This is a genomic window from Pseudomonadota bacterium, assembly GCA_040752895.1.
Classification (GTDB): Bacteria; Pseudomonadota; Alphaproteobacteria.
Map to the genome: position 1 here is coordinate 1 of JBFMHN010000002.1, position 55,579 is coordinate 55,579.

Consider the following 55,579-nt stretch of genomic DNA (forward strand, 5'->3'; position numbering starts at 1 on the left):
CCCCCCAAAGCCCGCGCCGTTTGTCTGGCGGGCGTCGGCGCCGGCGCCGACGGCATCGGTACAAACGGCAACGCCGGAAGAGAAACAACCGAACGCCCGGGAGATTCTCGACCGGCTGCGTCGCGGACGACGCGGCACGATATCAACGAGGAGCTCGACCGCCTCACGATGTTCGTGCAAACGGTGGAAAGCCTCGCCCAGGATGCCTTGCGCCAGGAAGTCCACGATATCGATACGGACCTGACGCTGCCGCCGGCCGCAACGCGGGCGAACAAGCTTTTGGGCTTTGGGCAATTCGGGGAGCCGGCCGTCTATGACCGGGCTGCGACGGAAGCCGACCCCACGCTTGGCGGCGAATCGAACGACGGCCTCAACCTGGGCGGCGGCCAAGGGGTGTTCGCGGAGAAATCCGGCGTCACGTTGCGTTTCAAGTCGCTGGTCGCCGGAAATGGCATCGGTCTCGCCGCGAATGCGAACGAGATCACGCTAACCGGAACCGCGCTTAATTTGCTGACGACGGCCGGCGACCTTGTCACGCGCGACGCCTCGTCGCCGGTGCGACTCGCCATGGGTACGAGCAATCAGGTCCTGAAGGTGAACGCCGCCGGCACCGGGCTTGGCTGGGAAACACTGAAGACGTTGGCCGGCGCGAAGGTGGATTTCCAGACCTTCGCGCTTGCGACAAACACCGCGGCAAGCCTGACAACACCCGCCGGAAGCGGAATTGCCCTCGCCTTTGGACTCAACGCGCTTGGTGATTCGGCCGGTGCGCTTTTCTCGTGGCGGGTGGATGCGTCCCGTTTCTGCAGCCTGATCGCGAAGATCACCGGTGTTGAAGCAACGACCGGGGTATTAACCGGAACGACGGGCAACCCGGACAAGATCACTTATTCCGCTCATTCGGACGGCAAGCTTTACATTGAAAACCGGCTCGCCAGCACCCGGAATATCGCTGTCTTGCTGTTCGCGACGAGCCCGGCCTGATGGCAAAAGACATGGCGGGTCTGCGCACGCAGGTTCTCGCCATGCTGCCCGGCCTGATGGGGAAGGCGATGACCAGCTACCGTCGCTTCGCCGCCGCGCAGCAACCAAAGGATCCGAAAGGGTTTGCAACCCATCATGCCGCGTGCCGGGCGGCGCTTGCGCATATGGAGCTGCTGATCCGGCTCGCGCGCTGGGCGGAGACAAACGAGGTTGGCAACGAGGAAAGCAACGAGGACGTGGCAAAGCTGATCGCCGAAGCGCGGGCGGCAATGGCTGAGATGACGGAGGAGGCATGACGTGGCCAACTTTTCCGGAATTCGTCTGGCTTTGGAATCGCCTGCAAGCTCAGCCCACCCCGAAACTGCACCTGGAGATCACGCACTGGCTGGGCGAACGCTGGCAAGAAGGCGACCGCGAGCTTTTGTTGATTGCCTTCCGCAACAGCGGGAAATCAACGATTTCCGGTCTATTTTCGGCCTGGCTTTTGGGCAGGAACCCAAACTTGCGAATCCTCGTCCTCGCCGCCGAACAGGAGCTGGCGAACAAGATGGTCCGCAACGTCATGCAGATCATCGAGCGGCACCCGCTGACGCGACAGCTTAAACCAAAACGCGCCGACCAGTGGGCTGCCTCTAAATTCACCGTGAAACGCCGGCTGCACCTTCGCGATCCTTCGATGCTGGGACGCGGGATCAACGCGAACGTTACGGGAAGCCGGGCAGACGTCGTGCTGTGCGACGACGTCGAGGTGCCGAATACCTGCGACACGGCGCCGAAGCGGGCGGATTTGCGACGGAAGCTGGCCGAAATCGAATATGTGCTGGTGCCGGACGGCCTACAGCTATACCTCGGCACCCCGCACACCTATTACACGATTTATACGGACGAGGTGCGGAAGGAAACCGGCGAGGAGCGGCCCTTCCTGGACGGGTTCAAGCGGCTTGAACTTCCCATCCTGGATGGGAAGGGAAAGAGCCGCTGGCCGGAGCGTTTCTCGAAAAAGAAGATCGCCGCAATCAAACGGCGAAGCGGGCCAAACAAGTTCGCAAGCCAGATGCTGCTTAGGCCCATGAATATCGCGGAAAGCCGCTTGGACCCCGACCGGCTGCGTCTCTACGAGGGCGAGCTCGATTACCGCGAATCGAACAAGGTGGCGAGTCTCCACCTCGAAGGGCGGCGCCTCGTTTCGGCAAGTTGCTGGTGGGACCCCGCCTTCGGATCTCCGGAGCGCGGCGATTCGAACGTGGTTGCCGCCCTCTATACGGACGAAGAAGGCGGCTATTGGCTGCATCGCTTGCACTACTTCACGTGGGAACCGGGCTCGGAAGTGGACGAGGCAACCCAGCTCTGTCGCCGGGTGACGGGATTCCTGAAAGGACTTTACCTGCCGAGCCTGATCCTGGAGACGAATGGGCTTGGCCGTTTCCTGCCGGGCCTCCTGCGGCGCGAACTGGCGCAAGCTGGTCTTGGCACGAGCGTCCTGGAGACGACTTCCACTCGCACCAAGGACTTGCGGATTTTGGACGCGTTCGACGCCGTGCTCGCGGCGGGTGCGTTGCATGCACATCGCAGCATTTGGACGACCCCTTTCGTCACGGAAATGCGGGAATGGCAGCCCGGCACCCACGGGCCGGACGACGGGCTGGATGCGGTGAGCGGCTGCCTGCTCGTCGAGCCTGTTCGCCTGCCGCTGACGACCCCGCCGGGCCGGCGCGACTGGCGCGGGGCGCGAAGCGTCGTTGCGAAGACAGATTTCGAGGTTTGAACGAGGAGATTTCGGATGGAGACCCAGTGGAGCGTCAGCCTGATCTGGTGGATCACTGCCGTTGAACTTCCGACATTGGCCAGTCTTTTCTGGCTGATCTGGCGTGCCCGGAGCGAAGCGCAGGCCTCGCTCGAACGGCTGTACCATGCCTTTCAGACGGATGCCGACGAGCACCGGATGAACCTGGCCACCTTCAAACTGGAGGTTGCAAAATTCTACGCCTCGATCGCGCATCTGAAGGATGTGGAAACGCGACTTTCCCGCCATCTCCAACGGATCGAGGACAAGCTCGACAACCAGATCCAGAGGTGGCGATGAACGCGCGGGCCGATTTCGCCGAACGCGAGGAAAGACGGCTTGGCCGGTTGCTCGCCGCCGCAATCCATGCGGAATGCACACACGCCGCCGGGCATGGCAAGGGAAATGTGCGCGACATGGAAGCGATCGCCGCCGCGTTTTTGAACAGGGCGGCGCTTGAAACCCGGAAAGGGACAAGCGGCGTAAGTTTCGAGACGCTTTGCCAGGAACGGATTGCGCTTGTGGAACGTCCACTGGACCGCCAAACGGAAGACCCCCTTTTTGTTGCCTGCCATCGGATCGCGCGGCGCGCGCTCGCCGGAGTGTTGCCGGACCCAACGCAAGGGGCAACGCACTTTCATACGCAGGAGACATTTCCAGGATGGGCGCATGGACGCACACCCGCCGCCGCCTTCGGCAATCATCTCTATTACCGGGAGGAAACCTAGATGCTGGCGGCCCTGCTTGCCGAAATCGGACTTCCCTTTCTCGTGCGGACAGTAGAAAGGGCGCTGGGTGGCCTCGAAAACCCGATCGCGCAATCGGCGGCGAACGCGCTCAAAGGCGTCGGTTCCGCGATCGAGAAGGGAACGATCACGCCGGAGGAAGTGCGCGAGGCGAACCGCCACGTCGAGCGCCTGGCCGAAATTGACGCGGAGCAAGAAGCGCGAATTTTGCGTGAGATCAACCAAACGATCCGCTCGGAAGTAAGCTCGGGGGATTCGTATGTTCGCAGGATGCGGCCCACTTTCGGCTATATCCTGGCGCTTACCTGGCTTGCCCAGATGCTGGCTGTCGCCCATGTGATCGCGTTCGATCCGGCGCGCGCCGGCGAGGTGGTGGCGTCTCTCGGGCATTTAAGCACTATCTGGACGGTGGGATTGAGCGTGCTCGGAATTTACGTCTACAAGCGCTCCCAGGAAAAAACGGCTGGCCTTCTTCCCGGCCCCGGCCAGGACGTTCTCGGCAGGCTTGCAAAACGCTTCGGCGGAAAATAGGGGTTCGCTACCCAGCCGCGTGGCTTTCCGCTAGGTTGGGGGCGCCATGGGGTTTGAAATTGCCACTTTCACGGCCGGTTACCGGCTGATTGCGCCATTCCTCCGATGGCTGCCGCCGGAAGCCGCCCACGACCTGATTCTGGCGGCGCTTGGCCTCGGGCTTGCGCCGCGAAGGCGGGCAGTGGACGAGCCGTCGCTGGCAACGCGCGCCTTTGGGCTTTCCTTTCCGAACGCGATCGGCCTGGCGGCCGGTTTCGACAAGAACGCCGAAGCGGTGGACGCCATGTTCCGTTTCGGCTTCGGTTTCGTCGAGGTCGGCACCGTGACACCCAAGCCCCAGGCCGGCAATCCGAAGCCTCGGCTTTTTCGCCTGACGAAGGACGAAGCCGTCATAAACCGCTTGGGCTTCAACAGCGACGGCATGGCGAAGGTGGTTGAACGGCTGCGCCGGCGAGGCGACGCGGCGGGCCACGCCCCCGGCGTCGTCGGCGTGAACGTCGGCAAGAACCGCGAAAGTGAGAACGCCAGCACCGACTACGCCGCTGCTGCCGCTGCCTTCGCGGGCCTTGCGGATTACCTTGTCCTCAACGTTTCCTCGCCGAACACGCCGGGCCTTCGCGACCTCCAGACGAAGGCGCGCGTGAGGGAAGTCCTCGAAAAGACCCGCGCCGCCATAACGGGAAAAGGGCTTGGCCAGCCGACACCGTTGCTTTTGAAAGTCGCCCCCGATCTTGAGGAGGCGGAACGCGAAGGAATCGCGGAGGTTGCCTTGGAAGGACTCGCGGACGGCCTTGTCATCGGCAACACGACGCTAACGCGCCCTTCCTACTTGCAAAGCCCGCTGCGCCATGAGGCGGGCGGCTTGAGCGGCAAGCCGCTGTTTGCTCTTTCGACCGAAGTGCTTGCCGATTTCTACCGCCGAACGGAAGGGCGCGTGCCCCTGATCGGGACCGGCGGAATCGCCAGTGGCGAGGAGGCGTATGCGAAGGTCCGAGCCGGCGCTTCGCTCGTACAGCTTTATACGGCGCTGGTTTTCGAAGGGCCGGCACTGGTGACGCGAATCCGGCGCGAACTTGACCGGCTTCTCCGCCGCGACGGCTTCACCCATGTCGAGCAGGCCATAGGCGCCGACCATCGGCAACTGCGCTAGGTTTCCAGCCAAAAGAAAAGGGCCGCCCCGAAAGGCGACCCTTTTTTCAACACAAAGCTCTTAAGGCTTTAGAAGCTTGGTTCCGGCGGTGTCAGATGGGTCTGGATTTTTGCCGCGTCTTCCGGCTTCTCCGTCACCATCGCCTCCGTCGTCACCATAAGGCCCGCGATGGAAGCCGCGTCCTGAAGCGCGATGCGAACGACCTTTGCCGGGTCGATGATGCCCGCCTTCACCATGTTGACGTATTCGCCCTTCTGAGCGTCGAAGCCGAAATCCGTATCCTTGCCTTCCAGAAGTTTTCCGGCAATGACGGCGCCGTCGGCACCGGCGTTGTTCGCGATTTGGCGCACCGGAGCTTCCAGGGCGCGGCGAACAATTTCGACGCCGACGCGCTGGTCTTCGTTGGCGACCTTCAGCTTCGAAAGCGCCCGCGTCGCATAGAGGAGCGCCGAACCGCCGCCGGCCACGATGCCTTCCTCGACGGCCGCCCGCGTTGCATTAAGGGCATCGTCGACGAGGTCCTTCCGCTCCTTCACCTCGGCTTCCGTCGCCCCGCCGACGCGAATCACCGCAACCCCGCCGGCGAGCTTCGCCAGACGCTCCTGCAGCTTCTCCTTGTCGTATTCGGAGGTGGTTTCCTCGACCTGCTTGCGGATTTGCGTGCAGCGCGCCTTGATATCGCTTTTCTTACCGGCGCCATCCACGATCGTCGTATTTTCCTTTGTGGCGCCGACCTTTTTCGCCGTGCCCAGCATGGCAAGAGTCACGTTCTCAAGCTTGATACCAAGGTCTTCGGAGATGACCTGGCCGCCGGTGAGCGTGGCGATATCTTCGAGCATTGCCTTCCGGCGATCCCCAAAGCCGGGCGCCTTCACACCCAGCACCTTGAGCCCGCCGCGCAGCTTGTTGACAACCAGCGTGGCCAACGCTTCGCCTTCGATGTCCTCGGCAACGATGACGAGCGGACGGCCCGCCTGCACGACCGCCTCGAGAAGCGGCAGCATCGGCTGCAGGCTCGAAAGCTTACCCTCGCTCAAGAGGATGTAGGGGGTTTCCAGCTCGCAGACCATGCGCTCGGCGTTCGTAATGAAGTAAGGCGAGACATAGCCCCGATCGAACTGCATGCCTTCGACGACTTCCAGTTCGTCCTGAAGACCCTTCGCCTCCTCGACCGTGATGACGCCTTCTTTGCCGACCTGCTCCATGGCGTCAGCAATTTTCTTACCAATTGCCGATTCGCCGTTCGCCGAAATTATGCCGACCTGCATAATTTCCGCACTGGTCGAGATTTTCTTCGCGCGCTTAGCGACGTCTTCGACCACGGCTGCGACCGCGAGATCGATGCCGCGCCGAAGATCCATCGGATTCATGCCGGCAGCCACCGCTTTGACGCCTTCCTTCAGAATCATATGCGTCAGGACGGTTGCCGTCGTCGTACCGTCGCCGGCTTCCTCGTTCGTGCGGCTTGCCACCGAGCGAACCATCTGCGCGCCCATGTTCTCGAACTTGTCTCCCAGCTCGATTTCGTTGGCGACCGTCACACCGTCTTTCGTGATTCGCGGCGTGCCGAAAGATTTATCCAGAATTACGGTGCGCCCCTTCGGGCCCAGTGTCACTTTCACGGCGTTTGCGAGCGTTTCGACCCCGCGCAACATGCGCGTGCGCGCATCAACACCAAAGAGAATTTCTTTTGCAGCCATAGCCTTCGACTCCTCTTGTCCCAGCGTCCTTCGTTAACTCTTCTTCTTGTTCTTGTTTTTCGCGCCAGTCACGATTCCCAAAATATCGGACTCTTTCACAATCAGCAGATCCTCGCCGTCGATTTTCACCTCGGTACCGGACCACTTCCCGTAAAGCACCCGATCGCCCGCCTTGACATCGAGCGGAATGAGCTTGCCCATTTCGTCGCGGGTGCCGGAGCCCACCGCAAGAATTTCGCCTTCCTGGGGTTTTTCCTTTACCGTATCCGGTATGATGATACCGCCGGCGGTCTTCTCTTGCGATGCCAGGGGCCGAATCAACGCTCGGTCGTGTAATGGCTTGAATTCCATGATTTTTTCTCCATAACTCCTCTTTCCAGCAACCGAAAAACCGGTTGGGGATGCCTTTTGGCACTCTTCATTCTAGAGTGCTAATGCTCTACGCAAGCCTTCGTTGTCTGTCAAGAAAAACCATGCGAAATCGGTATCAGAGGCCGGGCGCGCCGAGCTGATTCACGGAGCCGAGAGGGCTCTGGTCTTCCCACCCCTTGCCGCCAACCAGGTTCTTTTCGACATATTCGAGAAGACGGGCGACGGATTCCTCGACCGTGAGTTCGTCCGTATCGAGGGTAAGTTCCGGTGTTTCCGGCGCCTCGTAGGGCGAGGAGACGCCAGTGAAATCGGGAATCTCGCCGGTTCGGGCCCGCCGGTAGAGTCCCTTCGGATCCCGCCGTTCGCAAGTAGCGAGAGAAGCCTTCACGTAAACTTCGTGAAAGCCTTCCGGCGCTATGGCGCGCACACGGTCGCGATCGGCCCGGTAAGGCGAAATGAAGGCGGTGATCACGATCAAGCCGGCTTCCGCGAAAAGAGCGGCAACCTCGCCGGCGCGCCGAATATTTTCGGCTCGATCTTCCGGCAAAAAACCAAGATTCGCGTTCAACCCGTTCCGCAGGTTATCGCCGTCAAGGACGTACACTTGATAGCCCTTGCGAAAAAGTTGACTTTCGAGTTCAAGCGCCAGCGTCGACTTGCCCGCCCCGGAAAGGCCGGTCAGCCAGAGCACGCCACTGCGGTGCCCGTTCAACTGCCAGCGCGACGCCGCATCCACACGGTGGTCGACGAAGAAAATATTGGTCGCCTTCCGCGTAACGCTTTGCCGCTGATCGGGGTAGCCTTTCATGTTGACGATGCCGCCGCCGACGATGGCGTAGTCTTCGACGAGAACGAAACGCCCCGTATGCGAGTTGTCGGAAAATTCGTCCAGCGCGACCAGGCCGCGCGTGCGCAACGTCACCTCCGCGACTGCGTTCTTGACGACTTCCTCGCCTTTTTGAGAGGAAAGGTCCGCCACCTCGACAATACGGTCGATGGATTGCACCTCGGCACGGTATTCGCCGGTGTGCAGCTTGAGCTTGTAGCGGTTGCCAACCTTCAGAGGTTTATGGCCGAGCCAAAAGATGTTGGCGCGGAAGACGTTCGTTTCGATCGGCGGATTTTCCGCATGGCTGGCCACTTGGCCGCGCTCGATGAAAATCTGTTCGTGCAGCGTGACCGCGATCGACTGGCCGGCGGAAGCGGCTAGGCTGGGCACGGAAGCGCCCCAGTTTTCGATGCTCGCCACCTTTGCGGCCTTGTTCGAAGGCGACAGCAGGATCGTGTCGCCGACGCGAAGCCGGCCGCTTTCGATGCGGCCGACGATGAGCCGGCGATGGTCGAACTTATAGACGTCCTGGATGGGAAATCGAAGCGGCAGTTCGGTCGGCGGCACCGGCGGCTGAAAGCCGTCCAGCGCCTCGACGACCGTGGGCCCGTCGTACCAGTCCATCCGGTCGGAACGCCGAACAATGCCGCCGCCCTCGCGGGCAGAGACGGGAATGATATGCCGGGCCTCGACGCCGATCCCGGCCAGGTACCTGCGGTACTCTTCCTCCACCTTCACGAAGCGGCTCTCAGAATAGTCGGCAAGGTCCATCTTGTTGATGGCGACGACGACTTGGCGAACGCCGAGAAGGTGCAGGAGATAACCGTGCCGACGGGATTGTTCCTGCACGCCTTCATGGGCGTCGATCACAAGAAGCGCCGCGTCGGCGCTGGCCGCGCCACTCACCATGTTCTTCAGAAATTCCTTGTGGCCGGGAGCGTCGATGATGACGTAGTCGCGCTTTGCCGTCTTGAAGCGGATCTGGGAAGCGTCGATCGTGATCCCCTGGTCCCGCTCCGCCTGCAGCGCGTCCATAAGAAACGCCCACTCGAAGGGCATCCCCCGACGTTCGCACATGGCCTGAATCGCCTCCAGCTTCCCCTCCGGGAAAGAGTCCGTGTCGTAGAGGAGCCGCCCGACGAGAGTCGATTTGCCATGATCGACATGGCCGACGATCACAACGCGGAGAAGCGCCGCGTTCAGCGCACGCTCGGAAGAGATCGGGCCCGCCATCTACATATACCCCTCGACCCGGAGCCGTTCGAACGCGTCCTCCGATTCCTTGTCCTGAGCGCGGCCGGAACGTTCGGAAATCTTCGTCGTTTCAAGCTCGGCGATGATGTCGTCAATCGTCGCGGCGGTCGAGGCGACGGTGCCCGTGCACGGCGCGCAGCCGAGCGAGCGATACCGCCGACCGTCCTTCGCGAAATACAGATCCACGACCGGGATGTTCTCCCGCCGGATGTACCGCCAGATGTCGAGTTCCGTCCAGTGCAGGATGGGATGGATACGCAGATGCGTGCCCGGTGCAAAATCCGTCTTGAACTGGTCCCAGAATTCCGGCGGCTGGTCGCGAAAGTCCCACTCCGCGTGTTCGCCGCGCGGGCTGAAGACGCGTTCCTTCGCGCGGGTTCCTTCCTCGTCGCGCCGGATGCCGGCGAAGACGCCGGTGAAGCCCTGGGCGGCGATCGTCTGTTTGAGGCCTTCCGTCTTGAGGGCCCCGCAGCAAACGACGCGCCCCTTCTCCGGCCCCATGCCCGCCGCGAGCGCCGCCTTGTTCTGGCCGACGATCAGATTCAAATTCCATTCCTTCGCCATGCGATCGCGAAACGCGATCATCTCGGGCATCTTGTAGGAGGTGTCGATGTGCACGAGCGGAAAAGGCACGTGGCCAAGGAACGCCTTCCGGGCCAGCCACAAAAGGACATTGCTGTCCTTCCCGATCGACCACAGCATCGCCAGCTTGTCGATCTTGTTGAAGGCTTCCCGGAAGATGTAGAGGCTTTGGTTTTCCAGGGCGTCGAGGTAATTCATGGGTTTTTGGACCAGCGTGCCTTATGGATGCCGCATTCTGTCTTGTCGCTTGCCGCCCAGCGACCGGCGCGGATTTCTTCGTTCGGCTCGATCCGGCGCGTGCAGGTCGTACAGCCAATGGAAAGATAACCTTGCGCCACCAGCGGGTGGGGAGGCAAGTCGCGCGCTTTGAATTCGGCGGCGATGTCGGCTTGGCTCCACCGCACCAGCGGGTTGATCTTGATCTTTCCGTCCTCCGCTTCGATCGTCGGCAACGTGGTGCGGCCATCGCCATGGAAACGCTTGCGGCCGGTGATCCACGCATCGAAATCGCCAAGCGCGCGATTGAGCGGCCGAACCTTGCGAAGGTCGCAGCAGGCGTCGTAATCCCGCGACCAAAGAGTTGCATCGGGGTCTTCCGCCACAAGCTCCGCCGCGTCCGGCCGCAGCACGCGAACGTCCGTCAACCCGAGGCGTGCGACAAGCGTTTCCTTATAGCGAAGCGTCTCCTCAAAAAGCTTCCGCGTATCGAGAAAAAGGACCGGCGTCGCCGGATCGATCTCGGCGACCAGCGCCAGCAGCACGCCCGCCTCCGCCCCGAAGGAGGAGCCAAGCGCGATACGGCCTCGGAATTCCTTCTCGATCATGACGCGGAGAAGCGCAAGCCCATCGAGATGGCCATAGGCCTTATCGAGAGCCGCAACCCGAGGCTTCGCCGCTTCCGCCTTCGCCAGCGCTGTCATGCGAGGTGACCTTGCCTGTCTTATTTAACTAAATAAATTAGTTAAATATACTATATATACATTCATATTACGTTATTTACGCAAAACACAACCGATTTCTATGTAATTCGTATTGCTATACATAATAAATATGTACAATACGAAATAACAACTTGATTTACCTATAATTTTATAGCGCCTCGCCGTTTTTTAGCGGCCGCGCCCTACCGGCTCATATGCCGGTGGTGTGATGGAGCGCTTCGGCCAGAGCCGCGCGCAACCGTTTCACGCGAATCGGCTTTTCCAGGCTCTGAACGAAGGGAAGGCCGAAGGCGTCGCCAAGACTGCGGGCGCTCTCCAACAGTTTTCCACTATAGCCGCTCATGACGAAAATGGGGGCCGCGCAGCCGATCTCCGCCAGGTGACGCAGACATTCGATCCCGTCCGTTTCCGGCATGACGAGATCGAGCATGACGACGGTCGGCTTGAAAGTCTGAAAGGCGGCCAGGAACTCCGTCGGGTGGACGGTCGTGTAAACCTCGAAGCCTTCGCCTTCGGCCACGTTGCGGATGAGGTCACAGATTTCTTCCTCGTCATCGATGACGAGTAGACGTTTCGACGTCATGACGGCTTCACCCCTTACAAACCCCTGACGAACGGTAGCATGCCGTATAATGGTGTTTTAAGCCTTAAGGCATGGTTGTCGGCGTCTTCAGCCGACAGCCCACGCCGCTTTATTTTTCCCATCCCCCTTGCCCCCGTCAAGGAAAGTGCCTAAGGACGCACCAGGAGGCACCCATGACAAGGGAAATCCCCATCCGCCCCCCTTCCCATGGGCGACAAGTTGCGATCTGGCTTTTCCTGTGCGCGGGCCTTGTTTTCACCATGGTCCTGCTGGGAGGAACCACGCGGCTTTCAAACGCCGGCCTTTCCATCGTCGAATGGAAGCCGCTGACCGGCATCCTGCCGCCGCTCTCGGAGGCGGAATGGCAAGCGGTCTTCGCGCAATACCGGGCCTTTCCCGAATACGAGATGCGGCACATCGGCATGACATTGGCCGAGTTCAAATCGATCTTTTGGCTGGAGTACCTGCACCGCCTGTGGGGCCGCTTCATCGGCGCCGTTTTCTTCTTTCCTTTTCTTTATTTCTGGCTGCGCGGCGCGCTCGACCGGAAACTGGCCGCACGACTTCTCGGCGTCTTTCTGCTCGGCGCCTTTCAAGGCTGGCTCGGCTGGTACATGGTGCAAAGCGGCCTGGTCGAACGGCCCGACGTCAGTCCCTACCGGCTGGCCGCCCATCTCGGGCTGGCGTCGATCGTTTTCGCGCTTCTCTTCCGGCTTGGTCTTAGCTGCCGGCCGACGGCGGCCGGAAAACGGCCGCCATCCCTTTTCGGCGCCGCCACGGCCGGCACGGTAGCGCTGGTTTTCCTGACCATTCTCGCCGGCGCCTTCGTCGCCGGCATCGACGCCGGCCTTACCTACAACACCTTCCCGAGAATGGGGGAAGGCTTCGCCCCGGACGGCTACTGGGCGCTGGAACCCGCCTGGCGGAATTTCTTCGAGAACATCCCGAGCGTGCAATTCAACCACCGGCTGCTTGGCGGGTTCACGTTTCTTTGGGTGGCGGCGCTCTGGCTTGCTTCCTGGCGGGTGACGGTTTCGAAACGGGCGAGACTGGCGCTCGGCCTTCTTCTGGCCATGGCGACCCTGCAGGCAGGCCTTGGCATCGCGACACTTCTCCATGCCGTGCCGCTGCCGCTTGGCGTAGCGCACCAGGCGGGGGCTCTCCTTCTGTTTACTCTGGCGCTGTGGGCCGAGGATGAAACCCGGCGGGAAGGGAATTAAGGCCGCGCCATGCCGAAGCCCGCCGCCGGACACTTCGAGACCGTTTGCCACCCGCCCGCCTCCGGCGGACCGGCCGGCAAGCTCGTCGTCCTCCTGCACGGCTATGGCGCAGACATGCACGACCTGATCGGGCTGGCGCCGCATTGGGCGGGGTTGATGCCGGATGTCGAATTCCTTTCGCCGAACGCGCCCGAACCTTGCGCCGGCTATCCGATTGGCCGCCAGTGGTTTCCGGTCGGCAGCCTCGACATCGAGGAAATGCACGCCGGCGTCCTTGACGCGGCCCCCCGGTTGGATGCCTTCCTCGACGCCGAACTCGAAAAGCGCGGGCTCACGGAACGCGATCTTGCGCTCGTCGGGTTTTCGCAAGGCACGATGATGGCGCTGCACGTTGGCCTGCGCCGCAGCCATCCGCCGGCCGGCATCCTCGGCTTTTCCGGCGTCCTCGTCGGCGCCGAAACCTTGGCCGAAGAAATCCGCGTCCGGCCGCCGGTCTTCCTGGTGCATGGCGCGGCCGACCCCATGATCCCGGTGCAGGCTTTAACGATGACGGAAAACGCCCTGCGCGCGGCGGGCGTTCCGGTGAAGTCCCATGTTTCACAAGGGCTTGGCCACGGGATAGACGCGGCGGGCCTGGCCTTGGGAGGCCGCTTCCTGGCCGAAATTCTGGGCACACCCGCCGACGGGTAAGCCGCGCCCGGCCATTCTCCATGCCCCCCTGAAGCCCCCTCAACCCACGGTTTTTGCTAGCTTTTTATCTCTCGACAAGGCACAATCCGCTCGCCTGTCCGGCCTTAGGGAAGCCTTGGCGCGGTCAAAAGAGGAAGGCGTGGAAGCGCAGCTAAAGAATTACCCGGCCCTCGTGCTGAACGCGGATTTCCAGCCGCTCAATTATTTTCCGCTCTCCACCTGGTCCTGGCAGGACGCGATCAAGGCGGTCGTCCTCAACCGGGTCAGCATTCTTTCCGAATACGATTTCTTCATCCGTTCGCCGAGCCTCAAGCTCCGGCTGCCGAGCGTGATCGCGCTCAAGGAATACATCCCGATCCGCCGTCACCCGGCCTTCACGCGGTTCAACGTTTTCCTGCGCGACCATTTCCGTTGCCAATATTGCAGCGCGGCTTACGCGTCCGAGGACCTTACCTTCGATCACGTCGTGCCGCGCTCCCGCGGGGGGCGGACGACCTGGATGAACGTGGTTTCCGCCTGCGGCCATTGCAACATCCGCAAGGGTGGGCGCACGCCCGAACAGAGCGGCATGCATCCAAGAACCCGCCCCGCACAGCCAACCGCCTACGACCTTCGCGAGAACGGCCGCGCCTTCCCGCCGAACTATCTGCACGAAAGCTGGCGGGACTATCTCTACTGGGATACGGAACTCGAACAGTCCTGAGGCCGGCGGCTCACACCCGGGTCGAAAGCCAGATGGCAAGGCGCGAGGCCGCCTTGACCGCCCCGCTCAAAAGCGCATAGGCGGGGGCGGCTTCCGCCCCGTGCGCGAGGGCGGTTGCCTTGTGAGCAAGTTCGTCCTCGCGGAACGCCGCGATCACCTCGCGCAATTCCGGCTCCGCCTCGTCCAGCCGGTCGAGCTGCCCGCGGTAGTGCGCATCAATCACCTCCTCGACGGCGACCGTGCAGGCCATGGCGGCGCGCGCGCCCAGAAGTGCCGTCGCCGCCCCCAGGGCGAAGCCGGCCACGTGCCAGAAAGGCGTAAGCAGCGTCGGGCGGACGCGGCGGTCCGCGACCAGCTTCTCGAAGACATTGAGATGGGCGCGTTCCTGCTCCAGAAGGCGCCGCAGCACGTCGCCTTTCTCGGTCTCTCCCAACACGGCCACCTGGCCTTGGTAAATGCGGACGGCGCCGTACTCGCCGGCGTGATCGACCCGGATCATCCGCTCGACGGCCTCCGCCGGCGACGGATCGCCGGGCAGCCGTGAGGCCGGGGACCGTCGCGTCTCGGTCATGGGTTGCTTCCTTTCCGCAGGATGCGCGCGGCCCACAGGGCGGAGGCCGCCAGGGCGAGCGAGGCGAGCGCGTTGAAACCGGCGATCGAGATTCCGAAAAGCGCCCACGGCACCTCGTCGCAGCGCGCGGGCTCCGTCGCCCGCAGGCTTTGCCGAAGCATCTCGAGGCTTTCGCTCTCGCCGCCGCCTGCGCACGCCGCCGAAAGCGTGAACCAGCCTTGCTCGACGCCGACATGGTAGGAAGCAAGCCCCGCATTGCCGAGGAAAAGCAACGCCAGCACCAGGCAAAGACCGGAAGCCGCCCTGGCCTCGGGCCGGAACAGGAAGGCGAGAAGGGCGATACCCGCCGCCAGCCCGTAAGGGAGGCGCTGGTAGAGGCAGAGCGCGCAGGGCTTGAGCCCGGCAAACTGAAAGCCGTAGGCGACCCCGAGGGCGCCCACGCTCAGCGCGAAAAATCCCAGAAACACGGCCCTTCGGCTCACGCTCATAGGACGTATTTTAGGAGAAGGGCGAGCCCGATCGCTACCACGAAGACCAGGACCGAAAGCGGCGCCAGGTTCTTCTCGACGAAGCCGCGGATGGAGGGCCCGAAATACCAGAGCAGCCCCGCCTCGATGTAAAAGCGAAGCCCGCGCCCAACCAGCGAGGCAAGCAGGAAGGGCGGGACAGCCATGCCGACGGCGCCGCTTGCGATGGTGATCACCTTGTAGGGAAAGGGCGTGAAGGCGGCGCCGACCACGATCCAAATCCCCCACGCCCGGTAATGGGTCTGGAATTCCACAAACGCCGCCGTGAAGCCATAGAAATCGAGAAGCGGCCGACCCACCACCTCATAGAAGAAGAAGCCGATCCCGTAACCGAGCAGCGCGCCGGCCACCGAAGCCATCGTGCAGAGCCCGGCCAGAAAGAAAGCGCGTTCCCGCCGGGCCAGGCACATCGGCACCAGCAGAAGATCCGGCGGCACCGGAAAGAAGGCGCTTTCCGTGAACGAGACGGCGGCAAGCGCGGCAAAGGCCCGCTTGCCCGCAGCAAGCCGCATCGTGGCGTCGTAGAGGCGTTTCAGCATCAACCGATCCGGCCCCCCCCCGCAAGGGGCGCGACCAAAAGGCGCAACACGGGCGCCAATAGAACCCGCGGGACGGACCTTGGCAAGACCCGCCATTGACCGGAGCTTCCCGACGGTTAGGATAGCGACCCCTAAGGCCCCTGTGGCGGAATTGGTAGACGCGCCAGACTCAAAATCTGGTTCCGGCAACGGAGTGGGAGTTCGACTCTCCCCGGGGGCACCAGGTTTCGCAGCGCACACCCCACCTCATGGCTTCCGCCCACGCCTGCCGCCTATGCGCCGTGCTCGCAAGGTGGCGCGGCGTGCGTCGGCATCCGCGTCAAGCGCGTCCGCGTCAAGGGGTGGGTGTCGGGCGCGGCGCGTGCGGCAAGGCTTCTTCCATCGCGCACCGCCAGCTTGCGTAGCGCCGGCGCAGGCCGGGCGCAGGCTGCGGCGCGAAGGTTCTGGCTTCCGCCGCGGGCCAGGCGGCCGGACAACCGGCCACAAGATAGGCAAGACCGCGCGCCGTCGCCTCGCGGAATTCGGGGCAGACGACGGCAAGCCCGCTTACATCGGCCAGCCGCTGCGCCAGCCCGGCCAACGCGGCAAGCCCGCCGGTCAGCCGGACGCACCGGAGCATGGGCGAAAGACCTCGAAGCGCTTCGAGGTTCACTGCCAGCAGGAAGACGATGCTTTCCAGCACGGCGACGATCCGTGCCGGTGCTTCGCCCGCGCCCACGAAGCGGGAGGGAAAATCCGGCACCCAATAGGGCGAGCCGAGGCCCGACACCCCGTTCAGGAAAAGCGGCGGGCGGGTCGCCGCCGCCAGCCAGGCTGGCGCCTGCCGAAGAACATCGGCGAGCCGCAGGCCGAGTTCGCCCGCCACCGTTTCCAACGCCACGCCAGCACCGTTTACGGTGCCCTCGACGACATAGAGCGGACGACCGTTCTCTTCCAGGACGACACCGCTCAAAAGCCCGGGCAGCCGCACCGGCTTGTCGCCGACAATGCGCTGGACGAAGGCGCCGGTCCCGATATTCGCGAAGGCGTCCTGCGGCGCGGGCGCCCCACCGGCGAAGAGGGCCGCCGCCTGATCGCCGGTCATGACCCGGAAGGGAATCCGCCACGCGCCTGCCTCGAAATGGCCGAAGGCGTGCCGGGTGGGAACGCAGGCCGGCAGCGCCACCCGCGGCACGCCGAAAAGGTCGAGCAGGTCCGCCGCCCAGTCGCGAGTCTGGAAATCCCACAAGAGCGTGCGCGAGGCGTTCGCCGGATCTACGACATGGGGCCGTTCGGCAAGCAGGCGAAACAGCAGAAAGCTTGCCATCGGCCCAAGCGCCAGGCGGCCTTCCGCAAGGGCTTCGCGCACGCCGGGCAGGTGATCGAGGCACCAGCGAAACTTGCTCGCCCCGTAATGGGCCGACAGCACGAGGCCGGTCCGCGCGTGGACGCGCTCCGCCTCCCCCGCAAAGCCGGCCAGCCACTTGGCGGCGCGCCGGTCCTGCCACGAAAGGACGGGCGAGAGCGCCGCACCCGTCCGCCGGTCCCAGCAAACCAGGCTCGAGCGCTGGGTGGCGAGGCCGCCGGCCGCAACCGCCGCGGCCCACCCGCCAAGCTTGGCCAACACCCGTTCGGCCACCTCGCGGACGGAGGCGGCAACGGCGTCCGCGTCCTGCTCCACCCGGTCGTCGCCGGAACGCAAGGTGGCGACCGGGGCCTCGGCCATCGCCTGCGCGCCCGCTTGCGAATCGAAGACGATGGCGCGGGAGGCGTGCCCGCCTTGGTCGATCGCGAGGTAAAGCGGTGTGGAAGCGGTCGAAGCCATGATCCCGGCGGCCCTTCGCTATGATCTAGGTGCTGGCGGCGCAAACCGGTCCAACGCTACCATCGCCGCCTCGGGAAAACCCCTCTTATTCGCGGGAGCGCGGTAAGGCCGCGGCATGTTCGACGATCGCAAGGACGCCGGGAAAAAGCTTGCCGCCAGGCTTCGCCGCCTGGCCGGCGAAAAGCCAATCGTCTTCGCCCTGCCGCGCGGCGGCGTCGTCGTCGGCTTCGAGATCGCCAAGGCGCTGAAGGCGCCGCTCGACGTCGTCCTCGTGCGCAAGCTCGGCGCCCCGGACCAGCCGGAACTCGCCCTGGGCGCCGTCGTCGAGGGGGAAACGCCCGAACTCGTCACCAACCCCGAGATCGTCGCCGCGCTCGGCCTTTCCGCAAGCGATCTGGAAAAAGGCAAACAACACCTTCTTCGGGAAATCGCCGAGCGGCAGCGGCGCTACCGCGGCGGCCGGAAGCGGACGCCGGCGACCGGCCGGACGGCGATCGTCGTCGACGACGGGATCGCGACGGGGGCGACCGTGCGGGCGGCGCTCCGGGTGCTCCGCAAGGAAGGCCCGAAGCGGCTCATCCTCGCCGTTCCCGTGGCGCCACCCGAGACCCTTGAACGCCTGGCGCAAGACGCGGACGACACCCTTTGCCTGGAAGCGCCGCCCGATTTTGGCGCGGTCGGCTTCTACTACGCGGACTTCCGCCAGACCGCGGACGCCGAGGTCGTCGCCCTTTTGCGGGCGGCGGAAGCCTTCGCCTGAAATCCTAGTAGGCCTTGGCCGCGTTCAAGGACCAGTCGTAGTCATCGCCGGCAATGGCCGCCACCCCCGCCAGCGCTTCCCGTAAAGGCGGGGCGGCGTAGGCGCGAAGATGCCGGAGCACGCCGGCCGCGCCGCCGAAATCCTCGCCGTACCAGGCGTAGATGCTGGAGACGACGAGCTTTCCCCCGTCGAGGCGCGCCCCGCGCGGGTGGTTGACATAGGCGCTGGCCGCCGCCTCGAGTCTTTCCTCTATGCCTTCCGCCGCGTAAGGCCGCGCGTCGAGGTTCGGGCAGCCGATGGCAGCGCAATTGACGGCGTAGTGGACGCGGGGGTCCCGCCAGATGGGGCGCAGGATGCGGTGTTCGATGTCGTTCAGGGAAAGTTCGACCCCTTCCACCGTCACGAGCTTCGCGTCCCATGGCCCGACCGCAAAAAAGCCGGGCGAGATGCCGATGTCGCGGATGGTGGCCACCGGGTAATGATCGAGGATCACCCGTACGGTAAGCGCGTTGTAGAAATTGACCCAGTAGGCGAACTGTTCGTGCCGGTTGAGCCGACCGACGGCGGTTTTTTGCAACGCGTCGAGATAACCGGCAAGAAGGGCGCGGGCCTCCGCCGTGACGGAGCCATAGGCGACCCGGTTAACGCCGTCCGCCGACGCCACGACGTAGCGTTCGAGGAAGCGACCCCAGGCCGCGTGATCGACGCGTGCGCGCGATTCCGCGTCCACCACCTCCCAGCGCGCCCAGGGTTCCGCCTTCGGGGCCGAGAGAAAATCGCCGATACCGGCGGCGGCCACCGGCGGCGCCAACAACGCCGCCCACAGCAGAACCAAGAAAATCGGGCGCGGCGAATGCATGGGCGCTGTCCCCTTATCCCTCTCTAGTGCGGCAAGCCTACTACAAAGGAAGCGGCGAGCGGCTTTACAAGCCGTTGAAGAAAGCCGGACCGCGCCATGGAGACGTAACCGATTTGCCATATTGGCCGTCTATTTTTTGTCCGGCACCTGAAAAACCATAAGCCGCACCCCTTAAGTCTTCAAGGGAAAGCCCCATGGAAGAGATGACCAACAAAAGAATAGGGGGCACCGAGGCGATTGAGGCGAGGGGTCCGACCCGCTTCATCAACCGGGAGCTTTCCTGGCTTGCCTTCAACGAACGGGTTCTGGAGGAAGCGGTGAACCCCCGCCACCCCCTTCTCGAACGGTTGCGTTTTCTTTCGATTTCGGCGAACAACCTCGACGAGTTCTATATGGTGCGTGTCGCCGGTCTCAAGGGCCAAGTCGCGGCTGGCGTCGCGAGTCCAAGCCAGGACGGGTTGACACCGACCCAGCAGCTGGAGGCCATTCGGGCAAGCGTTCTCCGACTCATTCGCAAGCAGGACGCGATCTGGCGCACCCTCAAGGACGCGCTATGGGCGGACGGCATTGCCGTCATCAAGCCGGATGAACTGACGGTGGACGAACGGGCGTGGCTCAAGCCCTATTTCATGGAGCATATCTTTCCGATCCTCACGCCGCTTGCCGTCGATCCGGCGCACCCCTTTCCGTTCCTTCCCAATCTCAGCCTCACGCTCGCCTTACGGCTCAAACGCGAAAAAAACGGCAAGACCAAGACACTGACGGCGCTCCTACCCTTGCCGCGACAGACCGATCGCTTCATCCGGCTGCCCGCTCGAAACAAGGAAATCCGTTTTATCGCCATCGAGGACTTGGTCGTTCTTTTTCTTGATTATCTTTTCCCCGCGCTGACGGTAACGGGCCTCGGCGTTTTTCGTATCATTCGCGACAGCGAAATGGAAATTGACGAAGAAGCGGAAGACCTTGTCCGCGTTTTTGAATCTGCGCTCAAGCGTCGGCGGCGCGGCAACGTCATCTGGTTTACCGTTCAGACGGACATGCCGGAGGACGCGTACACCTTCGTGATCAAAAAAATCGGCGTCGCCAAGGAAGATGTCATTCCGACCGAGGCGCTTCTGGGCATAGCGGATATCGCCCAACTCATCGCCGACGAGCGGCCGGACCTTAAGTTCCTGCCGTTCACGGCGCGGTTTCCAGAGCGCATACGCGATTTCAACGGAGACTGCTTCAGCGCAATTCGCCACAAAGACATCATCGTTCACCACCCGTATGAAAGCTTTGACGTCGTCGTGCAGTTCTTGCGCCAGGCAGCGCGCGACCCGAACGTCCTCTCCATCAAACAAACGCTTTACCGGACCAGCGAGGATTCGCCCATCGTTCGCGCCCTAATCGAGGCGGCCGAGGCCGGCAAGTCGGTGACTGCGCTGGTCGAGCTTAAGGCCCGTTTCGACGAGGAGGCGAACATCCGCTGGGCGCGCGACCTGGAGCGCGCCGACGTCCAGGTCGTCTATGGTTTTATTGACATAAAGACACACTCGAAAATATCGCTCATCGTCCGTCGCGAGGGATCGGAAGTGCGCAGCTATGCGCATTTTGGCACCGGGAACTACCATCCGGTAACGGCCAAGATATACACGGACCTTGCTTTCTTCACCTGCGATACCGTGCTTTGCTGGGATGCCGCCAACCTGTTCAATTTCATGACGGGCTACGCCTCCCCGGAACACCTTGAAAAGATCGTCGCCTCGCCGATCAACCTGCGGGAACGCCTTCTCGATCTGATTGGGGATGAGATCGCCCACGCCAGGGCCGGACGGCCAGCGGCGATCTGGGCAAAGATGAACGCTCTCGTCGATCCGGAGGTAATTGACGCGCTCTATCAGGCCTCTCAAGCCGGTGTTACGATCAAGCTTGTTGTTCGCGGCATCTGCTGTCTGCGTCCGGACGTTTCGGGCTTGTCGGAGAATATACAAGTGAAAAGTATCGTCGGACGTTTCCTGGAACATTCCCGTATCACCTGTTTTGGCGCCGGCCATGGGTTGCCCTCGCCGGCCGCGAAGGTTTTCATCTCTTCCGCCGACTGGATGCCGCGTAACTTTGACTGGCGGCTTGAGGTTATGGTGCCGATCGAGAATTCGACCGTGCATTCCCAAGTTCTGGACGAGATCATGGGCGCCAACCTGGCGGACGAGGCCCAAAGCTGGTTCTTGAACGCCGACGGGACCTACCGACGGGTCCAGGCCGGGAAAGACGCCTTCAGCGCACACAACTATTTCATGACGAATCCCAGTCTTTCTGGCCGCGGCAGTGCGCTCAAGAACGCGAAAATACGCCCCAAGCTGGTCGTTCGGAAACCTCTCTGAGCCATGCCCGCGAAACTGGCGCGGCCGTTGGCCGGGAAAAACCAGAAGCGACGTCGCGTCGGTGTCATCGACGTCGGCTCGAATTCGATTCGCCTTGTCGTCTATGACTGCTCCGGCGCCGTTCCTTACCTCATGTTCAATGAAAAGGCCCTGTGCAGCCTGGGGCGCGGGCTTGCCGAAACAGGCCGGCTTAACCCGACTGGCGTCAAACTGGCGATGGCGACCCTGGCTCGCCTAGTTGCTCTTTGCCGAGCCATGAAATTGCAGCGGACCGTGGCGCTGGCCACCGCCGCCGTACGCGAAGCAACGGACGGCATGGCCTTCGTCCGCACCGTCGCACAAAACGTCGGCATCCGGCTGCGCGTACTCAGCGGCGATGAGGAAGCGGCGCTGTCGGCGGCAAGCGTACAGGCCGGCATCCCGGACGCCGACGGCGTGGTGGGGGATCTGGGCGGCGGCAGCCTCGAACTCGTCGCACTTCGCCAGGGTAACCAGACTGGGCGCGCCACCCTGCCGCTCGGCCCGTTGCGTCTTCTTGACGCGGGCAGCAAGAAAAAGATAACGCGCATCGTCCAGGAAAGCTTCGATAGCGTGCCATGGTTAGCCGAGATGAAAGGGCGCAATCTTTATCTCGTCGGAGGTTCCTGGCGCGCGATCGGCAAGCTGCATCTTGCCCAATCCCATTACCCCTTGAACGTGATCCACGGCTATACGGTGGCGCCCGTCGAGATGCTGAAGATGACCGGCCAGCTTGCCGCCTTAAGCGGCGCGGCGCTGGAAAAAATCGCCGCGGTGCCGAAGGCGCGGGCGGACGTCTTGCCACCCGCGGCTTATGTGCTCGGCAAATTCATCGAGGCGACCTCCCCGAAAGGAATTGTCTTTTCCGGCTACGGGCTTCGCGAAGGATATGTCTTCCGGCATTTTGCGAAAGACCTGAAGGACGTGGATTCCTTGATCGCCGTCTGCGCGGATCTTGGGGCGCGGTTCGGCCGCTTCGACATCGCCGAAGCTCTCTTCGACTGGATGACGCCGATCTTTCCCGAGGAAACCCAGAAGCAAGCGCGCCGGCGCCGCGCCGCTTGTTACGTAAGCGACATCGCCTGGATGGAACACACACCCTATCAGGCCGAACACGCCTTTTTCCGCATCCTGCGCATGCCGTTCATCGGTACCGACCACGAAACCCGCGCCTTCCTTGCGCTGACCATCCATCACCGCTATGGCGGCCGCATGAACGACGAAGCGACCCAAGGTATCCAAAGGCTGTTGAAGGAGAAGGATATCTGGCGTGCCCGTGCGGTCGGGCGGGTACTTCGGCTTGCCTACACGCTTTCCGGCGGCACGAAAGACCTCATCAAACGCACGCGCCTTTACCTTGAGAATGACGCGCCGCGCCTTTGGGTGCCGAACGATTCGCCAGTCTTCTTCGGGGTGGCAACGGAAGACAGCCTGCGGGCGCTGACCGCGGCCCTGCAGCAGCCGAAGCGGCCGGCAACCGTGAAAACCTAGCTTCGCCAGCGGAGCGTCCGCGGCTCGACCGGGTTGACGAAGGGCCTCCCCTCCGCCTCGCTCGCCAGGTATTCGCGCTTGAGCTTGTAGTACCACTTCGCCTGGGTGTCCGCGTCGTCGATCAGCACGAGCGCGGGATCGAACGCCAACCCCCGCTGCTGCTTCACGACAACGTCGTGGTCCTGTTTCAAGAAGGTTCTCGCCAACCGCCGGACGATCGGCGTGAAAGGGCTTAGCCACGGCATCGTCCAGTAAAGGCACTGGTGCACTTCGGTCTCGGTAGCCGTCAAGGGCGTAACCGCCGTGAGACTCACCGCGGCGTGCCGGTCCCCGCGCACGTGCTCGATCCGGACGCCGGGAAGCGCGTAAGCGATCTCCGTCGTCACGTCCTTGCCAAGCACGCGATAGACGAAGCCGCCCTGGGGATTTGGATGGCGCGCCATGCGGAACCCCATCGGCGCCGGTTCGTAGCGCTTTTCCTTGAGACGCAGGCGGCGGCGCTTCTTCGACTTCCACCACCAGGAGGTATGGACGTAAGGCGCGTGACTCGGGTCCATCAGGCCGATGACGGCGTGATCGATGTGGCAGGCAAAATCCATCGCGATCTGCACCTTGGGCCGGCCCTCGCCCATCCCCGGCACGCGCGGCACTTCCGGCAGCGCGTCTTCGGCCTTTTTCCCGTCGCCCATGTAAATCCAGATATTCCCCTGCACCTCGCGGCAGGGATAGCGGCGCACGCCGAGACGCGAGAGGTTGAACTTCTGCCCTTCGGCGAGGGAGGGGATTTCCGTGCAGCGCCCGCCGGTGTCGAACCGCCAGCCATGGTAGCAGCACACGACCTCGCGGCCATCGAAGCTGCCGTCGCTCAAGGGAATGCCCCGATGGGGACAGATGTCGCGGAGCGCGAAGACGGCCCCTTCGGCGTCGCGCCCGAAAAGGATCGGCTCGCCGAGCAGCGTCTTCGGATGCACCCGACCCCGCTGCAGACACCGCGCCGGCATCGCCAAGTACCAAAGATTGCGAAGAAGGTCCGTCATGCGCCGAAAGGCTCGCCCCTTGATCCCGGGCCGCAAGTCTGCCCGTTTTCACCCGGCGCGTCACCTTTCCCAAAGGGCAAGGGCGGCATTGGCCCGAAAGACCGGCGGCGTGGCTGGCGCGACTTAAGACTTATAAGATTGAAGCCTTAGCCGTCGTAGGGGCGGACATGGGCGACGGCGGTTTTGCTGATGAGGTGCATCTGCTCGGCCTCGTCCAGGAAGGGAAAGAACTGGTTCGGATCGTTCAGCAAATCCTGAATGCGCATGGTCGCCTCGATGAAGACGTGCCCCTTCAAAATCTTCCCGTCGTGCAGGGTGATTTCGACATATTCCCGGACTTTTGGAATTCTTGGCGGCAATCTCGGCACGTGGTGCCGACTGATCTTGGTCATGGAACCCCTCCGCAAGCGCGCCCAATGCTATACGCCCGCTTCACTTAACCGCCGGTTAACCGCGCCGGGCCGACGCTATCCCGGCGGCGGCTTCCTTGCCGCCGCGCCGCGCCTCCGATATATTGCACTGCATCATAACCCGGCCGGCCGAGCGGGAAGGCCTCAACAGGGACGAAGAACGCATGGAAGAATTCCACGGCTACTACCTTGAAGACCTTTCCGTCGGCATGACGGCAGCCTATGCGAAGACGATCACGAGCGCCGACATCATCTTGTTCGCCGGCATTTCCGGCGATACGAACCCGGTTCACTTAAACCAGGAGTTCGCCAGCAAGACGGTGTTCAAAGACCGTATCGCACACGGCTTTCTTTCGGGGAGCTTCATCTCGACGGTGATCGGAACCAAACTGCCCGGCCCGGGCTGCATCTACGTCAGCCAGACGCTTAATTTCAAAGCGCCGGTGAAGGTCGGGGATACCGTCCGGGCGCAGGTCACGATCACGGAGATTCTCCCGGAAAAAAGACGCGTTCGCCTGGAGACGATCTGCCTGGTCGGGAATACGCCCGTCATCGAAGGCGAAGCGCTCGTCCTGGTGAACCGCAAAAGCCAAGCCGCCACCAACGCCGCCTAGAAGCCGGAGCCGATGCGGATTCTTCGCCATACGGCCGACGTTCCGGCGGAAGTTCTCGGGGCGACGGTCGCCCTCGGCAATTTCGACGGCATGCACCGCGGGCACCAGGTAGTGCTGGAGAAGACGCGTGAACAGGCGCGCGGCCACGCCACGGCCGTGCTGACCTTCGAGCCCCACCCGCGCAGCTTCTTCGCGCCCGAAGCGCCGCCCTTCCGGCTCACCTCGCTGCGCGACAAAACGCGGGCGATCGAGCGCTGCGGCATCGATTTTCTCATCGTTCAGCATTTCGACAAGGCGTTTGCCTCCCAGTCCGCGGAAACCTTCGTCCGCCGCACGCTGGTGGGCGACCTTAAGGTCGCCCATGTCGTGACCGGCTACAACTTCCGCTTCGGCCGGGAACGTAAAGGCGATGCGACGCTTCTGCAGGCGCTGGCGGAACGGTTCGGCTTCGCCTTCACGGCGGTAAGCCCGGTGCGGTCCGGGGAAGCGATCTATGCCTCGACGGCGATCCGCGAGTATTTGTGGAAGGGGGAGCCGGCGAAGGCGGCGCGGCTGCTCGGGCGGCCGTGGGAAATCGAGGGCCGCGTCGAGGAAGGGGCCGGACGCGGCCGCGGGCTCGGCTTTCCGACGGCGAATCTGGCGCTTGGCGACCACCTTCACCCGAAGGCGGGCATCTACGCCGTCCGCGCCGGGGTGGACGCAGGCCTCGCCACGGTCTGGCGGAAGGGGGTGGCCTATCTTGGGACCAGGCCCACCTTCGGCGCCGGGAACCTTCTGCTTGAAGTCCACTTCTTCGACGCCGCCCCCGATCTTTACGGCAAGCATCTCCGGGTGCAGATGATCGAATTCCTGCGCGAGGACGCGACCTTCGAGGACGGCGATCACCTGCGGCGGCAGATGGAAGAAGACGCCAAGCGCGCCCGCGAAGTTCTTGCGGCGGCCGACGATCCCGCGTAGGAACGCTGGTGCATGGCGAACCGCTATAAGGATACCGTCTTTCTTCCCGACACCCCTTTCCCGATGCGGGCGAGCCTTCCCGAGCGCGAGCCGGATCTGCTGAAGCGTTGGGAGGAAACGGGCCTTTACCGGCGCCTGCGGGAGACGGCGGACGGGCGCGAGCCGTTTATCCTCCACGACGGGCCGCCTTACGCGAACGGGCATCTCCATATCGGGCACGCCCTCAACAAGATCCTGAAGGATATTGTCAACCGCTTCGCCCAGATGCAGGGCAAGGACGCCCGCTACGTCCCCGGCTGGGACTGCCACGGGCTTCCCATCGAATGGAAGATCGAGGAGAAGTACCGCGCCGCGGGCAAGGACAAGGACGCCGTCCCCCTCATTGCCTTTCGCCAGGAATGCCGCGAATTCGCCCTGCACTGGATCGACGTCCAGCGCGACGAGTTCAAGCGCCTGGGCGTGCTTGGCGACTGGGAGCGCCCTTACACGACGATCACCAAGGACGCCGAGGCGAAGATCGTCGAAGAGCTGGGCCGGTTCCTCCTCAACGGCGGGCTTTACAAGGGCAAGAAGCCGGTCCTCTGGTCGGTCGTCGAGAAAACGGCGCTGGCGGAAGCCGAAGTCGAATACCACGACCACACGTCCACGCAGATCTACGTGCGATTCCCGATCGCGAAGGCGTCGGTCAAGGCGCTGGAAGACGCCGCCATCGTCATCTGGACGACAACGCCCTGGACGATTCCCGGCAACCGCGCCGTCGCCTATGGCGAGGCGATCGCCTACGCGCTGATCGAGGTGACGGGCGTGTCCGAGAAAAGCCTCGCGCGGAAAGCCGAGAAACTTCTCATCGCGGAAGCACTTCTCGACTCCGCCCTTGCCGATGTCGGCGTCACCGACCACCGGGTCCTCGCACGCCTCCAGGGGAAGGAACTGGGCGAGGTTTCCCTGCGCCACCCCCTGTTCGGCCAGGGTTACGATTTCGAGGTGCCGCTGCTGCCCGGCGACCATGTGACGGTCGAGCAGGGCACCGGCTTCGTGCACACCGCGCCGGGCCACGGGATGGAAGACTTCGAGCTTGGCCGGCGCTATGGCCTCGAGGTGCCGGACACCGTTGCGGACGACGGCACTTATTACGATCACGTGCCGCTTTTCAAAGGCCGCCACGTCTTTAAAGTGGACCCCAAGGTCGTCGAAGCGCTCACGCAATCCGGCGCGCTGCTGTGGGCCGGCAAGACGACGCATGCCTATCCCCATTCCTGGCGGTCGAAGGCGCCGCTCATCTTCCGGGCGACGCCGCAATGGTTCATCGCCATGGATCGGCCGGACGCGCGCGGCGAAACTCTGCGCGAGAAGGCCCTGGCAGCCGTCGAGGCGACGCGCTGGATTCCGAAGCAGGCGCGCAACCGCATGTTCGCCATGGTTTCCGAGCGGCCCGACTGGTGCATCTCGCGCCAGCGCGCCTGGGGCATCCCGATCGCCGTCTTCGTGAACCGGAAAACCGGCGAACCCTTGCGCGACGCGAAGGTGCTGGAGCGCACCGTCCGGGCGATCGCCGAGGAAGGGTCGGACGTTTGGTTCACCAGTCCGCCGGAGCGTTTCCTGGGCAACGATTACCCGGTGGAAGCGTACGAGGCCGTGCACGAAATCCTCGATGTCTGGTTCGAGAGCGGAGCGACCCACGCCTTCGTGCTCGAGGCGCGCCAGGACCTTGCCTCGCCCGCCGCGCTTTACCTCGAAGGGTCCGATCAGCACCGCGGCTGGTTCCAGTCCTCGCTTCTCGAATCCTGCGGGACGCGCGGGCGAGCACCTTTCGAGGCCGTCCTGACGCACGGCTTCGTCCTTGGCGAGGACGGCCACAAGATGTCGAAATCCTTAGGCAACGTCGTCGCCCCCCAGGAGGTCGTGAAGGCTTTCGGGGCCGACATCCTCCGGCTTTGGGTCGGCACCTCGGACTACACGGAAGACCTGAAGATCGGGCCGGAGATTCTGAAGCACGCGGCCGACATGTACCGGCGTTTCCGCAACACGCTTCGCTACCTGTTGGGAAGCCTCAAGGATTTCGATGCGGCCGAGCGGGTCGAAACGGCGGACATGCCGGAACTCGAGCGCTGGGCACGTCACCGCCTATGGGAACTTTCCCGGGAAATCCGGAAACGCGCGGCCGATTACGACTACACGTCCATCGTGCTGGCGCTCCACAATTTCTGCACGATCGAGCTTTCCGCTTTCTATTTCGATGTCCGCAAGGACGCCGTCTACTGCGACGGGAAAACAAGCCTGCCCCGGCGCGCCGCACGGACGGTGATGGACGATCTCTTTCATTGCCTGACGGCGTGGCTGGCGCCGGTCCTTTGCTTCACGGCGGAGGAGGCCTGGCTCGCCCGCTTCCCGGATGCGAACGAAAGCGTGCATCTCCGCCTTTTCCCGGACGTGCCGGAAAGCTGGCGGGACGACGCGCTCGCCGCGAAGTGGGAAAAAATCCTTCGTGTCCGAAGCGCCGTTACAAAGGAACTGGAAGCGCACCGCGAGAAAAAAACGATCGGGTCTTCCTTGCAGGCCGTCCTCACGGTCTTCGTGGAGAAGAGCCAGGCCGATGCTTTTAAGAACGTGGAACCTGCGGAAATTTTCATAACCTCTGGGGCAAAAATAACAACAGCGACCGAGGAAACGGGAACGGTTCGCGTGGAGCCGGCGCCGGGCAAAAAATGCGAACGCTGCTGGAAGGTCTTGCCGGAGGTTGGAACCTTGCCGGATCACGACGACCTTTGCCGGCGCTGCGCCGGGGTCGTGCGGGAACTCGCAGACGAAGGAAAGGCGAAACAAACATGATGCGTCTCGGCCTATGGATCGCAACCACCGTTACCGTTCTCGATCAGGCGATCAAGTGGTGGCTGCTGAAACACGCGCTGGCCGGGCCGGAGGCTTTCCAGCCGCTCACCCCCTTCCTTAGCCTCGTGCGCGTCTGGAACCGCGGCATCAGCTTCGGGATTCTGGGCGGCGAGAACGCGCTTGCGCCGATGACCCTGATCTTCCTTGCCTTCAGCGCCGCCTTTTTCTTCATCGTCTGGCTGGGCCGCACGCGAAGGCCCTGGATCGGTTGGGGGTTGGGCCTCGTCATCGGCGGCGCGTTTGCCAACGCGGTTGACCGGATGCGTTATGGCGCCGTTCTGGATTTCCTGGATTTCCATGCTTTTGGCTACCACTGGCCCGCTTTCAACCTGGCCGATGCCGCGATCACCGTGGGTGTGGGGCTGATTTTGATCGACGCCTTGCTGGAGCGCAGGAAATTGCCTACATAAGAAGGCGAACTGGACAGAGACGCGTGCCCGTGCTCCGATTTCGTATCCTTCTCGCGACCTTTTTGCTCGGCTTGGCGCCCATGGTGGCCGGGTGCGAGATCGCCGATGACCTGGTTTCCGGTACGAAAAGCAAGCTGCCGGACGAATTCCAAGTCATGAACCAACCGCCCTTGAGTCTGCCGCCGGACTACGGCCTCCAGCCGCCACGGCCGGGCGCCGAACGGCCCAGCCGGACCGAACCGACAGAGAGCGCCCGCCAGGCCGTCTTCGGCATCAAGGATACCGGACTTTACCGATCGGAAGACGTCAGCGCCGCCAACTGGACGATCGGCGAACGCGCCCTTCTCACGCGGGCCGGCGCCAACCGGGCCGAACCTGGCATCCGTCGCATTCTGAACGACGAAGCGACGGCGATCGCCCCGGAAGACCGCTCGCTCACCGAGAAGCTGCTGTTCATGGGCGCGGAGGACACGTCGACGGACGAAACGCTCAACCCGGGTGAGGAATACCGGCGGATCCACGACCAGCCGGCGCCCACCGCCCCCGACACGGAAACCCCCAAAGACGACGAAACCTTCGGGTACGAGTAAGCGGGCCATCCGGCCAGCTCGATGGTTTGCCCCTTCCGATATGCGGCATGCCCTTTTCTTTCGTTCGACCGCGCGCCTTGCCGGCGCTTTCGCTTTTTTTTGCCTTCTTCTTCCCGCCCCTCTCCAGGCCGGCGTCTTCAACCCGGAAAGCTTCACGCTGGAAAACGGCCTGCAGGTCGTCGTCGTTCCGAACCCGCGCATACCCGCCGTGACGCACATGGTCTGGTACAAGGTCGGCGCGATCGACGAGGCGCCGGGGAAATCCGGCCTTGCGCATTTCCTCGAACACTTGATGTTCAAGGGCACGAAAACGCTCAAGCCCGGCGAGTTCTCGCAGATCGTCGCCCGCCACGGCGGCCATGACAACGCCTTCACGGCGCAGGATTTCACCGCCTACTACCAGACGATCGCCAGCGACCGGCTCGAACGCGTCATGCGGATGGAAGCGGACCGGATGGTGAACCTGGCCCTGACCGACGCGATCGTGCTTCCCGAACGCGACGTCGTACTGGAAGAACGCCGGATGCGATTCGAAAACGACCCGAGCGCCATGCTTTCCCTGGAAGTGGAGGCGATGCTTTACCGCAACCACCCCTACCGGAAGCCGATCATCGGCTGGGCGCACGAGATCGCAAGCCTGACGACGGAGGACGCGCTGCGTTTCTACCGGCGCCACTACGCGCCGAACAACGCGATTCTGGTGGTCGCCGGCGACGTGACGGCAAAGACGCTTCGCCCGCTGGCGGAGAAGATCTACGGCGCGATTCCGGCCCGCGAGATCGGGACCCGCGCCATCCCGACCGAACCCCCCCTGACCGAGGACGTGACGCGCCGCGTCGTGCTGCACTCGACCGAAATCCGCCAGCCCCTTTTCCTCCGCCGCTACTTGGCCCCGAACCAGCGAACGGCCAAGGCGGGAGAGGCCGAGGCCCTCCAGGTGCTGGCGGAAATTCTCGGCGGTGGCGGCACCAGCCGTCTCTACCGGGGGCTTGTCGTCGATCAAAAGATCGCCGCCACAGCCGCCGCCCATTACGACCCGGTGGCGCGGGGACCGGCGGCGTTCTCGATCCAGGTCGTCCCGGCGCCCGGCGTGGCCGTCGAAAAGGTCGAGGCGGCGGTGGACGCCGAAATCGAAAACCTCGCGCGCGACGGCGTCACGGAGACCGAAGCCGGAGACGCCGTTCGCCGACTGCAGGCGGCGGCGATCTACGCCCGCGACGGGCTTGATACCGGGGCCCAAGTGCTCGGCGCCGCTTTGGCTTCGGGCCTGACGATCGAGGATGTCGAAAGCTGGCCGGCGCGTATCGGGAAAGTGACGGCAGGGGACGTGCGGGCGGCGGCGGCCGACGTTTTCGACCGCAAGCGCTCGGTGACCGGATTTTTGCTGCCAAAGAAACCCGGGGGAACGCCATGAGCCTGGGTGACCGATTGCGGCGCCTGGCCGTCCACGCCGGCGCGCTTGCCTGCCTTCTTTTTTTCCTTCCCTCGGCGGCTTCGGCGCTTGCTATCGAACGCGTCGTAAGCCCGGGCGGGATCGAGGCCTGGCTCGCGCGGGACGCTTCCGTTCCCGTCATCGCCGTCGAGATCGCCTTTCGGGAAAGCGGCAGCGCCGGGGACCCGGCGGGCAAGGAAGGGCTCGCCTATCTCGTCTCCGGCCTCTTGGACGAAGGCGCCGGGCCGATGGATTCGCAGGCCTTCCGCGAAGCCCTCGAAAAACAAGCTATCTCCCTAAGCTTCGACGCCAACCTTGACGATTTTCTCGGAAGCCTGAAGACGCTCCGGGAAAACCACGTGGCGGCGTTCGACCTTTTCCGCCTCGCCCTCTCCGAGCCGCGCTTCGATCAAGACGCCGTCGCGCGCATCCGCAACCAGGTCCTTACGACGATCGCCGCGCGTCTGGACGACCCGGACGCCACCGCCCAGCGCGCCTGGCTGCGCACCGTCTTTCCCGACCACCCCTACGGAAAGCCGCAGCAGGGAACCGCGGCAAGCGTGGAAGCCGTCGTCGCGAAGGACCTGCGCGCCTTCGTTGGCCGCAATCTCGCCCGCGACAATTTGATCATCGGGGTCGCCGGCGACATCACGGCGGCGGAGCTTGCGCCTTTGCTGGACCGCACCTTCGGAGCCCTTCCCGCCCATCGCCCGGAAGCGACGCCCATCCCCGAAACGAAAGCGAAGGGCGAGGGTGCGGAAACCGTGATCGAAAAACCGATCCCGCAAAGCGTCGTCGTCTTCGGCCAGGCCGGCGTGAAGCGGGACGACCCGGATTACTACGCCGCCCAGGTTCTCAACCACATCCTCGGCGGCGGCGGGCTGCAATCCCGCCTGGCGAAGGAAATTCGCGGCGCGCGCGGGCTTGCCTATGCGGTTTCCACCTATCTCTATCCCCTTGATCGGGCTGGCTTATGGGTGGGCCAGCTCGCCACCCGCAACGATCGGGTCAAGGAGAGCCTCGATCTCCTCCGCGCCGAGTGGAAGCGCATGGCGGAAACGCCCGTCACGAAAGAAGAACTGGAAGACGCCAAGACCTACATCACGGGCGCCTTTCCCCTTTCCCTCGACAGCACCGGGCGGATCGCCTCGGTCCTTCTCGCCATTCAGAAATATCACCTTGGAATCGATTACTTCGAACGCCGCAACGCATACATCGCGGCGGTTTCCGCGGACGACCTCCGCCGTCTCGCCAAACGGCTTCTGAACCCCGATGCGCTTGCCGTCGTCGTCGTCGGAAGCCCGAAAGGCCTCGCCGCACCCGGCGCGGCCGAATAGTTCGGGCCGCCGCCCCTGTTCGCCCGGCGGACCTTCTGCTAGTCTTGCCGGAACAAACACCCCCCCGGACACGCCCGAAATGCTCTATCGGCACGTCATCGAAACCTGCTTCGACACGGCAATTGGCGAAGGCGGGCTGCGGGAAGAGGCGTTCGAGAAGTGGCTGGCGCGGACGGCTTCCGGACTGGCGCGTCTGCGCAAGCACCGGGCCGAGGAAACGCTGCCCCTTCTCAAGCTTCCCGACGCCCGTGACGATCTCGTCCGGCTGGAGCCTCTCGCCCGGCAACACCGGGAACGGTTCGACCGCGTCGTCCTTCTCGGCACCGGCGGGTCGAGCCTGGGCGCCCGCGCGCTCGCCGCCCTGGCGCCGTCGGAAAGAAAGCCCCGTCTTCTCTTCTTCGACAACGTGGACCCGTGGTCCTTCGAGAACCTCTTCCGCAACGCCGACCCAAGGAAAACCGGGTTCCTAGTCGTCTCGAAATCCGGCGGCACGGCCGAGACGCTCACCCAGTTTCTGACCGCGCTCGATTGGGTCCGCCAACACCTCGATGAGAAAGCCGTCCCGGAGCGCTTTACGGTCATCGCCGAGCCCGGCGAGAACGCGCTCCGTCACCTGGCGGCGCGGTGGGCAATTCCCTGCCTCGACCACGACCCGAAAATCGGCGGCCGTTTTTCCGTGTTGTCGCTGGTCGGCCTGCTGCCCGCCATGATCGCCGGCCTCGATCCGCGCGGCGTGCGCGAAGGGGCGGGGCGCGTCCTCGATGCGACGCTGGCGGCGAATAACCCCGCCGCCGCCGAGCCCGCGATCGGGGCCGCCCTGCACGTGGCCCTCGCCGAAACCCGGCATCTCAGCCAGACCGTCTTCATGCCCTACCTCGACCGCCTCGACGGCTTCGGCCTCTGGGTCCGGCAGTTGTGGGCGGAAAGCCTCGGCAAGCAAGGCCGCGGCACCACCCCGATCCAGGCCCTCGGCACGGTGGACCAGCACAGCCAGCTGCAGCTTTATCTCAACGGGCCGAAAGACAAGTTCTTCACCCTTTTGTTCGCCAACACGGTGGGCCAGGGGCCGGAAATCCCGCCCGCACTTGCGGCGGATCCCGACCTTCGCTGGCTCGCCGGCCGGCACATGGGGGACCTGCTCGAAGCGGAAGGCCGGGCCACCGCCGAAAGCCTTGCCCGTCATGGCAGGCCGGTGCGCGTCTTGCGGATCGAGGCGCCGACCGAGGCGGTGGTCGGCGCGCTGCTCATGCATTTCATGCTGGAAACCATCCTCGCCGCCGATCTTTTCGGGGTGGACGCGTTTACCCAGCCGGCGGTCGAAGAGAGCAAGCGGCTGGCCCGCGAATACCTTGCGGACGGCGCGCCATGACGATCCGCAGGCTTCCCGAAACCACCGTCAATCGAATCGCCGCCGGCGAGGTGATTGAACGGCCGGCTTCCGTCGTCAAGGAACTGGTCGAAAACGCGATCGACGCCGGCGCGCGCCGGATCGAGGTCGTCATGACGAACGGCGGCCGCAGCCTCATTCGCGTGACGGACGATGGCGGCGGCATGACGGCCGAGGAGCTTGCCCTTGCCGTCGAGCGGCACGCGACTTCGAAACTGGACGACGACAGCCTGCAAAATATCGCCACGCTCGGCTTCCGGGGCGAGGCGCTCCCCTCGATCGGCGCCGTCGGCCGGCTTACGATCACCAGCCGGCCACCCGCCGCCGCCATGGCCCATGCGATTCGCCTCGAAGGAGGAAGGAAAGGCGCGGTCGCGCCGGCCGCCCATCCGCCGGGCACGCGTGTCGAGCTGCATGACCTTTTCTTCGCCACCCCCGCCCGTCTCAAATTCCTGAAGGCGCCGAGGACCGAGCTTCAGCACGCCGTTGACGCCGTCCGGCGGCTGGCGATGGCACACCCCGAGATCACGTTCCACTTTTCCGACGGCGAACGCACGCTGTTGCAGCTTGAATCGGTCCAGGGCACGCTTTTCGACGCCAGGCTCGACCGCCTGATCCAATGCGTAAGCCGCGCGTTCGCGGAAAACGCGCTGCCCATCCGGGCCGAGCGCGAGGGAATCGGGCTTGGCGGCCACATCGGCCTGCCGACGTTCAACCGCGCCAATGCGCGGATGCAGTTCTTCTTCGTGAACGGCCGGCCGGTGCGCGACCCGCTTTTTCACGGCGCGGTTCGCACCGCCTACCGCGACGTGCTGGCGCGCGACCGCCACCCCGTGCTTGCCCTTTTCCTTGAACTCGCGCCCGAGCTTGTGGACGTGAACGTGCACCCAACGAAGGCGGAGGTGCGGTTCCGGGACGCCGGCCTCGTGCGCGGGTTGCTCATCGGCGCCTTCCGCCACGCCCTCCACGAGGCCGGGCACCGGGCGTCGTCGTCGGTGGCGGCGTCCGCCCTTGGCGCCTTCCGGGCCGAGCCTGCCCTTTCCTTCGCGAACGGCGCTGGGCGGGAACGGGGACTGCGCGAGGCGGCCCCCGCCTACCACGCCTCCCTGCCGGGGACGGCTACACCATCGGCGCGAACGCCGGACGCGGAATCGGCCGAGCCCGAGCCTGCCGCCCATCCCCTGGGCGCGGCCCGCGCCCAAGTGCACGCGACTTACATCCTCGCCCAGACCGCCGACGGCATCGTGATCGTGGACCAGCACGCCGCCCACGAGCGGATCGTGCTGGAGCGCATGCGGGCAGGTCTAAGCGGCAAGGGAATCGAACGGCAAATCCTTCTTATTCCCGAAGTCGTCGAACTGCCGGAGGAAAAGGTTCAACCCCTTCTCGATCGCGCCGAGGAGTTGGCCGAGTTTGGCCTTGTCGTCGAATCCTTCGGACCCGGCGCCGTCGTGCTTCGCGAAATCCCGGCTATGCTGGGCCTGGTGAACCCGCAAGGGCTGATCCACGACCTGACCGACGATCTTGAGGAGTTCGAGGCGGGCTTGAGCCTGCGCGAAAGCCTCGACCGCGTCGCGGCGACGATGGCGTGCCACGGCAGCGTCCGGGCGGGAAGGCGGCTGACGGCGGAGGAAATGAACCACCTTCTGCGCCAGATGGAAAAAACGCCGCACGCCGGTCAATGCAACCATGGCCGCCCGACCTACGTTGAGTTGAAATTACAAGATATTGAACGCCTGTTCGGAAGGCGCTAGGAAAGAAGACATGAAAACACCCGACGAATCCAACCACCTGGTTGACGGCGTGCGCAATTTTTTCAAGTCGCGGACGCCGATCGAACTGATAGCCCTTGGCGCGATAGCACTTCTCGTCATCGATCTCCTGCTCGTTCCCATCCGGGCGACGACGCTTATGCTGGTCGTTGTCGCCACCTTGCCGTGGTGGCTTCCCTGTCTCCGGGACTACTTTTGGGCGGGTGCGCCGCTGGCCGAGCCCGAGCCCGAACCGATGGAATCCGACGAAAACCCACCGCCGGAAACGCCCTTCGACGACACCGATCAGTACGGCGCCTGAACCGGGGTTTCCGCCATTTCGTGCCCCAGAAAAAGGGCCTTCGCCTCCCCGTAGCGGCGCTCGTCGAGGAGGCGGAAGCCTTCCGGCAAAAGACAAAGCTCCCTGGCGCCGGTCTCGAGGACGACGACAGCACCTTGGCGAAGCCAGCCTTCCCGCCGAAGTGCGGCGAGCGAAGGCCCACCCAAGTCTTGCCCATAGGGCGGGTCGAGGATCGCAAGCCCGACCGGCGCCGAAAGGTGGCCGGGCCTCCTGGCATCCCGCCGCAGAATCGCGACGCGGGCTTCCTCGCCCAGGCTTGCCGCGTTCTTCTGAAGAATCGCGACCGCCTTGGCGTCGGTTTCCAGGAAGGTGACGAAGGCAGCCCCGCGGGAGAGAGCCTCGAAACCCATGGCGCCACTGCCGGCGAAGGCGTCGAGAACGCGCTCGCCGGCGGGAAACGGATCACCCTCTTGCGAAGGACGGCGGTGGGCAAGCCAATCGAAGATCGCCTCGCGCACCCGCAGGGCGGTGGGCCGGATGCGCCGGTCCTTCGGTCCCTCAAGCCTTCGCCCACGGTGCTTCCCGGCAACGATCCGAAGCGTCATCCGCCTTTCTCCGCGCCTTCGCTCAAGAGAGCCGCAACAAGCCGCGGCGGCACCTCGCGCACCTCGCCCCTGGCGAGACGGCCGAGTGCGAACGGCCCATAGGCGATGCGGATAAGACGATTCACCGTAAGGCCGAGATGCTCAAGCACCTTGCGGACTTCGCGGTTTTTCCCCTCGGCCAGCGAGACGGCAAGCCACACGTTCGCCCCCTGCACCTTTTCGATGCCCGCCGCGATCGGTCCATAGCGGATGCCCTTCACGTGTATGCCCTTGGCCAGACCGGCGAGGGCGGAAGGCGTCACTTGGCCGAAGGCGCGAACCCGGTAGCGCCGCTGGAAACCTTGCGCAGGGTGTTCGAGCTTGCGCGCCAGCCTGCCGTCGTTGGTGAGCAGAAGCAGGCCTTCCGAGTTGAGATCGAGCCTGCCCACCGAAACGAGGCGGGGAAGCACGGCCGGCAGATGGCCAAAAACGGTTGCCCGGCCCTGCGGGTCGCGGTGCGTCGTCACCAGCCCCTTCGGCTTATGGTAAAGCCAAAGCCGCGGACGATCGGCGCCCGGAAGCGGCTTGCCGTCCACCGCGATGCGGGTGTGGCGCGTGACATTGACCGCGGGCGTTTCCACCACCTTGCCCTCGATGGCAACGCGACCGGCAAGGATCCAGCGTTCCGCTTCGCGCCGCGAACAGAGGCCGGCGCGCGCGATCCGTTTCGCAAGCCGTTCGCCGCCAACGCGCGTTTCCTTCGCCTTCATGCGCCTTCGGCGGCGGCGACGAAGGCGGCGAAGATTTTCGCGTCTCCCTCGCTCACCAGATATTCCGGGTGCCATTGGACGCCGAGGCAGAAGCGGCGGCTTGGGTCCTCGATCCCTTCGATGACGCCGTCGGGCGCCACCGCGTCAACCACCACGGCGCCGGCCACCGTTTTGACCGCCTGGTGGTGGGCGCTGTTGACGGCGAGGGTGCGCGCGCCCGTGATGCGGTGCAGAAGCGAGCCTTCCGCGACCGCGACGGCGTGGCCGGGTTCGTTCCTCGGGTTGGGCTGTTCGTGGGCAAGGGCATTTTTCACTTCGTCCGGGATGTGCTGGACGAGCGTCCCGCCGAGCGCCACGTTCAGAAGCTGCTGGCCGCCGCAGATGCCGAGGATCGGCAAATTCCGCCGGTGCGCCGCTCGCGTGATGGCAAGCTCGAAGGCGGTTCGCCGGTCCTTCGTGGTGACGCTCGCGTGCCGCTCCTTCACCCCGAAATGGGTCGGGTCGATGTCGAAATCGCCGCCGGTGACGACCAGGCCGTCGATCCGCTCGAGATAGGCTTCCGCCAGGTCCGGCTCGTCCGGCAGCAGCAGGGGAAGGGCGCCCCGCTCGACCAACACGCGGACGTAATTCTCGCGCAGGGCGTACCAGGGAAGCTTCGAATAACCGCCCGGGCCCTCCCGGTCGAGCGTCAAGCCGATGACGGGTGCGTGCATGGCCGGACTGTAGGACGCCGACGGGGCTTACGGCAACTCGTCCGCCGCCACTTGACGGGGGCCCGCCCCCTCTTCACTCTCGCCCCATGCTTAGAAAGCCATCCCCTTTCCTGACCGCGGCGGAAAAAGAAGCCGAGGCGGCCGGCCTGCGGGGCGAGGTCCCGGTCGGCGCCGTCCTCGTCGATGGCCGGACGGGGAAGATCGTCGCCGCCTTCGGGAACGAAACGGAAGCCCTTGCCGACCCTACCGCGCATGCCGAAATGCTTTGCCTGCGCGCGGCGGCTAGGAAGCTCGGTAGCCCCCGGCTCGGCACCTGCGACCTTTACGTCACGCTCGAACCCTGCCCGATGTGCGCGGCGGCGATTTCCTTCGCGCGAATCCGGCGGCTTTATTTCGGCGCCTACGACCCGAAGGGCGGCGGCGTCGATCACGGGCCCCGCATCTTCGACCAGCCCACCTGCCACCACCGGCCGGAAACTTTCGGCGGCATCGACGAGGCGTGCTGCAAGGCGCTGCTCAAGACCTTCTTCGCCGAACGCCGCAACGAAAAGACAGCGCCGCAACGGACACGCCCATGACGCCCGAGCAGGCGAAGCGCGTCCAGGCAAGCTTTGCGAAGCTGTTTGCGCGGGCGGATCCGGTGGCGGACGCCTTCTACCAGCGGCTTTTTGCGCGCGACCCGAGTTTGCGCGCCCTCTTCAAGGGCGACATGCGGGAACAGGGGCGAAAGCTGATGGCGATGCTCCGCATGCTGACGCGGGCGGGCGAGGACCTCTATGCCATTCTGCCCGCCATCGAGAATCTGGCTTTCCAGCACGTCCGCTTCCACGTGACAGCGAAGGATTACGACACCTTCGGGGAGGCGCTGCTGGAGACGCTGGAACGCGAACTCGGCGCCGACGGCTCGCCGGAAACGCTCGCGGCCTGGCGGCAGGCCTATATCGAAATCGCCGGCTTCATGAAAGAGGCCGCCGCCGACGTCGTCCGCTGAAAAAGGCCGTTTTTTATCCTTTTCAAGGATGTCTCGGTCTTCGCTCTTCAGTTTTTCTTAAACGCTCCCGACCGACAATCCAGGCGCCGTTGTCCGGAAAGGATAGGAGCAAAAAATGTCACCGGAAGAAGTTCGACTCGTCCAAACCACGTTCCACAAAGTAAGCCCGATCGCCGAAGACGCGGCGGCGATGTTCTATGGCCGTCTCTTCGAGATAGACCCTACCTTGCGCCCCCTGTTTAAGGGCGACATGAAGGAACAGGGGCGCAAGCTGATGGCGATGATCTCCCTGGCGGTGAACGGGCTTGGCAGCCCCGACAAACTCGGCTCCGCCGTCCGCCAGCTTGGCACGCGCCACGCCAGCTACGGCGTGAAGGCGAAGGATTACGACACCGTCGGCCAGGCCCTTCTGTGGACGCTCGAAAAGGGTCTTGGAGATGCCTTTACGCCGCAAGCGCGGCAAGCCTGGACGGCGGTTTACGTGCTGCTCGCCTCGATGATGAAGGAAGCGGCGGCGAAGGCGGCTTAAGTCTGCTTGCCGATGGCGCGCCAGCCGATATCCCGGCGGCAGAAGCCGTCCGGCCAATCGATCCGGCCCACCGCCTCGTAAGCCCGGGCTTGGGCGTCTGCGATCGTCTCGCCGAGGGCGGTGACGCCAAGCACGCGCCCGCCATCGGCAAGCACGCGGCCGCCCTCCGCCCGCGTGCCGGCGTGGTGGACGACGACGCCGGGCAGCGCCGCCGCGGCGGCAAGCCCGCGAATTTCGGTTCCCCGCTTATAGGCGTCCGGATAGCCCTGCGCGGCCAGCACGACGCAAAGGGCGGCTTCCTTCCGCCAGCGTAAGCGGACTTCATCGAGCCGCCCCTGATAGGCGGCGACAAGGGCGGCGAGCAGGTCCGAATCGAGCCGCGCCATCAGCACTTGGCATTCCGGGTCGCCGAACCGGATGTTGAATTCAAGCAGCGTGACGCCGGCCGATCCGATCATGACGCCGGCAAAGAGAACGCCGCGGAAGGGACATCCCTCCTCGGCCATGCCGCGGACGGCGGGCAAGAGGATGCGTTTCTCGATCTCGGCGGCAATGGCGTCGGTGACGACCGGCGCCGGCGAGTAGGCGCCCATGCCGCCAGTGTTGGGGCCGGTGTCGCCATCGCCCACCGCCTTGTGGTCCTGGGCGGCGGCCAGCGGCAGGACGTGCGCGCCGTCGACCAGCGCGAAGAAGCTCGCCTCCTCGCCTTCGAGGAATTCCTCGACGACGATCTCGCGTCCGGCCGCGCCGAAACGCCCGCCGAGCAGCGCTTCTTCGATCGCCGCCTCGGCTTCGGCGAGGCTGTGGGCGACGGTCACCCCCTTGCCGGCCGCAAGCCCGTCCGCCTTGACGACGACCGGGATTTTTTGGGTGCGCAGATAGGCCTTGGCGGGGCCGGCTTCCGTGAACCGCGCGTAAGCCGCCGTCGGGATCCCGTGCTTCACGCAGATATCCTTCATGAAGCCTTTCGAGCCTTCGAGGGCGGCGGCTTTCCGGCTGGGCCCGAAGGTGGGAATGCCCGCCGCTTCCATCGCGTCCACCAGACCCAGCACGAGGGGGGTTTCCGGCCCGACGACGACGAAGGCGATCCGTTCCTTCTCCGCAAACCGGACGAGGCCCGCCACGTCCTCCACTGCGATCGGCACGCAGTTCGCAAGCTCGGCGATGCCGGCGTTACCCGGCGCGCAATAGAGGGCGCCGCACAATTCCGACGCCACCAGCGCCCGAGCAAGGGCGTGTTCGCGGCCGCCGCCGCCTATGAGAAGGACGCGGCCTGGAAGCGCTGGTGTCTTGGTCATTTTTTCCTGCCTCTTGGCCTTTGCGTTTCGCGAAACCGGGCTCCTTGGTATCATCCGAACCCATGATGGACAATCCACCCGCGGCGGGGAACGAGCCCGGCCTTGCAGAATATGAATATAGCGTAAGCGAACTCGCGCTCGCCCTCAAACGCACCGTTGAGGAAGCCTTCGGCCGGGTCCGGGTACGCGGCGAGATTTCCGGCTTCAAGCGCGCGGCGTCCGGCCACCTCTATTTCGCGCTGAAGGACGAGAAGGCGGTGCTGGACGCCGTCTGCTGGCGGGGCACGCGGCTTGGCGCCGAACCGGCGGACGGGCTCGAGGTCATCTGCACGGGCCGGCTCACGACCTACCCCGGCCGCTCGCGCTACCAGATCGTCGTCGAGGAGATGGAATTCGCCGGTGAAGGCGCGCTTTTGAAGCTGCTCGAGGAACGCCGCAAGAAGCTCGCCGCCGAAGGCCTGTTCGACCCGGCCAAGAAGAAGCCCTTGCCCTATTTGCCGGAGCGGATCGGTGTCATCACCTCGCCGACCGGGGCGGTGCTGCGGGACATTCTGCACCGGCTGAACGACCGCTTCCCAAGGCCCGTCCTTCTGTGGCCGGTGGCCGTCCAGGGCGAAGGCGCCGCGAGTGCCATCGCCGCCGCCATCGAGGGCTTCAACCAACTGCCGAAGAAGGGGGCGATTCCGAGGCCGGACCTTCTCATCGTCGCCCGCGGCGGCGGCAGCCTGGAAGACCTGTGGGCGTTCAACGAGGAAAGCGTCGTGCGCGCCGCGGCGGCCTCGAAGATTCCGCTCATCTCGGCGGTCGGCCATGAGACGGACACGACACTCATTGATTTCGCCGCCGACCGGCGCGCGCCGACCCCTTCGGCCGCGGCCGAGATGGCGGTGCCGGTGCGGGCCGAGCTTATTGAATACGTGCTCGACTGTACCCGCCGGCTGGGAGGCGCGACGGCTCGCCGGCTGGAGACGCAGCGCGCCCATCTCAAGGCGCTCGCCCGCGGCCTCGTGGACCCGAAATCCTTCCTCGAGATGGCGGCGCTCCGCCTCGATGAGTGGACGGACCGCCTCAAGAACGCGATGGAGAAGGCGCTGATTTCCCGAACCGCGCATCTCGCCGGTTTGGGGCGCGGACTTCCCCACCCCGGCGAGCGGCTCCTCAAGATAGAAAGCGAGCTTGCCTTCGCCGGCCACCGCTTGAAGGCGGCCGGCCGGGAAGGCCTGAACGCGCGCGCCCAACGCCTGGCCGAACAGGGCCGCCTGCTCGAAAGCCTTTCCTATACGCGCGTGCTCAAGCGCGGCTTCGCCCTTGTCCGCGACACCGCGGGCGAGCCCATCACCTCGGTCCGCCAGACAACGCCCGGCCTCGTGGTCGGGATTCGTTTCGGCGACGGCGAGGTGGGTGCCGCCATCGAAAGGACGCCGTCGAAAAAACGCCCCCGCAAGACCGAACAGGGAGACCTTTTTTGATTGCGCGATCGGTGCCTGCCCTTTGCCTTGTGTTTCTTCTTGCCCTCGCCCCGCGCGTTGCCTTCGCCGAGCCGGACTTTCGTTTCGAAGGGGCCTTCGCGCAAGGCGGCCTGGTTATGGGCAAGGCGCCGCCCGGGGCGACGCTTCACCTCGACGGCAAAGCCGTCCGCCTTTCCAGGGAAGGCGACTTCGTGATCGGCTTCGGCCGCGACGCCGCACTTAAGGCCCGGCTTGCCTATCGCCTGCCCGACGGAGCGGAAGGCGCGCTTGCCCTCGCCATAGCTCCCAGGGAATTTCCCGTCGAGCGGGTGAACGACCTGCCGCAGGGCCTCGTCACGCCTCCCCCGGCCGACCTCAAGCGCATCCAAGAGGAAAGCGCCGCCCTGGCCAGAGCCCGCGAAGCGGACAGCGCTGGGTCTTTCTTCAAAAGCGGTGTCGCCTGGCCGGTCTTGGGACGGGTCAGCGGCGTCTTCGGAAGCCTGCGAATCCTGAACGACGAGCCGCGCAGCCCGCACGCCGGCACCGACATCGCGGCCCCCAAGGGAACGCCGGTGGCAGCCGCGATGGACGGCACCGTCGCCGACGTCTACCCGGATCTCTTTTTTACCGGCAAGACCGTGCTGCTCGATCACGGCCACGGGCTTTTTACGGTCTACGCCCATCTCGACCGCATCGACGTCACGGCGGGTCGTCGCGTGCGGAAGGGGGACCCGATCGGTGCGCTCGGCGCCAGCGGCCGGGCAACGGCCCCGCATCTGCATTGGGGGATGAGCTGGCTTGGGGTCCCCCTCGACCCCGAGCTTGCCGCAGGCCCCATGCCGAGGCCGGAAGCGGCCGTCTCAGGGGCTGCGGAATAGGGGCCGCAGAAGCGTCTCAACGGCATCCACGTCTTGCCAGACGAGACGGACGGGGAAGACGATGACGCGGTCGCGGAAGTCTTCCGGCAGGCGGACGGCGTCCTTTGCCGTCGTGATCGGGAGGGCGCCAAGGCTCTCCGCGTCGCGAACCAGCGCCTCCACTTCTTCGCGGCGGTAGACGTGGTGGTCGGGAAAGGCGCGCGTCCCCGCCAGGGTAAAGCCGGCCTTTCGCAGGCTCGCGAAAAATTTCTCCGGCCGCCCGATGCCGGCGAAGGCAAGGAAGCGATCGCCCTGCCGCTCCGCCATGTCGGAAGCCGGCACCAACTGGGCCCGCAGCAGCCGGCCCTGGCCGGCAAGGCTCTCTCCGACCCCGGCTTCGTCCTGCCCCACGAGGACGACCGCCTGGGCACGCTGGAGGCCCGCCGCCACCGGCTCGCGCAAGGGTCCCGCCGGGACGACCCGGCCATTGCCGAAACCGTACGCGCCGTCCACGACGAGGAGGGAAAGGTCCTTCTCGAGAGAGGGGTCCTGGAAGCCGTCGTCGAGGACCACGCAGGCCGCCCCGGCGGCGGCGGCGGCCCGCGCCGCCGCCGCCCGATCGGCTCCCACCCAAGTCGGCGCCGCCGCCGCCAGCAGCAGCGCCTCGTCCCCCACCTCGGCCGCAAGATGGCGGGCCGGATCCACTTTGGTAGGGCCTTTGAGTCTATCGCCATACTCACCGCCATACCCGCGGCCGAGCAGGTGGACGTTGATCCCCTTGCCCCGAAGATGATGCGCAATCGCAAGGGTCACCGGTGTCTTTCCGGCGCCGCCGACGACCAGATTGCCGACGCAAATCACGGGTATGGCTGCCCGGTATGGCTTGATAAAGGCCCGGCGGAGCCACCCGCCCAAACCCCAGAGAAGGCCCATGGGGCCAAGCACGAAAGGAAGCCACCCGCCCTTTGCCCAGAAGGCGGGGCTATGCATGGGGGGCTTCCGCTCGCGGCGGGATCGGACCTTCGAGGTAGGGCTTGAGACGTTCGATGACGCGGTCGAGGACGCCCGCTTCGCTGGCGGCCCGCGCCGCCCCCGCCGCCGCCAGCCGGCGGGCCTCCGCCGGCGCCTTGAGCAGCCGGTCGACGGCCACCGCCAAGGCGTCGCCGTCCACGACCTCGATGGCGCCATCCGCCGCCTTCAGGGCGCGCGCGATGGGGGCGAAGTTTTCGACGTGGGGCCCGTGCAGGATCGCGCAACCGAGCCGGGCCGGCTCCAATAGGTTCTGGCCGCCGTGGGGAACAAGAGAGCCGCCGACGAAGGCAATCGGGCTCAGGCGGTAGAAGAGGCCAAGCTCGCCCAGCGTATCGGCGAGATAGATGTCGGTGGCGGCATCCGGCGCCTCGCCGGCCGCGCGCCTCGCCACCCGCAGGCCCTCGCCTTGAAGGCGGGCGGCCATCTTGCTGCCGAGATCCGGATGCCGCGGCACGAGAAGCGTGAGCAGCCCCGGATGCGCCGCCTTGAGCGTGCGATGAACGGCCCCGGCCAGACGGTCCTCGCCGGGATGGATGCTGGCCGCCAGCCAGACCGGCCTTCCTTCCAGCCGCGCCTTCAAGTCAGCCAGCGCCTTCGCATCGAAGGGCAGCGTCTCGGCGGCGTATTTGAGATTGCCGACGCAAACCACATTCCCGGCCCCCAGCGCGCGCAGCCGCGAAGCCGTCTCCTCGCTCTGGGCGAGGGCGAGGCGAAAGGTCTTCAGGAGTGCGCGCGCGAAACCGCGGGTCCGCCGCCAGCCGCGAAAGGAACGGTCCGAAAGCCGCGCGTTCAGAAGGACCGCGGGCAGACCGCGCGCGGCGATTCCTTGCAGGAAATTCGGCCAGAATTCCGATTCGACCCAAAACACAAGGGCCGGGCGCCAATGGTCGAGGAAACGGTCCACCGCCATCGGCAGATCGACTGGAAGGAACTGGTGGATAGCGCCGTCGGGCAGCCTTTCGCCCATCAGCGCCGCCGAGGTGACGGTGCCGGTCGTGACGAGGAAACAGCGATCGGGCGCTTCGCGGCGCAGCCGATGAATAAGCGGAAGAACGGAAAGGGCCTCCCCCACGCTTGCCGCATGCACCCAGACAAGCGGCCCCTCGGGCCTCGGCACGGCGGTGAAACCGAACCGTTCCGGAAGGCGCGCACGGTGTTCCTTTCCCCGCCGCATCCGCCAGCGCAGGTAGCAGCGGACGGTCGGGGCGGCCAGCACCGTGGCGACGCGGTAGAGGAAAAACGCGCTCATTCTTCCGCCGCCGCCCGAAGAACGGCCTTCGGTTTCTTCGCCGCGCCGGGGTCCGCCTTGGGGATCGGCGGGTGGCCGTATGTCGCATCGGCCTCAAGGGTAAGCGCGTATAGCCTGTCCTCGACCAGTTGGCGAAGCCGCTCGACGGTCGCTTCATCCGGGTTCTTCGGCACGTAAATGGGCTCCCCCCACGCGAAGTGCCCGCGAGAAAAGGGGAAAGGGACGAAGAAACGATCCCAGGAGGCCAGCATCCGGCCGCGCTCGGCCGAGAAGGCGAGTGGCAGGATCGGCACGCCGGCCAACCCCGCGATCACCACGATGCCGGGCTTCGCCCGCATCCGGGGCCCACGGGGACCGTCCGGCGTGATCCCGATCGTCTTACCGGCGCGAATCGTCTTCAGAAGACCGCGAAAGGCCTTCATGGCACCGGCGGTGGCCGAGCCTATGACCGTGCGGATTCCAAAATGCGCCTGGGCGCGGATGCTGATGATGCCGTCCCGGTGACCGGAGTTCAGCTGCACGAAGGGCTGATTGCTTTGCCACGCATAGGGCATGAGAAGCATCCGCCCATGCCAGAAGCAAACGATGAAAGGCTTGCCCGCGTCCCACAGGGGCTTCGGGTGCGCTTCCCCTGCGACCGACCAGCGGCCCGTTCGATAGACGCAGAAGATATAAAGCGCGATCAGCGCGCCGAGAAACCGCTGAACGAAATTAAGACCTATGATTCGCTTGCGAAACTGCACCGATCACGCCTGCGCCAGGTTCCGGCTCGCCGTCTCCGTCTCTTCTGCGAACTGGAGCGCGTAGAGTCTTGCATACGTCCCGTTCCGGGCCATCAGCTCGGCGTGCGAGCCCTGCTCGACGACCCGGCCCCGATCGATGACATAAATGATATCGGCGTCCTGAATGGTGGAAAGCCGATGGGCGATAACCAGCGTCGTGCGGCCTTTTTTCAGCACGCGCAGGGCGGTCTGGATCTGGCGCTCCGATTCCGTGTCGAGGGCCGACGTCGCCTCGTCCAGAAGCAGGATCGGCGCGTTGCGAAGCATGGCGCGAGCGATCTCGATGCGCTGGCGCTGGCCGCCGGAGAGCTTGACGCCCTGTTCGCCGATAACCGTATCGTAGCCCTTGGGAAGTTCGCGGATGAATTCATCGGCGGCGGCCATCTTCGCCGCCGCGACGACTTCGTCCTCCGCCGCGTCGGGCCGCCCATAGAGGATGTTCGCGCGCACGGTATCGTCGAACAGGCCGACCTCCTGGCTGACAAGCGCGATCCCCGAGCGCAGGCTCGCCATGGTCACGTCCCGGATATCCTGACCGTCGATCGCGATACGGCCCCGGTCAACGTCGTAGAAGCGCGGAATCAAATTCAGGATCGTTGATTTTCCGCTGCCCGAGGGCCCGACGAGGGCGGCCGTCCGGCCGGCCGGCACGGCCAGGGTTATGCCATGCAGGGCGGGGCTTTCCCGCCCATAGGCGAAATGCACGTCCTCGAAAAAGATCGCCGCTCCGGTCACCTTAAGCGGCTTGGCGGACGGCCGATCCCCGATCGCGGGCTCAAGGTCGAGCAGCGCAAAGACGCGCGCCGCCGCGGCCAGGCCCTCTTGCAGGGTCGCGTTCAAATTCGCGATGCTTTTCATCGGCTGGTAGGCCATCAGAAGCGCCGCGATGAACGAGAAGAAGGCACCCGACGTCGTCGCGCCGGTGATGACCTGGCTGCCGCCGTAGAAGACAACGAAGGCGATCCCGAAACTGCCCAGCAACTCCATCACCGGCTGGACGATGCTGCGGACTCGCGTGGATTTGAAAGCCAGGCGGAAGATGTTCTCGGCAATGTCCGCGGCACGGCCCGTTTCATAGCTTTCCATGCCATAGGCCTTGACGTGCCGGACGCCCTGGAAGGTTTCGTCCAGAAGCGCGGTCATTCCGCCGACCGCCTGCTGCATGCCCGTCGAGATTTTGCGCATCCGGCGTCCGATCCGCACGATCGGAAGGACGGCAGCCGGATAGATGAAGAAGGTGAAAAGGGCAAGGAACCAGTCCTGGTAGAACATGACGCCGATGAGAAAGATGAGCGTCAGCGAATCCTTCACCATCCCGGTCAGCGCGTTGGCGACTCCCGCCCGCAGAAGCTGGAGGTCATGGGTGAAGCGGGAAATCAGCGTGCCGGTGGACGCGCCGTGAAAGAAGGCAAGGTCCGCCCGAATCAGATGCGCGTACATGCGAACCTGGATGTTCGCGACGATCCGCTGGCCGACGAAGTTCATCAGCACCGCCTGGCCATAGGTTGCGAATCCCTTGACCGCCGCGATGACCAGGATGGCGACCGGCACGAGGATCAGCATCCGCTTGTCGTGTTTTAGAAAAACGTCATCCAGGACCGGCTGCATGATCCAGGCGTTCGCCGCCGTCGCCCCGGCGACCAAGAACATCATTGCCCCGGCGGCGACGAGCCGGCCGAGATAGGGCCGGATATTCTCCCGGAAAAGCCTGCGCACGAGCGCCTGCGTCGTTTCGTTCAGCTTGGGAAGAGAAGAAGACATGGCCTGCGCTATCGGTGGATTTTGCGGCGCAAAAGATAGCACGCTCCGGCAGCTCCGGCCACCGTCCGCGGCACGCTAGAGGCCGGCCACCGTCATGCCGTCGATCCGCAGGGTCGGCGCGTCGGTCCCGAACCGGAAAACAAGGTCGTCAGCCGGGGTGGCGTTCCGGAACATCTCGCGCAAATTGCCGGCGATCGTGACCTCGCTGACCGGGTAGGCGATCTCGCCCCGCTCAACCCAAAAACCGGCCGCACCCCGGCTGTAGTCGCCGGTCACGCCGTTCACGCCCATGCCGATCAGCTCGGTCACCAGGAAGCCTTGCGGGATGTCCCCGAGGAGCGCCTCGGGACTGACGCTTCCCGGCTCGAGATAGAGGTTCGTCGAAGCCGGCTGCGGCGGCGAGGAGATGCCCCGGCTGGCATGCCCGGTCGTCGCCAGGCCGAGCTGGCAGGCCGAACGAAGATCGAGGAGCCAGCTTGCGAGGACGCCGTCCTCGACGAGGGCGCGGCGCGCGCCGGCCACCCCCTCGCCGTCGAAGGGCCGCGAAGCCAGACCACGCCGACGGTAGGGATCGTCCACAATCCGCAAGCCGGCCGCGAAAACGCGCGTGCCCATGGCGTCTTTCAGGAAGCTCGTGCCCCGGGCAACCGCGGCGCCGTTGATGGCGCCGGCGAAATGACGAAGCAGACTGCCCGCGACCCTCGGCTCATAGACGATGGGCAGGGTAGCGGATCGCAGCTTCTTCGGGCGCAGCCGGCGAACCGTCCGCTCACCGGCTTTCCTGCCAACCGTCTCCGGCGGCTCGAGGTCTTGCGCGTAACGGGCGCTGGTAAATTCGTAATCGCGTTCCATGCCTGTGCCGCTGCCGGCAAGCACGGAGACGGAGAGGCCGAAATGGGTAGTGGTGTAAGCACCGGAAAACCCGTTCGTGGCGAGCAGCGCCACGCGGCTACGCCGAAAGCCTGCCTCCGCCCCTTCCGAGTTCGTTACCCCCGCAACGGCAAGCGCCGCCCCTTCCGCCGCGCGCGCTTTTTTCAGCAGGTCCTCGACGGCGGGCTCAAACCCGTCGCAAAGATCGAGATCGCGGATGTCGCGAGCGAGCGCTGCCGGCTCGGCTAAGCCGCAAAAGGGATCCTCCGGCGCCGTCTTCGCCATGGCGACGGCGCGTTCCGCCAGCGTCTCGAGGGAGGCCTTGGAAAGGTCCGTCGTCGAGACGATGGCCTGTCGCTTGCCGACAAAGACACGCAAGCCGAGATCCGTGCTTTCCGCCCGCTCCACCCCTTCCGAACGGCCGAGCCGGTAGGGCACCGAAAGGCTCGCCCGTTCGACGAGCAGGGCGTCGGCCGCGCTCGCGCCAAGGGCGCGGGCCTTTTTCATCGCGGCTTCCAGCAAGCCCATCGCGTCCGGGACGGCGGCCATGATCGTTACTCCACGAGACGAGGCTTGGCGGGTTCCGGCGGGGCGAGCGTCTCACCGCTTTCCTCGACCTCCAGCTCGACGATACGCTCCGCCCGCTTCGTCACCTTCTCGGCCGAGGTGCGAATCTCCCGGAGATCTTTCTCGGCACTCTGAAAGTGCTTCTGCAGATTATCCGCGCGCCCGTCCAGCCGCCCAACGTCGGCCAGCAGCGCTATCACTTCCTTCTGGATTACGTGGGCCTGCTCGCGCATGCGCACGTCCCGCAAGATCGCGCGCACCGTTGTCAGCGTCGCCCACAGCGTCGTCGGCGAGACGATCCAGACCCGCGCCTTGTAGGCTCGATCGACGACGTCCTGGAAGTTCGTGTGGAGCTCGGCATAGACCGCTTCGCTCGGCAGAAAGAGAAGGGCGGAATCCGCCGTCTCGCCGGGGAGAATGTAGCGTTCGGCAATATCGGTTACGTGCTTGAGGATGGCCTGGCTGAACTCGCGGGCGCGCTGTTTCTTTTCGGTTTCCGTCCCGGCCTGCAAAAGCGCGCGGTACCCTTCGAGCGGGTATTTCGCGTCGATCGCGATCGGCCCCGGCGGGTTCGGAAGCTCGATCAGGCAATCCACCCGCTTGCCGTTGCTCAAGCTCGCCTGAAAACGGTAGGCGGAAGCCGGCAGCACGCCGCGCACGATATCCTGCAACTGCACTTCCCCGAAGGCGCCGCGCGCCTGCTTGTTCGACAGGATGTCCTGCAGCCCCACGACCTGGCTGGAAAGCTCGGCGATGTTTTTCTGGGCGGCGTCGATGACGGCCAGCCGCGTCTGCAGGTCGGTCATCGTTTTGGTCGCCTTCTCGGCCGATTGCGTAAGCCCGTCGTTGAGCCGCCTGGAAACCTGATCGAGCCGCTCGCCGATGGCGCGCTCCTGTTCCTGCAGGCGCCGGGCGAGCTGGCTTTGCGCCTCGCTTTCGGTTTGCGCGATCTGGTCGAGCCGGCCCTCGAGCCCGGCCAGGCCGCCGCGGCGCTGCACGAGCAGGGCCGTAAGGGCGCCGGCGGCAAGCCCCAGCAGAAGGACGAGCAGAAGCGTTAAGTCCATGCCGGCCATCCTACCCAAATTGGCGCGGCTTCACAAAAGAGGTATGCTGAATCATGGCGATTTTACCAGTCATTACAGCGCCGGACCCGCGGTTGAAGGTCAAGGCGCGGCGGATCGAGGGCGTGGACGACGCGACCCGCCGGCTGATGGACGACATGCTGGAAACGATGCACGCAGCCCCCGGCATCGGCCTTGCCGCCCCCCAGGTCGGGGTGGCGAAACGCGTTCTCGTCGTCGACGTTGCGCGCGAAGGGGAAACGCCATCCCCCCTGAAAATGGCCAATCCGGAGATTCTCTGGGCCTCCGACGACAAGGCCGTCTTCGAGGAGGGCTGCCTTTCGCTGCCCGACCAGTTCGCGCCCGTCGCCCGCCCGACGAAGGTCCGCGTCCGTTACCTGGATTGCGAAAACGAGATTCGGGAGATCGCGGCGGAAGGGCTGCTTGCCACCTGCCTCCAGCACGAGATGGACCACCTCGACGGCGTTCTTTTCGTGGACCACCTTTCCCTGCTCAAGCGCAACATCATCCTGCGCAAGCTTACCAAGCTGAAAAGGGCGCAGGCGATCGCCGGATGAACCCCCTTACGCTTGCCTTCCTGGGCACCCCCGACTTCGCGCTTCCGACGCTTCGCCAGTTGATCGCGGCGGGGCACGCGATCGCGGCCGTCTATGCGAAACCGCCGAAGCCCCGCGACCGCGGGCAGAAGGTGCAGGCCTCCCCTGTCCAGGCTTTCGCGGAAGAACATGGGCTTCCGCTGCGCATGCCGACCAGCCTGAAGGGCGAGGCGGAAGCAAGCGCCTTTCAAGGCTTGCGACTCGACGCTGCGGTGGTCGTCGCCTACGGCCTTCTGCTGCCGAAGGCGTTCCTGGAAGCGCCGCGGCTCGGCTGCCTCAACCTCCACCCCTCTCTCCTGCCCCGCTGGCGGGGGGCCGCCCCCATTCCGCGGGCCATCCTGGCGGGCGACGCCATGACCGGGGTGACGATCATGCGGCTGGACGAGGGGTTGGACAGCGGCCCCATCCTGCTGCAGGCGGAAACCCCGATCCATGCGGCCGAAACCGCGGCCGGCCTGGAAACGCGCCTGGCCGCCCTTGGCGCCGATTGCATGCTGGAGACCCTCGAAGGCTTGAGCCGTGGCGCGCTGCAAGCGCGACCCCAGCCGACGGCGGGCGTTACCTACGCCGAGAAGCTCAACCGCGCCGAAGGCGAACTCGACTGGCGAAGGACGGCGGCGGCACTTCACCGCCGCGTCCGCGCCTTCGATCCGTGGCCGGGGGCCTGGTTTCTGCTCGGCGGCGAGCGCGTCAAGGTGCTGGCGGCGGAAGCCCGCGAAGCGCCTGCCGCGAAGCCGCCCGGCACCGTGCTCGACGACCGCTTGACGGTCGCCTGCGGCGAAGGGGCGATCCGCATCCTCACCCTCCAGCGTGCCGGGCGCGCGCCCCTCGCGGGGGAAGCCTTCCTGCGCGGCCATCCCATCCCGGCCGGCACCCGGCTTGCTGTTCCGGCCGGCGCCGTCGCGCCATGAGCCGCTACAAAATCACCATCGAATACGACGGCCGGCCCTTCGTCGGCTGGCAACGCCAGGCGAACGGCCTCGCCGTACAGGAAGCGATCGAGGACGCCATTTTCGGCCTGGCGGGCGAGCACGTCACCGTGAACGGCGCCGGGCGGACGGACGCCGGCGTGCACGCCCTTGGCCAGGTCGCCCATTTCGATCTGGCGCGCGATTTCCCGCCGGCCACCATCCGCGACGCGTTGAACGCGCTGGTTAGGCCGCACCCGATCGCCGTGTTGGAAGCAGAAGTAGCGGACGCCGCTTTCGACGCCCGCCGCTCAGCCAAGGCGCGGCACTACCTCTACCGCATCCTCAACCGCCGGGCGCCGCCCGCCCTCGAACGCGGCCGCGTCTGGCAGGTGGGAACGCCGCTCGACACGGACGCCATGGCGGAGGCGGCGGGCGCGCTGATCGGCAAGCATGACTTCACGAGCTTCCGCTCGACCTTCTGCCAGGCGGCGTCGCCCGTGAAGACGCTGGACAGACTTGCCGTCGAACGGCAAGGCGAAGAGATCCGCGTGCACGCCGAGGCGCGCTCCTTCCTCCACAACCAGGTGCGCATCCTGGTCGGCACGCTGAAGCAGGTCGGCGAAGGGCGGTGGACGAAAGCCGACGTCGCGGCGGCGCTGGCCGCGTGCGATCGCAGGGAAGGGGGCGCCACGGCGCCGGCGGAAGGGCTTTATCTGCGCGCCGTGTGCTACTGAATGCGCGCGTTACCGACCGGCAAAAAATTTTTCGAGAACATTGCGGTAAATCTTGGTCAGCGCTTCGAGGTCGGCAAGGGCTACGCGTTCGTCCACCTTGTGCATCGTGCTGCCGCCGAGTCCGAACTCGACGACGGGGCCGGCGTCCTTCAGGAAGCGCGCATCCGACGTGCCGCCGGCGGTGCCGAGTGCCGGCGTCTTTCCGGTCACCGCCGCGACGGCATCCGCGACGAGCCCGCTCAAGGCCCCGGGCTCGGTCAGGAAGGCTTCGCCCGTCACCCAGATTTCGAGGTCGTAGGCGATGCCCGCCCGATCGAGGCCTTGCCGCAGCCGCTTCTCCAGGCGCTTGGCGGTGAAGGTGTCGCCGAAGCGCACGTTGAAGCTGGCTTCGATCTTTGCGGGGATCACGTTGGTCGCCGGGTTGCCGACATCGAGGCTGGTGATCTGCAGGTTCGACGGTTCGAAATGGGCGCTTCCCGCATCGAGAGGTTCGCCAAGAAGCGCCGCCAGCAGCCGCAGCATTTTCGGGATAGGGTTGTCGGCCAGGTGCGGGTAGGCCGTGTGGCCCTGCACGCCCCGCACCGTGAGCTTGCCGCTGAGGGCGCCGCGCCGCCCGATCTTGATCATCTCGCCAAGGGTCTGCGGGTTGGTGGGCTCGCCGACCAGACAGGCGTCGAAGCGTTCCCCTTCGCCGATCAGCGTTTCCAGCGCCTTGCGGGTGCCGTTGACGGAACGGCCCTCCTCGTCGCCGGTGATGAGCAGCGCGATCGAACCGCGAAAGTCGCCGCGCCGTTCGCTCAGGAAAGCGGCCGCGGCCGCGGCGAAGGCGGCGACGGCGCCCTTCATGTCGACAGCACCCCGGCCATAGAGAAAGCCGTCCACGATCTCGGCCTTGAAGGGCGCCACCGACCAGGCGGCGGCGTCGCCGACCGGCACGACGTCCGTGTGACCGGCAAAACAGAAAAGAGGGGTACCCTCGCCCACCTTGGCATAAAGGTTCTCGACCGTCTCCATCGCGTCCGAATAGGCAAGCCTGCGGCAGCGGAAGCCAAGCGGCCGGAGGGCGTCCTCGAGAACACCGATCGCGCCTTCGTCCTTCGGTGTCACGCTCGGGCAGCGGATAAGGGCTTGGGCAAGCGCCACTACGTCGAGGGAAGTCGTCATTCGCGCAGCAGCTCGTTGATCGAGGTTTTCGACCGTGTCCGCTCGTCCACCCGCTTGACGATCACCGCGCAGGCCAGCGACGGGCCGGGCCTGCCGTCGGCGAGCGGCGCACCGGGCAGCGCGCCCGGCACGATGACGGAGTAGGCCGGCACCCGACCGTAAAAAATTTCGCCGGTCACGCGGTCGATGATCTTCGTCGAGGCCCCGATATAGACCCCCATCGCCAGCACGGCACCTTCCTCGACGATAACGCCCTCCGCCACCTCCGACCGCGCCCCGATGAAGCAATTGTCCTCGATGACGACGGGGCTGGCCTGCAAGGGTTCGAGCACGCCGCCGATGCCGACGCCGCCGGAAAGGTGGCAGTTCTTCCCCACCTGCGCGCAGGAGCCAACCGTCGTCCAGCTGTCCACCATCGTGCCTTCGCCGACATGGGCGCCGACGTTCACGAAGGAAGGCATCAAAACGACGCCGGGGGCGATGTAGGCGGAACGCCGGACGATGCAGCCCGGCACGGCGCGAAAGCCCGCCTCGCGGAAACGTCTTTCATCCCAGCCGGCAAATTTCGAGGGTACCTTGTCGAACCAGATCGCCGCCTGACCCTCCATTCCCGGCCCGCCGGGGATGGGGGACATGTCGGCCAGCCGGAAGGAAAGCAGGACCGCTTTCTTCAGCCACGCGTTGACCTGCCAGCCGGCGGCCGTCCGTTGGGCGACGCGGAGCGCGCCCGAATCCAGCGCCGCCAGCACCGCCTCGACGGCCTCGACGGCTTTTCCCTTGGTCTTCGGCGACAATTGCGCGCGCATCTCCCAGGCGGCGTCGATGTCGCGCTCAAGGGCTTGAATATCCATCTGGGTTTCCTCGCTTTTTGGTCGGGCGCCACACCGGCGGCGAAGATGGGACAGCCCCCTTCCCCTGTCAACAGCACCTCGCCCGCCACGCCTCAAGGACGGCCGGTGACCGTCTCCAACCATCCGACAAGGTCGTCGGCGACATGGTGGATGTGCGCTTCCCACAAAGCGGCGTCCACCGAACCCTCCGGCGTGCGCAGCCACACCGTCGCCATGCCGAACGCTGCTGCCGGCGCCAGGTTCTTCGGCAAATCGTCAATCATCGCCGCCCGGGCGGGCTCGATTCCGTGGCGGTCGAACAGGCGGCGATAGACCTCGGGCTCCGGCTTGGGAAGAAAGTCGGCGGCGGCGATATCGAAGACGTCGTCGAAGTGCCGCGCCACGCCAAGCCTGGAGAGCACTTCCGCCACATGGGTGGCGGGACCGTTCGTGAAGATGAACTTCCTGCCCCAAAGTTTTTCCAGCACCGCATCCAGATCGGGATTCGCCAGAACGGGCGAAAAATCGACGGCGTGGACGTAGTCGAGATAGCCGGCCGGGTCCACCTCGTGATGCTGCATCAGGCCGCGCAGGGTGGTGCCGTAATGATGGAAGTATTCCTTCTGAAGGCGATGCGCCTCGTCTTCCCCGACGCCGAGCAGATCGCAGATGAATGCCTTCATCTTGCGATCGATT

At 65.0% G+C, this 55,579-nt stretch carries 57 protein-coding genes and 1 tRNA gene (1 of these 58 cut by a window edge); 32 read left to right on the forward strand and 26 right to left on the reverse strand.

The window, feature by feature from the left end; all coding sequences use genetic code 11:
* From AB1781_03735 to AB1781_03765, 7 genes are all read left to right on the forward strand, one after another.
* Window positions 1–984: hypothetical protein (locus AB1781_03735; GenBank protein MEW5703683.1), on the forward strand; the 984-nt coding region annotated here is incomplete at its 5' end.
* Entirely contained in the window at window positions 984–1,280 is a 297-nt protein-coding gene (locus AB1781_03740) for a hypothetical protein (protein MEW5703684.1), read from the forward strand. The genes AB1781_03735 and AB1781_03740, both read left to right, overlap by 1 nt.
* A complete protein-coding gene (gene terL, locus AB1781_03745; protein MEW5703685.1) occupies window positions 1,277–2,749 on the forward strand; it encodes a phage terminase large subunit in 1,473 nt (490 codons plus the stop codon). The genes AB1781_03740 and terL overlap by 4 nt, the downstream gene beginning before the upstream one ends.
* Window positions 2,750–2,764: 15 nt before the next feature.
* A complete protein-coding gene (locus AB1781_03750) occupies window positions 2,765–3,067 on the forward strand; it encodes a hypothetical protein (GenBank protein MEW5703686.1) in 303 nt (100 codons plus the stop codon).
* Window positions 3,064–3,495 (forward strand): cell wall hydrolase, encoded by a 432-nt coding sequence (locus AB1781_03755; protein ID MEW5703687.1) that lies wholly within the window; start codon window positions 3,064–3,066, stop codon window positions 3,493–3,495. The genes AB1781_03750 and AB1781_03755 overlap by 4 nt, the downstream gene beginning before the upstream one ends.
* A complete protein-coding gene (locus AB1781_03760) occupies window positions 3,496–4,044 on the forward strand; it encodes a 3TM-type holin (protein ID MEW5703688.1) in 549 nt (182 codons plus the stop codon). It abuts the gene before it with no gap.
* Window positions 4,045–4,090: 46 nt separating this feature from the next.
* A complete protein-coding gene (locus AB1781_03765) occupies window positions 4,091–5,194 on the forward strand; it encodes a quinone-dependent dihydroorotate dehydrogenase (GenBank protein ID MEW5703689.1) in 1,104 nt (367 codons plus the stop codon).
* Window positions 5,195–5,262: 68 nt separating this feature from the next.
* Here the strand turns inward: AB1781_03765 and groL are convergent, their stop codons facing one another.
* The 6 genes from groL to AB1781_03795 all read right to left on the reverse strand — a co-directional run bounded on the left by groL (window position 5,263) and on the right by AB1781_03795 (window position 11,455).
* Window positions 5,263–6,894, reverse strand: a complete 1,632-nt coding sequence (gene groL / locus AB1781_03770; GenBank protein MEW5703690.1) for a chaperonin GroEL — start codon at window positions 6,892–6,894, stop codon at window positions 5,263–5,265.
* Between the two features lie 33 nt (window positions 6,895–6,927).
* Window positions 6,928–7,245 (reverse strand): co-chaperone GroES, encoded by a 318-nt coding sequence (locus AB1781_03775; GenBank protein ID MEW5703691.1) that lies wholly within the window; start codon window positions 7,243–7,245, stop codon window positions 6,928–6,930.
* A gap of 136 nt (window positions 7,246–7,381) precedes the next feature.
* Window positions 7,382–9,328, reverse strand: coding sequence for an adenylyl-sulfate kinase (cysC, locus tag AB1781_03780; GenBank protein ID MEW5703692.1), 1,947 nt, complete (start codon window positions 9,326–9,328; stop codon window positions 7,382–7,384).
* The gene (gene cysD, locus AB1781_03785) at window positions 9,329–10,129 is read right to left on the reverse strand and encodes a sulfate adenylyltransferase subunit CysD (GenBank protein ID MEW5703693.1); all 801 of its coding nucleotides are present in this window, start codon (window positions 10,127–10,129) and stop codon (window positions 9,329–9,331) included.
* Window positions 10,126–10,851 (reverse strand): phosphoadenylyl-sulfate reductase, encoded by a 726-nt coding sequence (locus tag AB1781_03790; GenBank protein ID MEW5703694.1) that lies wholly within the window; start codon window positions 10,849–10,851, stop codon window positions 10,126–10,128. The genes cysD and AB1781_03790 overlap by 4 nt, the downstream gene beginning before the upstream one ends.
* Before the next feature lie 211 nt (window positions 10,852–11,062).
* Complete coding sequence (locus AB1781_03795; protein MEW5703695.1) at window positions 11,063–11,455, reverse strand: response regulator; 393 nt, start codon at window positions 11,453–11,455, stop codon at window positions 11,063–11,065.
* A 173-nt stretch (window positions 11,456–11,628) separates the two neighbouring features.
* On the opposite strand from AB1781_03795, the gene AB1781_03800 reads away from it, so the two are divergent.
* The 3 genes from AB1781_03800 (at window position 11,629) to AB1781_03810 (ending at window position 14,068) form a co-directional block, all read left to right on the forward strand.
* Window positions 11,629–12,675 carry a COX15/CtaA family protein gene (locus tag AB1781_03800; protein ID MEW5703696.1) on the forward strand — a complete coding sequence of 349 codons (1,047 nt, stop codon included), beginning with the start codon at window positions 11,629–11,631 and terminating at the stop codon, window positions 12,673–12,675.
* A 9-nt stretch (window positions 12,676–12,684) separates the two neighbouring features.
* Entirely contained in the window at window positions 12,685–13,365 is a 681-nt protein-coding gene (locus AB1781_03805; GenBank protein MEW5703697.1) for a dienelactone hydrolase family protein, read from the forward strand.
* A gap of 115 nt (window positions 13,366–13,480) precedes the next feature.
* Entirely contained in the window at window positions 13,481–14,068 is a 588-nt protein-coding gene (locus AB1781_03810) for an HNH endonuclease (GenBank protein ID MEW5703698.1), read from the forward strand.
* Window positions 14,069–14,078: 10 nt separating this feature from the next.
* Here the strand turns inward: AB1781_03810 and AB1781_03815 are convergent, their stop codons facing one another.
* Genes AB1781_03815 through AB1781_03825 form a run of 3 tightly spaced genes read right to left on the reverse strand, consistent with a single transcriptional unit; the run spans window position 14,079 to window position 15,705 of the window.
* Window positions 14,079–14,639: a demethoxyubiquinone hydroxylase family protein gene (locus AB1781_03815; protein ID MEW5703699.1), complete on the reverse strand. Its 561-nt coding sequence runs from the start codon at window positions 14,637–14,639 to the stop codon at window positions 14,079–14,081.
* Window positions 14,636–15,127: a disulfide bond formation protein B gene (locus AB1781_03820; protein ID MEW5703700.1), complete on the reverse strand. Its 492-nt coding sequence runs from the start codon at window positions 15,125–15,127 to the stop codon at window positions 14,636–14,638. The genes AB1781_03815 and AB1781_03820 overlap by 4 nt, the downstream gene beginning before the upstream one ends.
* Window positions 15,124–15,705, reverse strand: coding sequence for a YqaA family protein (locus AB1781_03825; GenBank protein MEW5703701.1), 582 nt, complete (start codon window positions 15,703–15,705; stop codon window positions 15,124–15,126). Before AB1781_03825 ends, AB1781_03820 begins: the two co-directional genes overlap by 4 nt.
* Before the next feature lie 136 nt (window positions 15,706–15,841).
* Here AB1781_03825 and AB1781_03830 point away from each other — a divergent pair.
* Window positions 15,842–15,928, forward strand: a tRNA-Leu gene (locus AB1781_03830).
* 111 nt (window positions 15,929–16,039) lie between these two features.
* On the opposite strand, the gene AB1781_03835 is transcribed toward AB1781_03830, so the two are convergent.
* Complete coding sequence (locus tag AB1781_03835; GenBank protein MEW5703702.1) at window positions 16,040–17,509, reverse strand: FGGY family carbohydrate kinase; 1,470 nt, start codon at window positions 17,507–17,509, stop codon at window positions 16,040–16,042.
* A 115-nt stretch (window positions 17,510–17,624) separates the two neighbouring features.
* On the opposite strand from AB1781_03835, the gene AB1781_03840 reads away from it, so the two are divergent.
* On the forward strand, window positions 17,625–18,269 hold the full coding sequence (locus AB1781_03840; protein MEW5703703.1) for a phosphoribosyltransferase: 645 nt from the start codon (window positions 17,625–17,627) through the stop codon (window positions 18,267–18,269).
* A 4-nt stretch (window positions 18,270–18,273) separates the two neighbouring features.
* Here AB1781_03840 and AB1781_03845 read toward each other — a convergent pair whose 3' ends face one another.
* A complete protein-coding gene (locus tag AB1781_03845; protein ID MEW5703704.1) occupies window positions 18,274–19,128 on the reverse strand; it encodes a DUF547 domain-containing protein in 855 nt (284 codons plus the stop codon).
* A gap of 203 nt (window positions 19,129–19,331) precedes the next feature.
* Here AB1781_03845 and AB1781_03850 point away from each other — a divergent pair, with 203 nt between their 5' ends.
* The gene (locus AB1781_03850; GenBank protein MEW5703705.1) at window positions 19,332–21,491 is read left to right on the forward strand and encodes an RNA degradosome polyphosphate kinase; all 2,160 of its coding nucleotides are present in this window, start codon (window positions 19,332–19,334) and stop codon (window positions 21,489–21,491) included.
* Between the two features lie 3 nt (window positions 21,492–21,494).
* The gene (locus AB1781_03855; protein MEW5703706.1) at window positions 21,495–23,000 is read left to right on the forward strand and encodes a Ppx/GppA family phosphatase; all 1,506 of its coding nucleotides are present in this window, start codon (window positions 21,495–21,497) and stop codon (window positions 22,998–23,000) included.
* Here AB1781_03855 and AB1781_03860 read toward each other — a convergent pair.
* Both AB1781_03860 and AB1781_03865 read right to left on the reverse strand, forming a co-directional pair.
* Complete coding sequence (locus AB1781_03860) at window positions 22,997–24,037, reverse strand: aromatic ring-hydroxylating dioxygenase subunit alpha (GenBank protein MEW5703707.1); 1,041 nt, start codon at window positions 24,035–24,037, stop codon at window positions 22,997–22,999. The genes AB1781_03855 and AB1781_03860 overlap by 4 nt on opposite strands.
* A 146-nt stretch (window positions 24,038–24,183) precedes the next feature.
* Window positions 24,184–24,429 (reverse strand): hypothetical protein, encoded by a 246-nt coding sequence (locus AB1781_03865; GenBank protein ID MEW5703708.1) that lies wholly within the window; start codon window positions 24,427–24,429, stop codon window positions 24,184–24,186.
* Window positions 24,430–24,611: 182 nt separating this feature from the next.
* Between AB1781_03865 and AB1781_03870 the strand changes: the two genes are divergently transcribed.
* The 10 genes from AB1781_03870 to AB1781_03915 all read left to right on the forward strand — a co-directional run bounded on the left by AB1781_03870 (window position 24,612) and on the right by AB1781_03915 (window position 36,136).
* Window positions 24,612–25,061, forward strand: a complete 450-nt coding sequence (locus AB1781_03870) for a MaoC family dehydratase (GenBank protein ID MEW5703709.1) — start codon at window positions 24,612–24,614, stop codon at window positions 25,059–25,061.
* Window positions 25,062–25,073: 12 nt separating this feature from the next.
* On the forward strand, window positions 25,074–26,018 hold the full coding sequence (locus AB1781_03875) for a bifunctional riboflavin kinase/FAD synthetase (protein ID MEW5703710.1): 945 nt from the start codon (window positions 25,074–25,076) through the stop codon (window positions 26,016–26,018).
* A 12-nt stretch (window positions 26,019–26,030) separates the two neighbouring features.
* Window positions 26,031–28,847: an isoleucine--tRNA ligase gene (gene ileS, locus AB1781_03880; GenBank protein MEW5703711.1), complete on the forward strand. Its 2,817-nt coding sequence runs from the start codon at window positions 26,031–26,033 to the stop codon at window positions 28,845–28,847.
* Window positions 28,844–29,317 carry a signal peptidase II gene (lspA, locus tag AB1781_03885; protein ID MEW5703712.1) on the forward strand — a complete coding sequence of 158 codons (474 nt, stop codon included), beginning with the start codon at window positions 28,844–28,846 and terminating at the stop codon, window positions 29,315–29,317. The genes ileS and lspA overlap by 4 nt, the downstream gene beginning before the upstream one ends.
* Before the next feature lie 29 nt (window positions 29,318–29,346).
* Window positions 29,347–29,907 (forward strand): DUF3035 domain-containing protein, encoded by a 561-nt coding sequence (locus AB1781_03890; protein MEW5703713.1) that lies wholly within the window; start codon window positions 29,347–29,349, stop codon window positions 29,905–29,907.
* Window positions 29,908–29,947: 40 nt separating this feature from the next.
* Complete coding sequence (locus AB1781_03895; protein MEW5703714.1) at window positions 29,948–31,321, forward strand: pitrilysin family protein; 1,374 nt, start codon at window positions 29,948–29,950, stop codon at window positions 31,319–31,321.
* Window positions 31,318–32,676: a pitrilysin family protein gene (locus AB1781_03900; GenBank protein ID MEW5703715.1), complete on the forward strand. Its 1,359-nt coding sequence runs from the start codon at window positions 31,318–31,320 to the stop codon at window positions 32,674–32,676. Before AB1781_03895 ends, AB1781_03900 begins: the two co-directional genes overlap by 4 nt.
* Window positions 32,677–32,755: 79 nt before the next feature.
* Window positions 32,756–34,045: a glucose-6-phosphate isomerase gene (locus tag AB1781_03905; protein ID MEW5703716.1), complete on the forward strand. Its 1,290-nt coding sequence runs from the start codon at window positions 32,756–32,758 to the stop codon at window positions 34,043–34,045.
* A complete protein-coding gene (mutL, locus tag AB1781_03910; protein MEW5703717.1) occupies window positions 34,042–35,817 on the forward strand; it encodes a DNA mismatch repair endonuclease MutL in 1,776 nt (591 codons plus the stop codon). Before AB1781_03905 ends, mutL begins: the two co-directional genes overlap by 4 nt.
* Window positions 35,818–35,827: 10 nt before the next feature.
* On the forward strand, window positions 35,828–36,136 hold the full coding sequence (locus AB1781_03915) for a hypothetical protein (GenBank protein MEW5703718.1): 309 nt from the start codon (window positions 35,828–35,830) through the stop codon (window positions 36,134–36,136).
* On the opposite strand, the gene rsmD is transcribed toward AB1781_03915, so the two are convergent.
* Genes rsmD through AB1781_03930 form a run of 3 tightly spaced genes read right to left on the reverse strand, consistent with a single transcriptional unit; the run spans window position 36,121 to window position 38,182 of the window.
* Window positions 36,121–36,720, reverse strand: a complete 600-nt coding sequence (gene rsmD, locus AB1781_03920; GenBank protein MEW5703719.1) for a 16S rRNA (guanine(966)-N(2))-methyltransferase RsmD — start codon at window positions 36,718–36,720, stop codon at window positions 36,121–36,123. The genes AB1781_03915 and rsmD overlap by 16 nt on opposite strands.
* A complete protein-coding gene (locus AB1781_03925; protein ID MEW5703720.1) occupies window positions 36,717–37,469 on the reverse strand; it encodes a pseudouridine synthase in 753 nt (250 codons plus the stop codon). Before AB1781_03925 ends, rsmD begins: the two co-directional genes overlap by 4 nt.
* Window positions 37,466–38,182, reverse strand: coding sequence for a gamma-glutamyl-gamma-aminobutyrate hydrolase family protein (locus tag AB1781_03930; protein ID MEW5703721.1), 717 nt, complete (start codon window positions 38,180–38,182; stop codon window positions 37,466–37,468). The genes AB1781_03925 and AB1781_03930 overlap by 4 nt, the downstream gene beginning before the upstream one ends.
* An 86-nt stretch (window positions 38,183–38,268) precedes the next feature.
* Here AB1781_03930 and AB1781_03935 point away from each other — a divergent pair, with 86 nt between their 5' ends.
* The 3 genes from AB1781_03935 (at window position 38,269) to AB1781_03945 (ending at window position 39,702) form a co-directional block, all read left to right on the forward strand.
* Window positions 38,269–38,760, forward strand: a complete 492-nt coding sequence (locus AB1781_03935; GenBank protein ID MEW5703722.1) for a nucleoside deaminase — start codon at window positions 38,269–38,271, stop codon at window positions 38,758–38,760.
* A complete protein-coding gene (locus tag AB1781_03940; protein MEW5703723.1) occupies window positions 38,757–39,173 on the forward strand; it encodes a globin domain-containing protein in 417 nt (138 codons plus the stop codon). Before AB1781_03935 ends, AB1781_03940 begins: the two co-directional genes overlap by 4 nt.
* Window positions 39,174–39,288: 115 nt before the next feature.
* Entirely contained in the window at window positions 39,289–39,702 is a 414-nt protein-coding gene (locus AB1781_03945) for a globin family protein (protein MEW5703724.1), read from the forward strand.
* Here the strand turns inward: AB1781_03945 and purD are convergent.
* Window positions 39,699–41,000, reverse strand: coding sequence for a phosphoribosylamine--glycine ligase (gene purD, locus AB1781_03950; protein MEW5703725.1), 1,302 nt, complete (start codon window positions 40,998–41,000; stop codon window positions 39,699–39,701). The two genes, AB1781_03945 and purD, sit on opposite strands and share 4 nt — an antisense overlap.
* Before the next feature lie 62 nt (window positions 41,001–41,062).
* On the opposite strand from purD, the gene xseA reads away from it, so the two are divergent.
* Window positions 41,063–42,469: an exodeoxyribonuclease VII large subunit gene (gene xseA / locus AB1781_03955; protein MEW5703726.1), complete on the forward strand. Its 1,407-nt coding sequence runs from the start codon at window positions 41,063–41,065 to the stop codon at window positions 42,467–42,469.
* Window positions 42,466–43,326 carry a M23 family metallopeptidase gene (locus AB1781_03960; GenBank protein ID MEW5703727.1) on the forward strand — a complete coding sequence of 287 codons (861 nt, stop codon included), beginning with the start codon at window positions 42,466–42,468 and terminating at the stop codon, window positions 43,324–43,326. The genes xseA and AB1781_03960 overlap by 4 nt, the downstream gene beginning before the upstream one ends.
* Here AB1781_03960 and lpxK read toward each other — a convergent pair.
* The 6 genes from lpxK to rmuC form a co-directional block, all read right to left on the reverse strand.
* A complete protein-coding gene (gene lpxK, locus AB1781_03965) occupies window positions 43,309–44,295 on the reverse strand; it encodes a tetraacyldisaccharide 4'-kinase (protein ID MEW5703728.1) in 987 nt (328 codons plus the stop codon). The genes AB1781_03960 and lpxK overlap by 18 nt on opposite strands.
* Window positions 44,288–45,586, reverse strand: coding sequence for a 3-deoxy-D-manno-octulosonic acid transferase (locus tag AB1781_03970; GenBank protein MEW5703729.1), 1,299 nt, complete (start codon window positions 45,584–45,586; stop codon window positions 44,288–44,290). The genes lpxK and AB1781_03970 overlap by 8 nt, the downstream gene beginning before the upstream one ends.
* On the reverse strand, window positions 45,583–46,329 hold the full coding sequence (locus tag AB1781_03975) for a lysophospholipid acyltransferase family protein (GenBank protein ID MEW5703730.1): 747 nt from the start codon (window positions 46,327–46,329) through the stop codon (window positions 45,583–45,585). Before AB1781_03975 ends, AB1781_03970 begins: the two co-directional genes overlap by 4 nt.
* Window positions 46,330–46,332: 3 nt before the next feature.
* Window positions 46,333–48,129: an ABC transporter transmembrane domain-containing protein gene (locus AB1781_03980; GenBank protein MEW5703731.1), complete on the reverse strand. Its 1,797-nt coding sequence runs from the start codon at window positions 48,127–48,129 to the stop codon at window positions 46,333–46,335.
* A 75-nt stretch (window positions 48,130–48,204) separates the two neighbouring features.
* Window positions 48,205–49,548, reverse strand: coding sequence for a TldD/PmbA family protein (locus AB1781_03985; GenBank protein MEW5703732.1), 1,344 nt, complete (start codon window positions 49,546–49,548; stop codon window positions 48,205–48,207).
* 5 nt (window positions 49,549–49,553) lie between these two features.
* Window positions 49,554–50,630, reverse strand: a complete 1,077-nt coding sequence (gene rmuC / locus AB1781_03990) for a DNA recombination protein RmuC (protein MEW5703733.1) — start codon at window positions 50,628–50,630, stop codon at window positions 49,554–49,556.
* Between the two features lie 53 nt (window positions 50,631–50,683).
* Here rmuC and def point away from each other — a divergent pair, with 53 nt between their 5' ends.
* From def to truA, 3 genes are read left to right on the forward strand one after another with little or no spacing between them, the layout of a single operon-like run.
* A complete protein-coding gene (def, locus tag AB1781_03995; protein MEW5703734.1) occupies window positions 50,684–51,205 on the forward strand; it encodes a peptide deformylase in 522 nt (173 codons plus the stop codon).
* Window positions 51,202–52,155: a methionyl-tRNA formyltransferase gene (gene fmt, locus AB1781_04000; GenBank protein MEW5703735.1), complete on the forward strand. Its 954-nt coding sequence runs from the start codon at window positions 51,202–51,204 to the stop codon at window positions 52,153–52,155. Before def ends, fmt begins: the two co-directional genes overlap by 4 nt.
* The gene (gene truA / locus AB1781_04005) at window positions 52,152–52,889 is read left to right on the forward strand and encodes a tRNA pseudouridine(38-40) synthase TruA (GenBank protein MEW5703736.1); all 738 of its coding nucleotides are present in this window, start codon (window positions 52,152–52,154) and stop codon (window positions 52,887–52,889) included. The genes fmt and truA overlap by 4 nt, the downstream gene beginning before the upstream one ends.
* Before the next feature lie 9 nt (window positions 52,890–52,898).
* On the opposite strand, the gene dapE is transcribed toward truA, so the two are convergent.
* The 3 genes from dapE to AB1781_04020 all read right to left on the reverse strand — a co-directional run.
* Window positions 52,899–54,053, reverse strand: coding sequence for a succinyl-diaminopimelate desuccinylase (gene dapE, locus AB1781_04010; protein MEW5703737.1), 1,155 nt, complete (start codon window positions 54,051–54,053; stop codon window positions 52,899–52,901).
* Window positions 54,050–54,904, reverse strand: coding sequence for a 2,3,4,5-tetrahydropyridine-2,6-dicarboxylate N-succinyltransferase (gene dapD, locus AB1781_04015; protein ID MEW5703738.1), 855 nt, complete (start codon window positions 54,902–54,904; stop codon window positions 54,050–54,052). Before dapD ends, dapE begins: the two co-directional genes overlap by 4 nt.
* Before the next feature lie 92 nt (window positions 54,905–54,996).
* Window positions 54,997–55,579 carry the 3' portion of a pyrimidine 5'-nucleotidase gene (locus AB1781_04020; GenBank protein MEW5703739.1) on the reverse strand. Its footprint extends 110 nt past the window's final position, so only the last 583 of its 693 coding nucleotides appear in the window; the start codon falls outside the window, past its right edge; its stop codon occupies window positions 54,997–54,999.

Coding starts and splice junctions, on each gene's coding strand:
- AB1781_03845 (MEW5703704.1), bottom strand. CDS start 19,128: ATGCATTCGCCGCGCCCGATTTTCTTGGTTCTGCTGTGGGCGGCGTTG.
- AB1781_03790 (MEW5703694.1), bottom strand. CDS start 10,851: ATGACAGCGCTGGCGAAGGCGGAAGCGGCGAAGCCTCGGGTTGCGGCT.
- rmuC (MEW5703733.1), bottom strand. CDS start 50,630: ATGGACTTAACGCTTCTGCTCGTCCTTCTGCTGGGGCTTGCCGCCGGC.
- AB1781_03755 (MEW5703687.1), top strand. CDS start 3,064: ATGAACGCGCGGGCCGATTTCGCCGAACGCGAGGAAAGACGGCTTGGC.
- lpxK (MEW5703728.1), bottom strand. CDS start 44,295: ATGCATAGCCCCGCCTTCTGGGCAAAGGGCGGGTGGCTTCCTTTCGTG.
- AB1781_03765 (MEW5703689.1), top strand. CDS start 4,091: ATGGGGTTTGAAATTGCCACTTTCACGGCCGGTTACCGGCTGATTGCG.
- AB1781_03980 (MEW5703731.1), bottom strand. CDS start 48,129: ATGTCTTCTTCTCTTCCCAAGCTGAACGAAACGACGCAGGCGCTCGTG.
- AB1781_03855 (MEW5703706.1), top strand. CDS start 21,495: ATGCCCGCGAAACTGGCGCGGCCGTTGGCCGGGAAAAACCAGAAGCGA.
- dapE (MEW5703737.1), bottom strand. CDS start 54,053: ATGACGACTTCCCTCGACGTAGTGGCGCTTGCCCAAGCCCTTATCCGC.
- AB1781_03985 (MEW5703732.1), bottom strand. CDS start 49,548: ATGGCCGCCGTCCCGGACGCGATGGGCTTGCTGGAAGCCGCGATGAAA.
- AB1781_03815 (MEW5703699.1), bottom strand. CDS start 14,639: ATGACCGAGACGCGACGGTCCCCGGCCTCACGGCTGCCCGGCGATCCG.
- ileS (MEW5703711.1), top strand. CDS start 26,031: ATGGCGAACCGCTATAAGGATACCGTCTTTCTTCCCGACACCCCTTTC.
- AB1781_03850 (MEW5703705.1), top strand. CDS start 19,332: ATGACCAACAAAAGAATAGGGGGCACCGAGGCGATTGAGGCGAGGGGT.
- AB1781_03820 (MEW5703700.1), bottom strand. CDS start 15,127: ATGAGCGTGAGCCGAAGGGCCGTGTTTCTGGGATTTTTCGCGCTGAGC.
- def (MEW5703734.1), top strand. CDS start 50,684: ATGGCGATTTTACCAGTCATTACAGCGCCGGACCCGCGGTTGAAGGTC.
- AB1781_03945 (MEW5703724.1), top strand. CDS start 39,289: ATGTCACCGGAAGAAGTTCGACTCGTCCAAACCACGTTCCACAAAGTA.
- AB1781_03935 (MEW5703722.1), top strand. CDS start 38,269: ATGCTTAGAAAGCCATCCCCTTTCCTGACCGCGGCGGAAAAAGAAGCC.
- purD (MEW5703725.1), bottom strand. CDS start 41,000: ATGACCAAGACACCAGCGCTTCCAGGCCGCGTCCTTCTCATAGGCGGC.
- cysD (MEW5703693.1), bottom strand. CDS start 10,129: ATGAATTACCTCGACGCCCTGGAAAACCAAAGCCTCTACATCTTCCGG.
- AB1781_03970 (MEW5703729.1), bottom strand. CDS start 45,586: ATGAGCGCGTTTTTCCTCTACCGCGTCGCCACGGTGCTGGCCGCCCCG.
- lspA (MEW5703712.1), top strand. CDS start 28,844: ATGATGCGTCTCGGCCTATGGATCGCAACCACCGTTACCGTTCTCGAT.
- AB1781_03760 (MEW5703688.1), top strand. CDS start 3,496: ATGCTGGCGGCCCTGCTTGCCGAAATCGGACTTCCCTTTCTCGTGCGG.
- rsmD (MEW5703719.1), bottom strand. CDS start 36,720: ATGACGCTTCGGATCGTTGCCGGGAAGCACCGTGGGCGAAGGCTTGAG.
- AB1781_03795 (MEW5703695.1), bottom strand. CDS start 11,455: ATGACGTCGAAACGTCTACTCGTCATCGATGACGAGGAAGAAATCTGT.
- AB1781_03915 (MEW5703718.1), top strand. CDS start 35,828: ATGAAAACACCCGACGAATCCAACCACCTGGTTGACGGCGTGCGCAAT.
- truA (MEW5703736.1), top strand. CDS start 52,152: ATGAGCCGCTACAAAATCACCATCGAATACGACGGCCGGCCCTTCGTC.
- fmt (MEW5703735.1), top strand. CDS start 51,202: ATGAACCCCCTTACGCTTGCCTTCCTGGGCACCCCCGACTTCGCGCTT.
- AB1781_03835 (MEW5703702.1), bottom strand. CDS start 17,509: ATGGCTTCGACCGCTTCCACACCGCTTTACCTCGCGATCGACCAAGGC.
- AB1781_03740 (MEW5703684.1), top strand. CDS start 984: ATGGCAAAAGACATGGCGGGTCTGCGCACGCAGGTTCTCGCCATGCTG.
- AB1781_03925 (MEW5703720.1), bottom strand. CDS start 37,469: ATGAAGGCGAAGGAAACGCGCGTTGGCGGCGAACGGCTTGCGAAACGG.
- AB1781_03875 (MEW5703710.1), top strand. CDS start 25,074: ATGCGGATTCTTCGCCATACGGCCGACGTTCCGGCGGAAGTTCTCGGG.
- AB1781_03775 (MEW5703691.1), bottom strand. CDS start 7,245: ATGGAATTCAAGCCATTACACGACCGAGCGTTGATTCGGCCCCTGGCA.
- xseA (MEW5703726.1), top strand. CDS start 41,063: ATGATGGACAATCCACCCGCGGCGGGGAACGAGCCCGGCCTTGCAGAA.
- groL (MEW5703690.1), bottom strand. CDS start 6,894: ATGGCTGCAAAAGAAATTCTCTTTGGTGTTGATGCGCGCACGCGCATG.
- AB1781_03895 (MEW5703714.1), top strand. CDS start 29,948: ATGCGGCATGCCCTTTTCTTTCGTTCGACCGCGCGCCTTGCCGGCGCT.
- AB1781_03800 (MEW5703696.1), top strand. CDS start 11,629: ATGACAAGGGAAATCCCCATCCGCCCCCCTTCCCATGGGCGACAAGTT.
- dapD (MEW5703738.1), bottom strand. CDS start 54,904: ATGGATATTCAAGCCCTTGAGCGCGACATCGACGCCGCCTGGGAGATG.
- AB1781_03750 (MEW5703686.1), top strand. CDS start 2,765: ATGGAGACCCAGTGGAGCGTCAGCCTGATCTGGTGGATCACTGCCGTT.
- mutL (MEW5703717.1), top strand. CDS start 34,042: ATGACGATCCGCAGGCTTCCCGAAACCACCGTCAATCGAATCGCCGCC.
- AB1781_03860 (MEW5703707.1), bottom strand. CDS start 24,037: ATGACGGACCTTCTTCGCAATCTTTGGTACTTGGCGATGCCGGCGCGG.
- AB1781_03865 (MEW5703708.1), bottom strand. CDS start 24,429: ATGACCAAGATCAGTCGGCACCACGTGCCGAGATTGCCGCCAAGAATT.
- AB1781_03825 (MEW5703701.1), bottom strand. CDS start 15,705: ATGCTGAAACGCCTCTACGACGCCACGATGCGGCTTGCTGCGGGCAAG.
- cysC (MEW5703692.1), bottom strand. CDS start 9,328: ATGGCGGGCCCGATCTCTTCCGAGCGTGCGCTGAACGCGGCGCTTCTC.
- AB1781_03805 (MEW5703697.1), top strand. CDS start 12,685: ATGCCGAAGCCCGCCGCCGGACACTTCGAGACCGTTTGCCACCCGCCC.
- AB1781_03870 (MEW5703709.1), top strand. CDS start 24,612: ATGGAAGAATTCCACGGCTACTACCTTGAAGACCTTTCCGTCGGCATG.
- AB1781_03900 (MEW5703715.1), top strand. CDS start 31,318: ATGAGCCTGGGTGACCGATTGCGGCGCCTGGCCGTCCACGCCGGCGCG.
- terL (MEW5703685.1), top strand. CDS start 1,277: ATGACGTGGCCAACTTTTCCGGAATTCGTCTGGCTTTGGAATCGCCTG.
- AB1781_03940 (MEW5703723.1), top strand. CDS start 38,757: ATGACGCCCGAGCAGGCGAAGCGCGTCCAGGCAAGCTTTGCGAAGCTG.
- AB1781_03930 (MEW5703721.1), bottom strand. CDS start 38,182: ATGCACGCACCCGTCATCGGCTTGACGCTCGACCGGGAGGGCCCGGGC.
- AB1781_03905 (MEW5703716.1), top strand. CDS start 32,756: ATGCTCTATCGGCACGTCATCGAAACCTGCTTCGACACGGCAATTGGC.
- AB1781_03840 (MEW5703703.1), top strand. CDS start 17,625: ATGTTCGACGATCGCAAGGACGCCGGGAAAAAGCTTGCCGCCAGGCTT.